Annotated in this window: 52 protein-coding genes and 1 tRNA gene (2 of these 53 cut by a window edge); 32 read left to right on the top strand and 21 right to left on the bottom strand. The window is 68.8% G+C overall.

Annotated elements, in window-relative coordinates; genetic code table 11:
• Positions 1 to 624 carry the 5' portion of a LacI family DNA-binding transcriptional regulator gene (locus tag CK951_RS08910; RefSeq protein WP_096785808.1) on the bottom strand. Its footprint begins 390 nt before the window's first position, so only the first 624 of its 1014 coding nucleotides appear in the window; the start codon lies at positions 622 to 624; the stop codon falls past the left edge of the window.
• Between the two features lie 148 nt (positions 625 to 772).
• Here CK951_RS08910 and CK951_RS08905 point away from each other — a divergent pair, with 148 nt between their 5' ends.
• The 12 genes from CK951_RS08905 (at position 773) to iolB (ending at position 15052) form a co-directional block, all read left to right on the top strand.
• The gene (locus CK951_RS08905) at positions 773 to 1696 is read left to right on the top strand and encodes a TIM barrel protein (RefSeq protein ID WP_096785807.1); all 924 of its coding nucleotides are present in this window, start codon (positions 773 to 775) and stop codon (positions 1694 to 1696) included.
• A gap of 9 nt (positions 1697 to 1705) precedes the next feature.
• On the top strand, positions 1706 to 2869 hold the full coding sequence (locus CK951_RS08900; RefSeq protein WP_096785806.1) for a Gfo/Idh/MocA family protein: 1164 nt from the start codon (positions 1706 to 1708) through the stop codon (positions 2867 to 2869).
• Positions 2870 to 2905: 36 nt separating this feature from the next.
• Positions 2906 to 3850 carry a sugar ABC transporter substrate-binding protein gene (locus tag CK951_RS08895; protein ID WP_096785805.1) on the top strand — a complete coding sequence of 315 codons (945 nt, stop codon included), beginning with the start codon at positions 2906 to 2908 and terminating at the stop codon, positions 3848 to 3850.
• A gap of 132 nt (positions 3851 to 3982) precedes the next feature.
• Entirely contained in the window at positions 3983 to 5521 is a 1539-nt protein-coding gene (locus tag CK951_RS08890; RefSeq protein ID WP_096785804.1) for a sugar ABC transporter ATP-binding protein, read from the top strand.
• 24 nt (positions 5522 to 5545) lie between these two features.
• Positions 5546 to 6565 (top strand): ABC transporter permease, encoded by a 1020-nt coding sequence (locus CK951_RS08885; protein WP_096785803.1) that lies wholly within the window; start codon positions 5546 to 5548, stop codon positions 6563 to 6565.
• Positions 6566 to 6652: 87 nt separating this feature from the next.
• Complete coding sequence (locus tag CK951_RS08880) at positions 6653 to 7555, top strand: sugar phosphate isomerase/epimerase family protein (RefSeq protein ID WP_096785802.1); 903 nt, start codon at positions 6653 to 6655, stop codon at positions 7553 to 7555.
• An 8-nt stretch (positions 7556 to 7563) separates the two neighbouring features.
• Positions 7564 to 8568 (top strand): Gfo/Idh/MocA family protein, encoded by a 1005-nt coding sequence (locus tag CK951_RS08875; protein ID WP_096785801.1) that lies wholly within the window; start codon positions 7564 to 7566, stop codon positions 8566 to 8568.
• Between the two features lie 9 nt (positions 8569 to 8577).
• The gene (locus CK951_RS08870; protein WP_096785800.1) at positions 8578 to 9363 is read left to right on the top strand and encodes a TIM barrel protein; all 786 of its coding nucleotides are present in this window, start codon (positions 8578 to 8580) and stop codon (positions 9361 to 9363) included.
• Positions 9364 to 9454: 91 nt separating this feature from the next.
• The gene (iolC, locus tag CK951_RS08865; protein WP_096785799.1) at positions 9455 to 11365 is read left to right on the top strand and encodes a 5-dehydro-2-deoxygluconokinase; all 1911 of its coding nucleotides are present in this window, start codon (positions 9455 to 9457) and stop codon (positions 11363 to 11365) included.
• Positions 11362 to 13224: a 3D-(3,5/4)-trihydroxycyclohexane-1,2-dione acylhydrolase (decyclizing) gene (gene iolD / locus CK951_RS08860; protein ID WP_096785798.1), complete on the top strand. Its 1863-nt coding sequence runs from the start codon at positions 11362 to 11364 to the stop codon at positions 13222 to 13224. Before iolC ends, iolD begins: the two co-directional genes overlap by 4 nt.
• A 9-nt stretch (positions 13225 to 13233) precedes the next feature.
• Positions 13234 to 14142 (top strand): myo-inosose-2 dehydratase, encoded by a 909-nt coding sequence (gene iolE / locus CK951_RS08855; RefSeq protein ID WP_096785797.1) that lies wholly within the window; start codon positions 13234 to 13236, stop codon positions 14140 to 14142.
• A 106-nt stretch (positions 14143 to 14248) separates the two neighbouring features.
• Positions 14249 to 15052: a 5-deoxy-glucuronate isomerase gene (iolB, locus tag CK951_RS08850; RefSeq protein WP_096785796.1), complete on the top strand. Its 804-nt coding sequence runs from the start codon at positions 14249 to 14251 to the stop codon at positions 15050 to 15052.
• 93 nt (positions 15053 to 15145) lie between these two features.
• Here iolB and CK951_RS08845 read toward each other — a convergent pair whose 3' ends face one another.
• Positions 15146 to 15328 carry a hypothetical protein gene (locus CK951_RS08845; RefSeq protein WP_157764527.1) on the bottom strand — a complete coding sequence of 61 codons (183 nt, stop codon included), beginning with the start codon at positions 15326 to 15328 and terminating at the stop codon, positions 15146 to 15148.
• 522 nt (positions 15329 to 15850) lie between these two features.
• Here CK951_RS08845 and CK951_RS08840 point away from each other — a divergent pair.
• Positions 15851 to 16711, top strand: coding sequence for a glycoside hydrolase family 16 protein (locus tag CK951_RS08840; protein ID WP_096785794.1), 861 nt, complete (start codon positions 15851 to 15853; stop codon positions 16709 to 16711).
• Positions 16712 to 16844: 133 nt separating this feature from the next.
• Here the strand turns inward: CK951_RS08840 and CK951_RS08835 are convergent.
• The 5 genes from CK951_RS08835 to CK951_RS08815 form a co-directional block, all read right to left on the bottom strand.
• Positions 16845 to 16918 (bottom strand) — tRNA-Gly (locus CK951_RS08835).
• Between the two features lie 53 nt (positions 16919 to 16971).
• Positions 16972 to 18993, bottom strand: a complete 2022-nt coding sequence (locus CK951_RS08830) for an ASKHA domain-containing protein (RefSeq protein ID WP_096785793.1) — start codon at positions 18991 to 18993, stop codon at positions 16972 to 16974.
• A gap of 104 nt (positions 18994 to 19097) precedes the next feature.
• Complete coding sequence (locus CK951_RS08825; RefSeq protein WP_096785792.1) at positions 19098 to 20072, bottom strand: methyltetrahydrofolate cobalamin methyltransferase; 975 nt, start codon at positions 20070 to 20072, stop codon at positions 19098 to 19100.
• Positions 20069 to 21001, bottom strand: coding sequence for a 5,10-methylenetetrahydrofolate reductase (locus CK951_RS08820; protein ID WP_096787211.1), 933 nt, complete (start codon positions 20999 to 21001; stop codon positions 20069 to 20071). Before CK951_RS08820 ends, CK951_RS08825 begins: the two co-directional genes overlap by 4 nt.
• A gap of 28 nt (positions 21002 to 21029) precedes the next feature.
• Positions 21030 to 21323 carry a virulence factor gene (locus CK951_RS08815; protein WP_096785791.1) on the bottom strand — a complete coding sequence of 98 codons (294 nt, stop codon included), beginning with the start codon at positions 21321 to 21323 and terminating at the stop codon, positions 21030 to 21032.
• 273 nt (positions 21324 to 21596) lie between these two features.
• On the opposite strand from CK951_RS08815, the gene CK951_RS08810 reads away from it, so the two are divergent.
• Positions 21597 to 22733 carry a Ppx/GppA phosphatase family protein gene (locus CK951_RS08810; RefSeq protein WP_096785790.1) on the top strand — a complete coding sequence of 379 codons (1137 nt, stop codon included), beginning with the start codon at positions 21597 to 21599 and terminating at the stop codon, positions 22731 to 22733.
• Positions 22730 to 23485 carry an RlmE family RNA methyltransferase gene (locus CK951_RS08805; RefSeq protein ID WP_096785789.1) on the top strand — a complete coding sequence of 252 codons (756 nt, stop codon included), beginning with the start codon at positions 22730 to 22732 and terminating at the stop codon, positions 23483 to 23485. The genes CK951_RS08810 and CK951_RS08805 overlap by 4 nt, the downstream gene beginning before the upstream one ends.
• A 129-nt stretch (positions 23486 to 23614) precedes the next feature.
• Here the strand turns inward: CK951_RS08805 and CK951_RS08800 are convergent, their stop codons facing one another.
• The gene (locus CK951_RS08800) at positions 23615 to 24181 is read right to left on the bottom strand and encodes a DUF882 domain-containing protein (protein WP_096785788.1); all 567 of its coding nucleotides are present in this window, start codon (positions 24179 to 24181) and stop codon (positions 23615 to 23617) included.
• Positions 24182 to 24468: 287 nt separating this feature from the next.
• Here CK951_RS08800 and CK951_RS08795 point away from each other — a divergent pair, with 287 nt between their 5' ends.
• The 4 genes from CK951_RS08795 to CK951_RS08780 are packed head-to-tail and all read left to right on the top strand — an operon-like array spanning position 24469 to position 28769.
• Positions 24469 to 26109 (top strand): L,D-transpeptidase family protein, encoded by a 1641-nt coding sequence (locus CK951_RS08795; protein ID WP_198402334.1) that lies wholly within the window; start codon positions 24469 to 24471, stop codon positions 26107 to 26109.
• A 49-nt stretch (positions 26110 to 26158) separates the two neighbouring features.
• On the top strand, positions 26159 to 27250 hold the full coding sequence (gene lpxD, locus CK951_RS08790; RefSeq protein ID WP_096785786.1) for a UDP-3-O-(3-hydroxymyristoyl)glucosamine N-acyltransferase: 1092 nt from the start codon (positions 26159 to 26161) through the stop codon (positions 27248 to 27250).
• A gap of 33 nt (positions 27251 to 27283) precedes the next feature.
• Complete coding sequence (locus tag CK951_RS08785) at positions 27284 to 27550, top strand: acyl carrier protein (protein ID WP_096785785.1); 267 nt, start codon at positions 27284 to 27286, stop codon at positions 27548 to 27550.
• Between the two features lie 10 nt (positions 27551 to 27560).
• Positions 27561 to 28769, top strand: coding sequence for a beta-ketoacyl synthase (locus tag CK951_RS08780; protein ID WP_096785784.1), 1209 nt, complete (start codon positions 27561 to 27563; stop codon positions 28767 to 28769).
• A gap of 117 nt (positions 28770 to 28886) precedes the next feature.
• Here CK951_RS08780 and CK951_RS08775 read toward each other — a convergent pair whose 3' ends face one another.
• The gene (locus CK951_RS08775) at positions 28887 to 29549 is read right to left on the bottom strand and encodes an invasion associated locus B family protein (RefSeq protein ID WP_096785783.1); all 663 of its coding nucleotides are present in this window, start codon (positions 29547 to 29549) and stop codon (positions 28887 to 28889) included.
• A gap of 455 nt (positions 29550 to 30004) precedes the next feature.
• Here CK951_RS08775 and CK951_RS08770 point away from each other — a divergent pair, with 455 nt between their 5' ends.
• Complete coding sequence (locus CK951_RS08770) at positions 30005 to 31525, top strand: helicase HerA-like domain-containing protein (RefSeq protein WP_096785782.1); 1521 nt, start codon at positions 30005 to 30007, stop codon at positions 31523 to 31525.
• A gap of 198 nt (positions 31526 to 31723) precedes the next feature.
• Here the strand turns inward: CK951_RS08770 and CK951_RS08765 are convergent, their stop codons facing one another.
• Positions 31724 to 33190: a catalase gene (locus CK951_RS08765; protein WP_096785781.1), complete on the bottom strand. Its 1467-nt coding sequence runs from the start codon at positions 33188 to 33190 to the stop codon at positions 31724 to 31726.
• A gap of 113 nt (positions 33191 to 33303) precedes the next feature.
• On the opposite strand from CK951_RS08765, the gene CK951_RS08760 reads away from it, so the two are divergent.
• The gene (locus CK951_RS08760; RefSeq protein ID WP_096785780.1) at positions 33304 to 34230 is read left to right on the top strand and encodes a hydrogen peroxide-inducible genes activator; all 927 of its coding nucleotides are present in this window, start codon (positions 33304 to 33306) and stop codon (positions 34228 to 34230) included.
• Here the strand turns inward: CK951_RS08760 and CK951_RS08755 are convergent, their stop codons facing one another.
• Both CK951_RS08755 and CK951_RS08750 read right to left on the bottom strand, forming a co-directional pair.
• Positions 34231 to 34779 (bottom strand): peroxiredoxin, encoded by a 549-nt coding sequence (locus CK951_RS08755; protein WP_096785779.1) that lies wholly within the window; start codon positions 34777 to 34779, stop codon positions 34231 to 34233.
• A gap of 166 nt (positions 34780 to 34945) precedes the next feature.
• Positions 34946 to 35677 (bottom strand): MIP family channel protein, encoded by a 732-nt coding sequence (locus CK951_RS08750; RefSeq protein ID WP_096785778.1) that lies wholly within the window; start codon positions 35675 to 35677, stop codon positions 34946 to 34948.
• Between the two features lie 136 nt (positions 35678 to 35813).
• On the opposite strand from CK951_RS08750, the gene lipA reads away from it, so the two are divergent.
• Complete coding sequence (gene lipA, locus CK951_RS08745; protein ID WP_096785777.1) at positions 35814 to 36776, top strand: lipoyl synthase; 963 nt, start codon at positions 35814 to 35816, stop codon at positions 36774 to 36776.
• 18 nt (positions 36777 to 36794) lie between these two features.
• Here lipA and CK951_RS08740 read toward each other — a convergent pair whose 3' ends face one another.
• The 4 genes from CK951_RS08740 to hpt form a co-directional block, all read right to left on the bottom strand.
• A complete protein-coding gene (locus CK951_RS08740) occupies positions 36795 to 37682 on the bottom strand; it encodes a cytochrome c (RefSeq protein WP_096785776.1) in 888 nt (295 codons plus the stop codon).
• Positions 37683 to 37691: 9 nt separating this feature from the next.
• Positions 37692 to 38153, bottom strand: a complete 462-nt coding sequence (locus tag CK951_RS08735) for a cytochrome c (RefSeq protein WP_096785775.1) — start codon at positions 38151 to 38153, stop codon at positions 37692 to 37694.
• A gap of 117 nt (positions 38154 to 38270) precedes the next feature.
• Positions 38271 to 38450 carry a hypothetical protein gene (locus CK951_RS08730; RefSeq protein ID WP_096785774.1) on the bottom strand — a complete coding sequence of 60 codons (180 nt, stop codon included), beginning with the start codon at positions 38448 to 38450 and terminating at the stop codon, positions 38271 to 38273.
• Positions 38447 to 38992 carry a hypoxanthine phosphoribosyltransferase gene (gene hpt / locus CK951_RS08725; RefSeq protein ID WP_096785773.1) on the bottom strand — a complete coding sequence of 182 codons (546 nt, stop codon included), beginning with the start codon at positions 38990 to 38992 and terminating at the stop codon, positions 38447 to 38449. Before hpt ends, CK951_RS08730 begins: the two co-directional genes overlap by 4 nt.
• 91 nt (positions 38993 to 39083) lie before the next feature.
• Here hpt and CK951_RS08720 point away from each other — a divergent pair, with 91 nt between their 5' ends.
• On the top strand, positions 39084 to 39536 hold the full coding sequence (locus CK951_RS08720) for a type II toxin-antitoxin system RatA family toxin (RefSeq protein WP_096785772.1): 453 nt from the start codon (positions 39084 to 39086) through the stop codon (positions 39534 to 39536).
• On the opposite strand, the gene CK951_RS08715 is transcribed toward CK951_RS08720, so the two are convergent.
• The 3 genes from CK951_RS08715 to CK951_RS08705 are packed head-to-tail and all read right to left on the bottom strand — an operon-like array spanning position 39533 to position 41633.
• Positions 39533 to 40003, bottom strand: a complete 471-nt coding sequence (locus CK951_RS08715) for a CinA family protein (protein WP_198402333.1) — start codon at positions 40001 to 40003, stop codon at positions 39533 to 39535. The genes CK951_RS08720 and CK951_RS08715 overlap by 4 nt on opposite strands.
• Positions 40000 to 40497, bottom strand: coding sequence for a phosphatidylglycerophosphatase A (locus CK951_RS08710; protein ID WP_096785771.1), 498 nt, complete (start codon positions 40495 to 40497; stop codon positions 40000 to 40002). The genes CK951_RS08715 and CK951_RS08710 overlap by 4 nt, the downstream gene beginning before the upstream one ends.
• Positions 40494 to 41633 (bottom strand): bifunctional 2-C-methyl-D-erythritol 4-phosphate cytidylyltransferase/2-C-methyl-D-erythritol 2,4-cyclodiphosphate synthase, encoded by a 1140-nt coding sequence (locus CK951_RS08705; RefSeq protein ID WP_096785770.1) that lies wholly within the window; start codon positions 41631 to 41633, stop codon positions 40494 to 40496. The genes CK951_RS08710 and CK951_RS08705 overlap by 4 nt, the downstream gene beginning before the upstream one ends.
• A gap of 213 nt (positions 41634 to 41846) precedes the next feature.
• Between CK951_RS08705 and dusB the strand changes: the two genes are divergently transcribed.
• The 9 genes from dusB (at position 41847) to hflX (ending at position 53746) form a co-directional block, all read left to right on the top strand.
• Entirely contained in the window at positions 41847 to 42827 is a 981-nt protein-coding gene (gene dusB, locus CK951_RS08700; RefSeq protein WP_096785769.1) for a tRNA dihydrouridine synthase DusB, read from the top strand.
• Entirely contained in the window at positions 42824 to 43930 is a 1107-nt protein-coding gene (locus CK951_RS08695; RefSeq protein WP_096785768.1) for a nitrogen regulation protein NR(II), read from the top strand. Before dusB ends, CK951_RS08695 begins: the two co-directional genes overlap by 4 nt.
• A complete protein-coding gene (locus CK951_RS08690; RefSeq protein ID WP_096785767.1) occupies positions 43930 to 45294 on the top strand; it encodes a sigma-54 dependent transcriptional regulator in 1365 nt (454 codons plus the stop codon). The genes CK951_RS08695 and CK951_RS08690 overlap by 1 nt, the downstream gene beginning before the upstream one ends.
• Positions 45295 to 45397: 103 nt before the next feature.
• The gene (locus CK951_RS08685) at positions 45398 to 47662 is read left to right on the top strand and encodes a PAS domain-containing sensor histidine kinase (protein ID WP_096785766.1); all 2265 of its coding nucleotides are present in this window, start codon (positions 45398 to 45400) and stop codon (positions 47660 to 47662) included.
• Positions 47659 to 49089, top strand: a complete 1431-nt coding sequence (locus tag CK951_RS08680; RefSeq protein WP_096785765.1) for a sigma-54 dependent transcriptional regulator — start codon at positions 47659 to 47661, stop codon at positions 49087 to 49089. The genes CK951_RS08685 and CK951_RS08680 overlap by 4 nt, the downstream gene beginning before the upstream one ends.
• A gap of 54 nt (positions 49090 to 49143) precedes the next feature.
• Positions 49144 to 50520, top strand: a complete 1377-nt coding sequence (trkA, locus tag CK951_RS08675) for a Trk system potassium transporter TrkA (RefSeq protein WP_096785764.1) — start codon at positions 49144 to 49146, stop codon at positions 50518 to 50520.
• Between the two features lies 1 nt (position 50521).
• On the top strand, positions 50522 to 52033 hold the full coding sequence (locus tag CK951_RS08670; RefSeq protein WP_096785763.1) for a TrkH family potassium uptake protein: 1512 nt from the start codon (positions 50522 to 50524) through the stop codon (positions 52031 to 52033).
• Positions 52034 to 52188: 155 nt separating this feature from the next.
• Entirely contained in the window at positions 52189 to 52422 is a 234-nt protein-coding gene (gene hfq, locus CK951_RS08665; RefSeq protein WP_002719962.1) for an RNA chaperone Hfq, read from the top strand.
• 1 nt (position 52423) lies between these two features.
• Positions 52424 to 53746: a GTPase HflX gene (gene hflX, locus CK951_RS08660; protein ID WP_096785762.1), complete on the top strand. Its 1323-nt coding sequence runs from the start codon at positions 52424 to 52426 to the stop codon at positions 53744 to 53746.
• Here the strand turns inward: hflX and CK951_RS08655 are convergent.
• Together CK951_RS08655 and CK951_RS08650 are read right to left on the bottom strand one after the other, a co-directional pair.
• Positions 53731 to 54258 carry a GNAT family N-acetyltransferase gene (locus CK951_RS08655; protein ID WP_096785761.1) on the bottom strand — a complete coding sequence of 176 codons (528 nt, stop codon included), beginning with the start codon at positions 54256 to 54258 and terminating at the stop codon, positions 53731 to 53733. The genes hflX and CK951_RS08655 overlap by 16 nt on opposite strands.
• Positions 54255 to 55712 carry the 3' portion of a penicillin acylase family protein gene (locus CK951_RS08650; protein ID WP_096785760.1) on the bottom strand. 1002 nt of this gene lie beyond the right edge of the window, so the window shows 1458 of its 2460 coding nt (coding positions 1003–2460); its start codon lies off the right edge, out of view; it ends in the stop codon at positions 54255 to 54257. The genes CK951_RS08655 and CK951_RS08650 overlap by 4 nt, the downstream gene beginning before the upstream one ends.

Genomic DNA, 55712 nt, shown 5'->3' with positions numbered 1-55712 from the left:
CTCGCGAAAGCCCGCCTCGCGTGCGCGCTGGCCCGAGAAGTCCATGAGCCCCGCCATCATCATCACGCGTCCGCCCTCGGGTCCCAGAAGCCGCGCCATCAGGTCGCCCGCCACGCGGCCCGCCCGGTGGTCGTCGGGGCCGACATAGGCCGCACGCCCGCTGTCGGCGAGGTCGGTCGCCAGCGTGACCACCGGCACGCGCGCCGCAAGCTCACGGATGGCGGCGCAAAGGCCCGGCTCCTCGGCGCTGGAGATGATGAGCCCGTCGCAGATCCGGTCGAGCGAGCGGATCGCGGCCGCGATTCCGGCCGCGTCGCGCACGACGATGTGGCGGACCTGGAACTGCATGTTCAGGTCGTCGTGCAGGCGTGCCGCCAGATCGATCCCTTCGCGCAGCGCGGCGTGAAACGGGTTCTTCGGATGCTGGATCATCACCGCGATCCGCAGCGTGCGCGCCGGCCGGTGCCGCAGGGCGCGGTCGATGCCCAGACGGCGCGAGGCTGCCAGGATCTGCTCCTCCTTCCCGGGTCTTACCCCGCCGCGGCCATTGAGCACCCGATCGACGGTCGCGACCGAGACGCCTGCCTCGCGGGCCACATCCGTCATGCTCACCTTGCGCGCCATCCGGATCCTCCGCCGCCACCGCCGCACCGTTGATGGATTCCCCTCAAAACGATGCTTTATGGCGAGGCTACCCGGCGGTAATGCTTCAACGCAAGGGAGAGGGCCGCCAAGCCGAAGCGCCGGGCGCCTGCGAGCAAAATGGATCACAATGAGTATAACCATCACCACGGCGCCATGCTGCTGGGGCGTCGATGACGTGCGCAATCCGCACCTGCCGCCATGGCGGCGCGTGCTGGACGAGGCCGCGGCCGCGGGCTATGGCGGGCTGGAACTCGGCCCCTACGGCTATGTGCCGCTTGACGCGGCCACCGTCTCGGAAGCCCTGCACCGGCGCGGGCTGTTCATCGTGGCGGGCACGATCTTCGACGACCTCGTGTCGCTGGACAGGCGTGAAGACCTTCTTCGCCAGACAGACGGGATCTGCGCGCTGCTGACGGCCCTGCCTGCGCCGCCGACCGCCGCGGGCCAGCGCTTCCCGGCGCCTTACCTGACGGTGATGGACTGGGGCCACGACGAACGCGACTACGCCGCCGGCCATCCCGACCGCGCGCCGCGGCTGTCGGACGAGGCGTGGCAGGGCATGGTGGAGAACATCCGCGCCGTCGCCCGCCGCGCCCGGGACGGGTACGGCGTCCGTGCGGTGATCCATCCCCACGCCGGCGGCCATATCGAGTTCGAGGACGAGATCGGGCGCATCCTTGCGGATGTTCCGGCCACCGAGGCGGGACTGTGCCTCGACACCGGCCATGCCTGCTATTCCGGCATGGACCCGATGGAGATGCTGCGGCGTCACGCGGACCGGCTCGACTACATCCACTTCAAGGACATCGACCGCGCGGTCTTCGACCGGGTGATGGGCGAGCGCATCCGCTTCTTCGAGGCCTGCGCGCAGGGCGTCATGTGCCCGATCGGGCGCGGCGTCATCGACTATCCCGCGATCCGCCACCTGCTCTCGGACCTTGGCTACGAGGGCTTCATCACCGTCGAGCAGGAGCGCGACCCGCGGACTGCCTCAAGCAGCCTGAGCGACGTGAAGCAAAGCCGCGACTATCTGGCCAGCGTCGGTTTCTGAGGAAAGACAATGCTCTACGGCGACAGAAAGACGAAGGCGGCCCGGCGGTGGGCAATGGTGGGCGGCGGTCGCGGCAGCCAGATCGGCTATGTCCACCGCTGCGCCGCCCTGCGCGACCGGCACTTCGACCTCGTGGCGGGGGCCTTCGATCTGGACCCGGCGCGCGGCCGGGCATTCGGGGCGGATCTCGGCCTCGATCCGGCGCGGTGCCATGCGGACTGGCGCAGCCTGTTCGCCGATGAGGCCCGGCGCCCGGACGGCATCGACGCCGTCTCGATCGCCACCCCGAACAACACCCACTACGAGATCACCAGGGCGGCGCTGGAGCACGGCCTGCACGTGATCTGCGAGAAGCCGCTGTGCTTCACCGTGGCCGAGGCAGAAGACCTTCAGCGCCTTGCCGAGGAGCAGGGCCGGATCGTCGGCGTGACCTACGGCTATAGCGGCCATCAGGTGCTGGAACATGCCCGAGAGCTGGTGGCGGCGGGCGAGCTGGGCGAGATTCGGCTGGTGAACCTGCAGTTCGCGCATGGCTTCCACAACACCGCGGTCGAGCTGGAGAACCCGGCGGCGCGCTGGCGGGTCGATCCGCGCTTCGCCGGTCCTTCCTACGTGCTGGGCGATCTCGGCACCCATCCGCTCTACATCGCCGGGATGATCGCGCCCCAGCTGAAGATCCGCCGGCTGCTCTGCGCGCGGCAAAGCTTCGTGGCCAGCCGCACGCCGCTGGAGGACAACGCCGTGACGCTGATGGAATACGACAACGGCGCCTTCGGCACCGCCTGGTGCAGCGCGGTCAACGCCGGCGCCATGCACAGCCAGAAGGTTCGCATCGTGGGAGAAAGAGCCAGTCTCGAATGGTGGGACGAACGGCCGAACCAGCTCTCGTGGGAGGTGCAGGGCGAGCCGACCAAAATTCTCGAACGGGGAATGTCCTATCTGCATCCCGCGGCGCTTGCCGACGACCGGATCGGCACGGGCCACCCCGAGGGGCTCTTCGAGGCGTGGGCCAATCTCTACGACCGCTTCGCGCAGGCGATGGAGGCCGCGGACGAGGGCCGGCCCGCACCCGTGCACTATCCGGGCATCGCGGCGGGGGTGGAGGGCGTGCGCTGGGTGGAGGCCTGCGTCCGCTCGGCCGATCAGGGAGGGGTCTGGGTCGACTACCGCTGAATCCGCCGCACAGAGGTTCAACAAGGGAGGAAGACAATGAGGAAAACACTTCTGGGGATGACGCTCGCCGCGTCGCTCATGGGTTCGGTGGCACAGGCCGAGAACATCGGCGTGTCCATGGCGCTTTTCGATGACAACTTCCTGACCGTGCTGCGCAACGGCATGGAGGAATACGCGGCCAGTCTGCCCGACGTGACGCTGCAGATCGAGGACGCGCAGAACGACGTCGGCAAGCAGCTGAACCAGATCGAGAACTTCGTGGCCTCGGGCGTCAGCGCGATCATCGTGAACCCGGTGGATACCGATGCGACCACCGCCATGTCGCAGGCGGCGGCCAATGCGGGGATCCCGCTGGTCTATGTGAACCGCCAGCCGGTGAACCTCGACAGCCTGCCCGACAACCAGGCCTTCGTCGCCTCGGACGAGAAGGAGTCCGGCACTCTCGAGACGCAGGAGGTCTGCCGGCTGCTGAAGGAGCAGGGCAAGACCGAGGCGAAGGCCGTGGTCCTGATGGGCGAACTGTCGAACCAGGCGGCGCGGATGCGCACGCAGGACATCAAGGACGTGATCGCCACGCCCGAATGCAGCTTCATCACCATCGTCGAGGAGCAGACCGCCAACTGGTCCCGCACCCAGGGGGCGGACCTGATGACCAACTGGCTCTCGGCGGGCATCGAGTTCGACGCGGTGATCTCGAACAACGACGAGATGGCGCTGGGGGCGATCCAGGCGCTGAAGACCGCCGGCCGCGCAATGGACGATGTGGTCGTCGCGGGCGTCGATGCCACGCAGGACGCGCTGGCCGCGATGGCGGCGGGCGATCTCGACGTGACCGTGTTCCAGAACGCGGCCGGGCAGGGCAAGGGGGCGGTGGATGCCGCGCTGGCGCTGGCCCGCGGCGAGAAGGTCGAGAAGAGCGTGTTCGTGCCCTTCGAACTCGTCACGCCGGCGAACCTTTCGGAATACCAGGCGAAGAACTGACGATACCGCGGGGGGGGCGCCTGCCGCCCCCGACCGTCGGGCGCCCGTCACAGCCGACCATCGGGCGCGGGCGCCCGTGCCGACCATCGGGCGCGGGCGCCCGCCACCGCCGACCATCAGCGAGGTTCCGTCATGGTGAGACCGGCCACCGCCGCCGCCATCGAGCGCGTGAAGCGGCAGATCGAGGAGGAGGGCGTCCTTGTCATCGAGGGCATCCGCAAGGAGTTCCCCGGGGTCGTGGCGCTGGACGACGTGCGGCTCCGCGTCCGGCCCGGCACGGTCCACGCGCTGATGGGCGAGAACGGCGCGGGCAAGTCCACGCTGATGAAGATCATCGCCGGCGTCTACCAGCCCGACCGCGGCACGATCCGGCTGCGCGGCGAGGAGGTCACGCTGAAGTCGCCGCTCGACGCTCTGAGCCAGGGGATCGCCATGATCCACCAGGAACTCGCGCTGATGAACTGGATGACGGTGGCCGAGAACATCTGGATCGGGCGCGAGCCAAAGGGCCGCTTCGGCCTGATCGACCATGCGAGGATGGCCGAGCAGACCGAGGAGCTTTTCGCCCGGCTGAACATCCGCCTCGACCCGCGGGCGCAGGTCTCGGATCTGACCGTGGCGCAGAAGCAGATGGTCGAGATCGCCAAGGCCGTCAGCTTCGAGAGCGATGTGCTGATCATGGACGAGCCGACCTCGGCCCTGACCGACCGCGAGGTGGAGCATCTCTTCGCCATCATCCGCGACCTGCGCGCCCGCGGCATCGGCATTGTCTACATCACCCACAAGATGAACGAGCTGTTCGAGATCGCCGACGAGTTCACCGTCTTCCGCGACGGGAAATACATCGGCACCCATGCCTCGAAGGACGTCACCCGCGACGACATCATCCGCATGATGGTGGGCCGCGAGATCACCAACATGTTCCCCAAGATCGATTGCCCGATCGGCGAACCGATCCTCGAGGTCGCGAACCTGACGCTGCCGGGCGTCTTCCATGACATCTCGTTCACGCTGCGCAGGGGCGAGATCCTGGGGCTGGCGGGGCTGGTGGGATCGAAACGCTCGAACGTGGCCGAGGCCTTGTTCGGGGTTCATCCGGCGGCCTCCGGCGAGATCCGGATCGACGGCCGCGTGGTCAGGATCGACAGCCCGGCGGCCGCGATGTCGCATGGCATGGCGTTCCTCACCGAGGACCGCAAGGAAAGCGGCTGCTTCCTGATCCTCGACTGTCTGGAGAACATCCAGTCGGCGCTGATCACCCGCAGCCATGTGAAAGCCGGGTTCATCGAGCAGAAGGAGGTGACGCGGCTGGCGGCCGATATGGCGGCGAAGCTGCGCATCAAGACGCCCGACCTGCAGGAGCGGGTGGAAAACCTTTCCGGCGGTAACCAGCAGAAGCTTCTGATCGCGCGCTGGCTGCTGACGAAGCCGCGCATCCTGATCCTCGACGAGCCGACGCGCGGCATCGACGTGGGCGCCAAGGCCGAGATCCACCGCCTGATTACCGGCCTCGCGGCCGAAGGGGTGGCGGTGCTGATGATCTCGTCGGAGCTGCCGGAAGTTCTGGGGATGAGCGACCGGATCATGGTCATGCACGAGGGGCACGTCTCGGGTTTCCTCGACCGCGCCGAGGCCGATCAGGTCAGGATCATGGATCTTGCGGCCCGCTAGCGGCGGCAAAGGGAGGATGGAAGGATGAACGTGACGACGCAAGCCTCGGCCGCCGCTGCACGGCCCCAGCGCCGGCTGCCGCAGGAGTTCAACATCCTGCTGGTGCTGGTGGGTATCTCGCTGGTGTTCGAGATCCTCGGCTGGATGCTGATGGGGCAGAGCTTCCTAGGCAATACCCAGCGGCTCTCGATCATGATCCTGCAGGTCTCGGTGGTGGGGATCATCGCCATCGGGGTGACGCAGGTGATCATCTCGGGGGGCATCGACCTGTCCTCGGGCTCGATCGTTGGCGCCACGGCGATGATCTCGATGAGCCTCGCGCAGGTCGGCACCTACGAGCGTGCCGTCTATCCGATGCTCACCGACCTGCCGGTGATCGTGCCGCTGGCGGTGGGCCTCGGCGTGGGGCTTCTGGCCGGGATCATCAACGGGGCCCTCATCGCCTATACGAAGATCCCGCCCTTCATCGCCACGCTCGGCATGATGGTGGCGGCCCGCGGCTTTGCCAAGTGGTACACCAAGGGCCAGCCGATCAGCTTTCCTACCGACAGTTTCGCCGCCATCGGCGCCGGCATGAACCCGGTCTGGATCTTCCTCGCCGTCGCGGCCGTGGCCCATGTGATGCTGCGCTACACGCGCTACGGCAAGTTCACCTATGCCATCGGTGCCAACCCGCAGGCCGCCCGCGTCTCGGGCATCAATGTCGAGCGGCAGATCGTCAAGATCTACGCAGTGGCGGGCCTGCTGTCGGGGCTGGCGGGCATCGTGGTGGCGGCGCGGGGCCTGACGGCGCAGGCGGGCATGGGCACGATGTATGAGCTTGACGCCATCGCCATGGCGGTGATCGGCGGCGTCTCGCTCGCCGGCGGCCGCGGGTCGGTGATCGGCACGATGATCGGCATGGTGATCTTCGGCGTGATCATCTCGGGCTTCACCTTCCTCCGGCTCGACGCCTACTACCAGGAGATGATCAAGGGCGCGATCATCGTCGCCGCCGTGGTCGCCGACGTCTACCGGCAGAAGAAGCGCGTGAAGAAGGCCTGAGGGCCGCCCGCTTCCCTGTCGGTTCGGCCTCGCCGGGGGCCGCTGCTCCCCGGCGACCGGCGAGGCCCCCTTTCCACAGGAGTTCCCATGCGCATCGCGCTCGACCCCTTCATGCATCGTCACCTGAGCCTCGAGGCGCTTCCCCGGAAGGTCCGCGAACTGGGCTATGACTGGATCGAACTCTCCCCGCGTGCCGATTTCCTCGAATGGTTCAAGGCGCCGCGGGTGTTTCCCGACCGCATCCGCAGCTTCAAGGCGGCGCTGGCGGCCGAGAATGTCGGCATCGCCTCGCTGTTGCCGATGTATCGCTGGGCCTCGAACGACGAGGGTGAGCGGCAGGCGGCGGTCAGGCACTGGAAGCGCGCCATCGAGATCTGCCTGGAACTCGAGGTGGACACGATGAACTCCGAGTTCGGGCGCGGGCCGCACCCGGACCGGGGCTCGTGCTACTGCTGCCACACCGGCAGCATGATCGAGGCCTGCGAGGACGCCTGGTGGCGGTCGATGGAGGAACTGGTTCCGATCCTCGAGCGCGAGGGGATCAACCTGCATGTCGAGCCGCACCCCGAGGACTGGTGCGAGACGCTGCAACCCGCGCTGGACATCATCCGCACGGTGAATTCGCCCCGCGTGAAATTCCTCTACTGCGCGCCGCACACCTTCTATTTCGGCGACGATACGGCCGCGATGCTGCGCGCGGCGGCCGATGTGCTGGCCCATGTCCATGTCGGCGACACGTTCAACCACCGGGCAAGCTCGGGGCTGCGCTACATCCTGAACCCGCCGGGCACGCAGGCGCGCGTCCACCAGCATCTGAACATCGGTCAGGGCGAGGTGCCGTGGGACGAGTTCTTCGGCACGCTGGCCGAGGTGGGCTTCGATGGGATCATGACCGCCTGCGTCTTCGCCTGGGAGGACAAGGCCGATCACTCGGGCAGGTTCATGCGCGCCGAAATGCAGCGCTACATCGACACATTCTGGAAGAAGTGAGCAAAGACATGACCTTGCGACTTGGCGTCATCGGCACCGGGGCCATCGGCACCGACCACGCGCGCCGCATCAACCATGTGCTGACCGGCGGGCAGGTGGTCGCCGTGACCGATGTGAACCGTGAAAGCGCCGAAGCCTGCGTGGCCTCGGTGGCCGAGGGCGCGCAGCTCTGCGACAGCGCCGAGGAGGTGATCGCGGCCTCGGATGCGCTGCTCGTCTGCTCCTGGGGGCAGGCGCACGAGGCGCAGGTTCTGGCGGCCATCGCGGCCGGCAAGCCCGTCTTCTGCGAAAAGCCGCTTGCGACCGAGGCCGAGGGCGCGCGGCGAATCGTCGAGGCCGAGGTGGCCTTCGGCCGCCGCCTCGTGCAAGTGGGCTTCATGCGGCGCTACGACCGCGGCTACGTCGCACTGAAGCGGATGGTGGCCGAGCGTCTGGGCACGCCGCTGATGGTGCATGCCGCGCACCGCAACCCCACGGTGCCGGAGCGTTACGTCACGCCGATGGCGATCCATGACACGCTGATCCACGAGATCGACGTGCTGCGCTGGCTGCTGGATGACGATTATGTCTCGGCGCAGGTGATCTATCCGCGCGCCACCAGCCACACCCACGGCGCCCTGAAGGATCCGCAGATCGTCCTGCTGGAGACCGCGAAGGGCGTCCGCATCGACGTCGAGGTCTTCGTGAACTGCCGCTACGGCTATGACATCCAGTGCGAGGTGGTGGGCGAGGAGGGCGTCGGCCGCCTGCCCGAGCCGATGGCGATCCCGACCCGTCTGAACGCCACGCTCGGCCAGTCGATCCTGATGGACTGGAAGGACCGCTTCATCGACGCCTATGACGTGGAGCTTCAGGATTTCCTGACTGCGGCGGCGCGAGGAACAGCCTCCGGCCCGTCCTCATGGGACGGCTATGTCGCCGCGATCACCTCGGACGTCTGCGTTCGGGCGCAGGAGGCTCCGGGCTCCATCCTGCCGATCAGCCTGCCGGCCCGTCCGGCGCTTTACGACTGAGGTCGCCCCATGCGCTTTGCCCTGAACCATATCGTGGCGCCGAAGGTGCCTTTGCCCGACTTCTTCGCCATGGCCCGCGGGCTGGGGCTGTCCGAGGTCGAGATCCGCAACGACCTGCCCGACGTGGTGGGGACATGGGACCCGGTGGCGGTGAAGGCCGAGGCCGCGAAGGCCGGCGTCACCATCGTCTCGATCAACGCGCTCTATCCGTTCAACGTCTGGTCCGGCGACCTGCCGGACCGGGCGCTCGCGATGGCCGACTATGCCGCGGCCTGCGGGGCAAAGGCGCTGGTCATGTGCCCGCTGAACGACGGCACGCAGGTGGCGCATGCCGATCTGGTGGCGGCGCTGGAACGGATGAGGCCGATCCTGGATGACCGCGGGCTGACCGGCCTCGTCGAGCCGCTGGGCTTTCCGGTCTCGTCGCTCCGGACAAAGCACGAGGCGCTGGAGGCCATCGCGGCGGCGGACGGCGAGGGCTGCTTCCGGCTGCTTCACGACACGTTCCACCATCACCTTTCCGGCGAGACCGAGATCTTCGCCGACCGCACCGCGCTCGTCCACATCTCGGGCGTCACCGATCCGGACGTGGGGGTGGATGCGATGCTCGACCCGCATCGCGTGCTGGTCGATGCCGACGACCGGCTGGGGAACGTGGCGCAGATCCGCGCCCTGCTGGCGGCGGGCTATGACGGGCCGTTCAGCTTCGAGCCCTTCTCGCCGCTGGTTCATGCGCTGGCCGATCCCGAGGCGGCGGTGCGGGCGAGCATGGACCATGTGACCGGTGCAGCCTGAGCCGGGACCGGGGGCTCGCCGCCCCCGGACCCCCGCGTCAGGGGACCTTTCAGGCCCCCTGACAACCCCCGAGACCTTCAAGGGTGATGACATGAAGACGCTCGACGTGATCACGATAGGCCGATCCTCGGTCGACCTTTATGGCGCGCAGGTGGGCGGGCGGCTGGAGGACATGGGGTCGTTCCGCAAGTATATCGGCGGCTCGCCCACAAACATGGCCTGCGGCACCGCGCGGCTGGGGCTGCGCTCTGGCCTGATCACCCGGGTGGGGGACGAGCACATGGGCCGCTTCATCCGCGAGGAACTGGCGCGCGAGGGGGTGGACGTGCGGGGGGTGAAGACCGACCCCACGCGGCTGACGGCGCTGGTGCTCCTCGGCATCCGCGACGAGGACCGGTTCCCGCTGATCTTCTACCGCGAGAACTGCGCCGACATGGGCCTTGCCGAGGAGGACATCGACGAGGGCTTCATCGCCGAGGCCCGCGCCGTGGTGGCGACGGGCACCCATCTCAGCAACCCGCGGACCGAAGCCGCCGTGCTGAGGGCGCTTCATCTGGCGCGCAGGCACGGCGCGAAGACGGCGCTCGACATCGACTACCGGCCGAACCTCTGGGGGCTCGCGGGTCACGACGCGGGCGAGAGCCGCTTCGTCGAGAGCGCCGAGGTGACGGCGAAGCTGCAGTCGACGCTGCCGCTTTTCGACCTGATCGTGGGCACCGAGGAGGAATTCCACATCGCGGGCGGCTCGACCGACACGCTGGCCGCGCTGCGCCGGGTGCGGGAGGTCACTCCGGCCACGCTGGTCTGCAAGCGCGGCGCGGCCGGCGCGGTGGCCTTCGCGGGCGCGATCCCGGACAGCCTGGATGAGGGCGAAACCGGGCCGGGCTTCCCGATCGAGGTGTTCAACGTGCTGGGCGCGGGCGACGGCTTCATGTCCGGCCTGCTGAAGGGCTGGCTCGATGGCGAGGACTGGCCTGTCGCGCTGAAATACGCCAATGCCTGCGGCGCCTTCGCCGTCAGCCGGCACGGCTGCACCCCCGCCTATCCGTCGCTGAAGGAACTGGAGTTCTTCCTTGCCCGCGGCATCCGCGAGCGGGCGCTGCGCCACGACGTGGAGCTGGAACAGGTCCATTGGGCCACCAACCGGCACGGCGACTGGTCCAGCCTGCGCACCTTCGCCTTCGACCACCGGATGCAGCTCGAGGCGATGGAGGGTGCCACGCCGGCGAGGATCGGCGCCTTCAAGGAGTTGTGCCTGAAGGCTGCGCTCGCGGTGCAGGGGGGGCGGCCGGGCTACGGCATCCTCTGCGACGACAGGCTGGGGCGGCGGGCGCTGCATGCCTCGGCCGGAACCGGGCTCTGGGTCGGGCGGCCCGCGGAATGGCCGGGCTCGCGGCCGCTGTCGCTGGAACCCCAGCTTGGTCCCGACTGCGGCGGCCTTGAGGAATGGCCGCTGGGACAGGTGGTGAAGGTGCTGGTCTTCTGCCATCCGAACGACCCGCCCGAGTTCCGCGCCGAGCAGGAGGCGGTGGTCGCGCGCCTTTTCACCGCGGCGCGGCGCAACCGGCTGGAATTCCTGCTGGAGATCATCCCCTCGAAGGTGGGTCCGGTGGACGATCGCACGACGGCGAAGCTGATCCGACGGTTCTACGAGATCGGCATCTTCCCGGACTGGTGGAAGCTCGAGCCGATGGCGACGCAGGCCGGCTGGCGCAATGCCTGCGCCGCCATCGAGGAGAACGACCCCAACGTCCGCGGCGTTGTGGTGCTGGGCCTCGACGCGCCCGAGGCGGAACTGGCCGCGAGCTTCCGGCAGGCGGCACGCGAGCCGATGGTCAAGGGCTTCGCCGTGGGCCGGACGATCTTCGGCGAGGTGGCCGCGGGCTGGCTGGTCGGGCGGGTGACCGACGATGAGGCGGTCGAGGAAATGGCGCGCCGCTATTGGCGGCTTTGCGCGATCTGGGACGAGGCGCGCGCAGGCGCGGAGGAGAGGGTGGCATGACCGGTGTGACGGGTGAGGCGGGGGCGGCGACGCGGACGGTGCGGCTGACGGCGGCGCAGGCGATGGTGCGATGGCTGTCGGTGCAGATGACCGAGGACGGCGAGCGGTTCATCGAGGGCGTATGGGCGATCTTCGGCCATGGCAATGTGGCGGGCATCGGCGAGGCGCTGCACGGGATCGGCGACGAGCTGCCCACATGGCGGGGCCAGAACGAGCAGACCATGGCGCATGCCGCCATTGCCTGGGCCAAGACGAAGCGGCGGCGGCGGGCGCAGGCGGTCACCTCGTCGATCGGGCCGGGGGCCACGAACATGGTCACCGCGGCGGCGCTGGCGCATGTCAACCGGCTGCCGGTGCTGTTCATCCCGGGCGATGTCTTCGCCAACCGCCGCCCCGACCCGGTGCTGCAGCAGATCGAGGACTTCGACGACGGCACGGTTTCGGCCAACGACTGCTTCCGCCCCGTCGTGCGCTACTTCGACCGCATCATGCGGCCCGAGCATCTGTTGACCTGCCTCCCCCGGGCGCTCGCCGTGATGACGGATCCGGCGAACTGCGGCCCCGTCTGCCTTGCCTTCTGCCAGGACGTGCAGGCCGAGGCGTATGATTACCCTGAGAGCTTCTTCGTGCCGAGGGTCTGGCGCATCCGCCGCCCCGAGCCTGATCCCGTGGAACTGGCCGAGGTGGCGGCGTTGCTGAAGGCGGCCGAGCGGCCGGTGATCGTGGCGGGGGGCGGCGTGCTCTATTCCGGGGCCGAGGGGGTCCTCAAGGCCTTCGCCGAACGCCACAACATCCCCCTTGTCGAGACACAGGCCGGCAAGGGCGCGCTCGACTGGCGCGAGCCGCTGAACTTCGGCTCGCCGGGCGTCACGGGCAGCGATTGCGGGAACAAGGCTTGCGCCGAGGCCGACCTGATCCTCGGGATCGGCACGCGCTTCCAGGACTTCACCACTGGCAGTTGGACCGTCTTCGCCAATCCGGCGAGACGGCTCGTGTCGGTCAACCTGCACCCCTACGACGCGCAGAAGCATGGCGCGCTGCCGCTGGTGGCGGATGCGCGCGTGGCGGTCGAGCGGCTGTCCGAGGCGCTGGGCGACCGGCGGTGGAGCGATCCGGACTTTGCCGCCCGCGAGGCGTGGTTCGCGGCCGCGGGCCGGGTCACCGCGCCGCCGCCGCCCGGCAACCGGCTGCCCACCGACGCGCAGGTGATCGGCGCGGTGCAGCGGGTGGCGAGGGAGCGGACGGTGGCGATGTGCGCGGCGGGCACCATGCCGGGGGCGCTGCAGGTGCTCTGGCGCGCGGCTCCCGGCGGCTACCACATGGAATACGGCTATTCCTGCATGGGCTACGAGGTGGCGGGCGCCATGGGCATCGCGCTGGCGGCCCCCGGGAAGGAGGTGATCTGCTTCGTCGGCGACGGCAGCTACATGATGGCGAATTCGGAACTCGCCACGGCCGTGATGCGGCGCGTGCCCTTCACGGTGGTGCTGACCGACAACCGCGGCTACGGATGCATCAACCGGCTGCAGCAGGAATGTGGCGGGGCCGAGTTCAACAACATGTATGCCCATTCGAACGTCGAGGCACAGCCCGGGATCGACTTCGTCGCCCATGCCGCCGCGATGGGCGCCCATGCCGAGAAGGCTTCGGACATCGCGGATCTCGAGGCGAGGATCGTCGCCGCCCGCGGCCGTGACCGTCCCACCGTCATCGTCATCGACACCGACGCCACCCCCGGCACCGGCGCTGGCGGCCACTGGTGGGACGTCGCCGTCCCGCAGGCGGGCGGCCCCGAACGGCTGGAACAGGCCCGCGAGAGATACACCACGAACGCCGCCCGGCAGCGGACCTTCGACTAGGAGACCGACATGATCCTTTACGGAACCAATCCCATCGCCTGGTCGAATGACGACGACCAGAGCATCGGCGCCCATCTCACGCTTGACGACTGCCTGTCGGACTGCCGCAGGATCGGCTTCGACGGCATCGAGAAGGGCCACAAGATGCCGAACGACGGCAGCGCGCTGAAGGCGAGGCTGGGCGAATACGGCCTGCGCTTCGTGTCGGGCTGGCATTCGACCCACCTGCTCGCGCGCGACATCGAGACCGAGAAGGCGGCGATGCAGGGCTTCATCGACATGCTGAAGGCGGCCGGCTCCGACCGCATCATCACCTGCGAATGCTCGAACACCGTGCATGGCAGGGACGGCGTGGCGGTGAACGACCGACCGCGCCTGACCGAGGAGGAGTGGGCCCGCTTCACCGCCGGGATCGATGCGCTGGCCGAGTTCGCGGCAGCGCAGGGCATCACGCTGGTCTATCACCACCACGCCGGCACGATCATCGAATCCGAGGACGAGATCGACCGGCTGATGGCCTCGACCCGGACGATGAACCTGCTGCTTGACACCGGACATTGCACCTTTGGCGGCGGCGATCCGCTGCGCGTGGCCGAGAAGCACATGGGCCGCGTACGGCACATCCATGCCAAGAACCTGCGCCCCGCCATCCTTGCCGAGGTGCGCGGGCAGGGCCTCTCGTTCCTGGAGGGCGTCCGGCGGGGGTTGTTCACCGTCCCCGGCGATCCGGAGGGCTGCGCGGACTTCCTGTCCGTGCTGAAGGTCGCGGCCCGGCACGGCTATGACGGCTGGCTGGTCATCGAGGCCGAGCAGGACCCGCTGGTGCGCGATCCCCTCACCTACCAGAGCATGGGCTTCGAGGCGCTGCGCCGCATGGCACGCGAGGCGGGCCTCGATCGCGGCCGGACGGCTGCCTGAAGGGGAAGCGGGGGCTCGCCGCCCCCGCACCCCCGCGCCAGGGGGCCTCCTGCCCCCTGGCCACCCCCGGCGCGCCCGGAACTTCCGCGCGAGGAAAGGAGAGGCCATGTCACGGCTGCTGTGCCGACCCTTCGGCACCCACGGCAAGGTGCACGAGATCACGCCCGCCGCGGCCGGCTGGCGCTACGTCGGCTTCTCGCTCTGGCGGCTGCGCGCCGGCGAGAGCGCGGCCGAAGCCACGGGCGGCATGGAGGCGATCCTCGTCATGGTCGAGGGCCGCGCCCGCTTCGAGGCCGCGGGCCGCGACTGGGGCGAGATCGGCGACCGGATGGACGTGTTCGAGAAGACGCCGCCGCACTGCCTGTATCTGCCCGCCGGTTCGGACTGGCGGGCGGTGGCCACGACCGATTGCACCATCGGCGTCTGCCTCGCCCCCGGACGGGGCGGCCATGCGGCGCGCCGGATCGGCCCCGGGGGCATCACGCTCACCCCGCGCGGCGAGGGTTCGAACCTGCGCCACATCAACAATATCGCAATGGAGGCGGAGGACGTCGCCGACAGCCTGCTGGTGACCGAGGTCTTCACGCCCGCGGGCAACTGGTCCTCCTATCCCAGTCACCGGCACGACGAGGACGACTTTCCCCGCATTACCTATCTGGAGGAAACCTACTATCACCGCCTGAACCCGGCGCAGGGGTTCGGCATCCAGCGGGTCTATACCGAGGACGGGACGCTGGACGAGACGATGGCGGTGCGCAACCACGATGTCGTGCTGGTGCCGCGGGGACATCATCCCTGCGGCGCGCCGCATGGCTACGAGATGTATTACCTCAACGTGATGGCGGGTCCGCTGCGCAAGTGGCGCTTTGCGCCCGACCCCGCGCACGCATGGCTTCTGCCGAGCCCCTGAGCCGCCGGGGGCTACATGCGCCGGACGCGAGGCGCCGAAGATCGCCGTCGGGGCGACGGCCGACGCCTGCGGACTGCGGTCTCCGGCCCTGTGTCAGAAGGCGCTGAACACCCCCGAGAGCAGGCTTGTGACGACGCCCGCCGCGAGCGAGATCAGCAAGGCATGTGCTCCGATCGCCACCCTTGAGCGGAGGTCGCTGATCGGCTCGAACGGGCCGTGATGGGGGAAGTTCAGTCGGTCCGACCTGTCATTCTGCTCGGGGTCTTGCGAGTCCACGGAGGTCTCTCTGCCGGTTTCACCTGGCGTGATGGTCGCGCGCATCCGCAAAGCCGATCAACGCGGCAGAATGGCCCTGAGCGCCCGGCGTGGCGCGGCATTTGGCCCGCGACCTCCCGGGCCAGCTGAGACCTGCGCCGTCGCGGTCGCCGAGCCCCGGGCCGATGGCCCGGGTGAGGCAACGCGCCCTGCAACGGCCCGCCGAACGCTGGCTTCCCGAAGTGTCAACCCGGGGCTGGCAAGGTCCTCCGGCGCAGGTGCCATGCCACCCCGCAAGATGTTGAAGCGGGAGGGTCGCCTGATCGGAGGGACCTGGAGGGCGGCAGGCATCGACGGGTTCTTGCCTCACCGTGGGACGGCCGACGCCCCGCAGGGTCCGGCCGTCCACGGCTCCGGCGCCGCCTTGGCAAGGGGATGAAGGCATCCCGCCAGCCTGCGTCCGCCGGGTGCTGACATGGCGCCTGCGCGAGCATCCACCACCGCGGCCCGGTCGCCGCGATCCGCGAACCAAAGGAGACGCCCATGGGAATCGATCCCGACATCCAACCGTTCCTTGACGACCTGGCCGCGCGCGTTTCGGCGCTGGAATGTGCGACGCCTGCCAGTCCGGACCTGACCTCGGCGCTGGCCCGCATTGCCGCACTCGAGACGCGCACCGCAGGTGCCGCGTCGGCGCTGGCCGGCGGTCTCGTGCAGCCGGAAGAGCCGGAGATCCCCGCCGTTGTCCTGCCGGAGGGCTACCGGCTCCTCGGCGACTTCCGCCGCGCTCGTGGCGATGCCGCCCAGTGGGGCACCGACGAACTGATCATGACCACATGGCAGGGCGGCGCCGGCACGATGGGCGACCCCTCGCTGATCACCTGGGGCAGCGACGGCACGGCCCTGCTGCAGTTCCGCGACGGCAATCCGCCGCGTGCGGGCGTCATGCAGCTGAACCGCCCGCAGAAGGCCTTGGGGCGCTGGGGCATGATCGCGGGCGACATCAAGCCGGGCGCGGTCGCCGCGTTCTTCACCTATGCCGGCAATGGCCGCGAGTTCGACTTCGAGCTGGGCCAGGTGAGCGGCAAGCCGACCTGGATCATCGGCATCCACCAGCCGAAGCCGGGCGGCGGCACGGTCTCGTCGGCCAAGAAGCACGCGGCCCTGACCGAGGGCGCGCACCGCTACGAGATCGAAGCCACGGCCGACGCAGTGGTGTTCTCGATCGACGGCGCGGAGGTCGCGCGCTTCACGGCCGCCGACGTTCCCGGCGCGACCTGGGACACGACCTCGGCGATGGAGGCCTTCTGCTCGGTCGAGAAGCACGGCAGCTGGGCGGGCTGGGCCGCGGCCGACTATGCGGCCAACACGGCGCAGATGCGGGTGCATGCGCTGATGCTGTGACGACGAAAGCCGGGCCCCGTGCCCGGCTTTTTCCCTCGCATGACAGACGCGGGAACAGGCGCCCGGATCCATGAGGAACACTCACAGCCGTGCAGGTCGGCTCACCCGGCCGAGGGGTCATGTGGGATGGGATTGGAGCGGGTGAAGGGAATCGAACCCTCGTCGTAAGCTTGGGAAGCTTCTGCTCTACCATTGAGCTACACCCGCCACGGGCCTTCACCTATGCCAGCCGCGCCGTTTCGTCAAGCGGCAGCGCACCATCAGCCGCGACGGCGGCGCCGGTCGCTTCCGCCGCCGGTGTTGAACGACACCTCGGGCAGCGAGACGATCCTCGCCAGTTCCGGGAAGGGGTCCACCGCATGGGGGATCGCATTCGCATTCACGAAATGCTCCTGGAAGCGCGGCTCGATCGCGGTCTCGACCTTGTGGATCTGCTGCACCACCTGCTCGATCGTGTCCCGTGCCGCGACCGACGCAAGGGCAATGCGGGCGCCGGTCCCTGCCGCGTTCCCGGCAGAGATCACCTTGCCGAGCGGCACGTCCGGGATCATTCCCAGCACCATGGCATGCTTCGGGCTGATGTGCGCGCCGAAGGCACCGGCCAGCACGACGCGGTCGACCTTGTCCACGCCGATCTCGTCCATCAGGAGCCGTGCGCCTGCGTAGAGCGCCGACTTGGCCAGCTGGATCGCCCGGATGTCAGTCTGGGTCACGAGGATCCGCGGGCCGCCCGTGGCGCTGCCGTCGTGGACAAGGTAGGAATGCGTCCGCCCGTCGGCTTCACAGCGCGCGCTGCCGGTCTGCTCGGACGAGCCGATCAGGCCGCGGGCGTCGAGCAGGCCCGCCATCCGCATCTCGGCCACCGCCTCGATGATGCCCGAGCCGCAGATGCCGGTGACCGTTCCCACGGCCTCGGCGAAGCCCGGCTCGTCCGACCAGAGGTCGCAGCCGATGACGCGGAAGCGCGGCTCCTTCGTGACCGGATCGATGGCAAGCCGCTCGATCGCGCCGGGCGCCGCACGCTGGCCCGAGGAGATCTGCGCGCCCTCGAAGGCGGGGCCGGTGGGCGAGGAGCAGGCCAGCACCCGAGCGGAGTTACCGAGCAGGATCTCGGCATTGGTGCCCACGTCCACGATCAGCACCATGTCGGTGGCCTTGTGCGGCTCTTCCGAGAGCGCGACGGCGGCGCAGTCGGCCCCGACATGGCCCGCGATGCAGGGCAGCACATAGACCCGCGCCGCGCGGTTCACCGACCCCAGATCCAGCTCGCGCGCATCAAGCGACAGGCTGCTGCCGAGCGCCAGCGCGAAGGGCGCCTGGCCCAGTTCCACCGGGTCGATGCCCAGCAGGAGGTGGTGCATCACCGGGTTGCAGACGAAGACGAGTTCATAGATCGAAGCCGGATCCACCTGCGCCTCGGCGGCGATCTCGGTCGCCAGCCGGTCGATGGCCTGGCGCACCGCCTTCGTCATCTCGATGTCGCCGCCCGGGTTCATCATCGCGTAGCTGACGCGGCTCATCAGATCCTCGCCGAAGCGGATCTGCGGGTTCATCACCCCCGCCGAGGCCAGCACCCGGCCATCCCGGAGGTCGCAGAGATGCGCGGCGATGGTGGTTGAGCCGAGGTCAATGGCAAGGCCATGAAGCCCGCCTTCGTAGAACCCGGGCCAGAGGTCGAGGATGCGGGTGCGCGCGTCGTGGTTGCCCTTGTGGAGCGCGACCGTCACCTTCCATTCGCCCTGCCGCAGCGCGCCTTGCAGGCGGCGCAGGAGGGGCAGGTCGGCCTCCACCCCCTGGACACCCCACTGTTCGCGAAGCGCGATCTGCAGACGCTCGAAATCGCCCGAGGGCTCGTCCATGTCGGGCTCGGCCACCTCGACGTAGAGCGTGCGCGTCGCGGGATCCATGGCGATCTCGCGCTCGGTCGCCGACTTGCGGATCACCTGCTTGTGCAGCTGGCTCTCGGGCGGCACGTCGATCACCACGTCGCCCATGATCTTCGCCTGACAGCCGAGACGCCGACCGTCCAGCATGCCCCGCTTGGACTTGTAGCGCTCCTCGACCGCGTTCCACTCCGACAGCGCGTCGGCCGCCACGGTCACGCCATGCTTGGCGAACTCGCCGTAGCCGGGCTGGACCTGACACTTCGAGCAGATGCCGCGCCCGCCGCAGACCGAATCGAGGTCAACCCCCAGTTGCCGCGCGGCGGCCAGGACGGGCGTGCCGACCGGAAAGCGGCCCCGCTTGCCGGAGGGGGTGAAGATGACCAGCGGGTCGGACATGGCGGCTCCTGCGGCTCGAAAGGAAGGGCAAGGGGTCACTGGCAACAGGATGGGAGAAGGGGAGCCGCGGGCATGGCGGCCCCCCTTTCAGGACTTGCGGGGTTTCAGGCGCGGGCGCGACGGCGGCCGCGGCCCCCGGCCGAAGCGGCGGCGGCACAGGCCTCGGGGAAGCTCGCGCCTTCCTTCACCGCGTCGAGGACGCGGGAGAACCTGATCCACTCGCCGCCATTCGGGTCGTGGTTCATCAGCATGTTGGCGGCGCGGATCGCCTCCATCTCGACCGACCGCACCGGGTTCATGATCGCCGAGGTCATGCCGGCGCCGATGGCCATCGGCAGGAAGGCCGCGTTCACGCCATGCCGGTTCGGCAGGCCGAAGGACACATTCGAGGCGCCGCAGGTGGTGTTCACGCCCAGCTCGTCGCGCAGGCGGCGAACGAGGGCGAAGACCTGCTGGCCCGCGCTCGCCATGGCGCCAACCGGCATCACCAGCGGATCGACCACGATGTCATGCGCGGGGATGCCGAAATCGGCCGCGCGCTCGACGATCTTCTTCGCCACCGCGAAGCGCACGTCGGGATCCTGACTGATGCCGGTGTCGTCGTTCGAGATCGCCACCACCGGCACGTTGTACTTCTTCACCAGCGGCAGGACGAGTTCCAGCCGCTCCTCCTCGCCCGTGACCGAGTTCAGCAGGGGGCGGCCCTCGCAGGTCTGCAGGCCCGCCTCCAGCGCGCCCGGAACCGAGCTGTCGATGCAGAGCGGGGTGTCGGTGATCGCCTGGATGCGGGCGATCAGCTCCTTCATCAGCGGCGGCTCGACGAAGTTGTTGTCGGCGTAGCGCGGATCCTCGGCCATCCTGTTGGTGAAGACCGCGCCCGAGTTCACGTCAAGCACCATCGCTCCGCAGGCCACCTGTTCCAGCGCATCCTTCTCGACCGTCGAGAAGTCGCCGGCTTCCAGTTCCGCGGCCAGCTTCTTGCGCCCGGTCGGGTTGATGCGCTCGCCGATCACGCAGAAGGGTTCGTCGAAGCCGATGACGACGGTTTTCGTTTTCGATTCAATGAAGGTACGGGTCATGCTTCAACCTTTTCCTCAAGATTAGCCGGGATGCCGGAGCGGCCGCCGTTCGCGGTCACCCACTCGGCATTGGCCTTGATGCCGCCCAGCGGGAAGAAGTGAACGGATTCAATGCCGAACATGTGGTTCTTCGCCTTGTGTGCGGCAATGCCGTTCACGAAATCGGTGGGCTCATAGGGCAGCAGCAGCTTGGTCACGTCCATCGCCCGCTTCTGCAGCACCCGCATCGAGGGGCCGACGCCGCAGGCGACCGCGAACTTGATCATGGTCTGAAGCTTCGCCGGGCCCGCGATGCCGATATGGATCGGCAGTTTGATGCCCTCGGCGGCCAGCCGCTCGGCCCAGGCGATCACCGGGTCGGGCTCGAAGCAGAACTGCGTCGCGATGGCCATCTTCGCGTCGGTGCGTTCCGAGAAGGCCTGCTTCCAGCGCAGCGCCTCCATCACCATGCGGTCAGAGCCGTCCGGGTCGATGTCCTTCGATCCTTCCGGGTGCCCGGCGACGTGCAGCCTCTCGAATCCGTCGAAGAGCCCGGTTTCCAGAAGTTGCATCGAGGAATGGAAGTCGCCCTGCGGCGCGCGCAGGCCGCCGGCGAGGATCAGACCCTGCCTGACGTTGGCCTCGCCCTGATAGCGGGCGATCCAGTCGGCGAGCGTGGCGCGGTCCTTGATGATCCGCGCCGGGAAGTGCGGCATCACGGGGAAGCCTTCGGCGTTCAGCCGCTTTGCGGTCGCCACCATCTCGTCGATCGGCGTACCGTCGATGTGGGCGATATAGACGCGGGTCCCGCGGGGCAGCAGGTCGCGGAAGTTCGCGACCTTCTCGGCCGTGCGCGGCATCACCTCGATCGAGTAGCCCTTCAGCAGCGCCTCGACCGGGGCCGGGGCAGAGGGGGCGGTCGCCTCGCGGCGGAGTTTGAAAAGCGCCATGGCGGCCTCCTTCAGGCGGCGGGGCAGGTCAGGCCCGGCCATCGTTGTCGATCAGCGCCCGAAGGCGCGCGGCATCGTAAAGGGCATCGAGACGCGCGGCCTCCGATGTCGCCAGCGACTCCGGGTCGCCCTCGACTTCGGTGGTGGCCTTGCGCCATTCGGCAAGATAGGCATCGCTGTCCTTCGCGCCGATCTTCATGGCGCAGCGGTCGATGGCCTGCTCGAAACGCTCGGGCAGCGGGGCCTTTGCGCCCTTGCGGCCGCGTCCCACGATGACCTGGGCCGGTATGTCGCGCCAGTAGACGATCGTCACCTCGGGCATCTCTGATTCCCCTTGCCTTGACCTCCTCATACGTGTCGCAAAGCCGCATCCGGCGTCGGATTTCGACATGGCGCGAGCGCGGAGCGACGCGGGCCCGCCGGACCCCTTCGACCGTTCCTCAATAGCCGCAATCCATGGCCCGGGGGAGGCGGGGGAAGCTGAATTTTCCTCATGCAGATCATGAGCCGGAGGCGCGGCAGACTGCGACGATCCGACCTTGCGGCGGGGGCTTGCCGCGCATACTCTTGTGGCAACCATGAATGGAGGGCGACGATGACGCCCGAGCGTCCCAGGGGTGCGGACGCGATCCCGGTGCGCAACGATGTCGCCATCAGCCCGCCGGTGGAACCATCCGTCACCCCACCAACAGACCGGGGGCAGCTCTATGCAGCGCTGGACCTCGGAACGAACAGTTGCCGCATGCTGATTGCCCAGCCGAGGGGCAGTCAGTTTCAGGTCGTGGATTCGTTTTCCAAGACCGTGCAGCTTGGCGTCGGGCTGGAGGCTTCCGGCCGGCTTTCGCGCACCTCCATGGGGCGCACGATCCAGGCGCTGCGGATCTGCCAGAAGAAGATCGAGAAGCACCAGGTCCGCCGGATGCGGCTGGTGGCGACCGAGGCCTGCCGCCGCGCCCGCAACGCCCGCGACTTCATACGCCAGATCCGGCGCGAGACCGGGCTGTCGCTGGAAATCATCGCGCCCGAGGAGGAGGCCCGGCTGGCCGTGATCTCCTGCGCGCCGCTGGTCTCGCGGCGGACCGAGCAGCTTCTGGTTGTGGACATCGGCGGCGGTTCGACCGAACTGGTGTGGATCGACCTTTCCGCCGTGCCGCAGGACGACCGGCCGAAGGCGATCATGCGCCTTCATTCCGGCTTCACGCCCAAGGGCATCGGGCCGGAGGCGCGGGTGGTGGACTGGATCTCGGTCCCGCTGGGCGTGGCCACGCTCAAGGATCAGTTCGTCGATGTCGATGACGACGCCGCGCGCTTCGCCCTGATGAGCTGGTATTTCGAGGAGAACCTTGCCAGCTTCTCGCCCTACAACGCCGAGAACCCGCGCGAGGGGTTCCAGATCATCGGCACCTCGGGCACGATCACCACGGTCGCGGCCTCCTTCCTCGGCCTGCGCCGCTATGACCGCACCAAGGTCGACGGGCTGCACATGACCTCGGACCAGATCGACACGGTGATCCGGGATTACCTGGCCCTCGGGCCGGAAGGCCGGCGCACCGACCCTCGCATCGGGCGCGAGCGGCACAGCCTGATCATGTCGGGCGCGGCGATCCTGCAGGCCCTGATGCGGATCTGGCCGACCGACCGGCTGTCGGTGGCCGACCGCGGCCTGCGCGAGGGGCTTCTCTATGCACAGATGAGCGCCGATGGCGTTCTCGAGGACGGACCATACAGATGACGACAAAGAACACCTCGGGTCGCGGCCAGCGCGAGCTTCGCGTGCGCGTGAAGACGGCGAAGGGGCGGAAGCTTTCCTCGACGCTCTGGCTCGAGCGGCAGCTGAACGATCCGTACGTGGTCCGCGCGAAGAAGGAGGGCTTCCGGGGCAGGGCGGCCTACAAGATCATCGAGCTTGACGACAAGTTCGGCTTTCTCAAGCCCGGCGCCCGGGTGGTCGACCTTGGCTGCGCGCCCGGCGGCTGGTGTCAGGTCGCGGTCGAGCGGGTGAACGCGCTCGGCCAGAAGAAGAACAAGCCGCAGGGCACCGTTCTGGGCGTTGACCTGCAGGAGGTCGAGCCGATTGCCGGGGCCGAGATCCACCAGCTGGATTTCCTCTCGGACGATGCCGACGCCAAGGTCAAGGGCTGGCTCGGCGGCGGGGCCGACGTGGTGATGAGCGACATGGCCGCGGCGGCCTCGGGCCACAAGGGCACCGACCATCTGCGCATCATCGCGCTCTGCGAGGCGGCGGCGAACTTCGCCTTCGATGTGCTGGCCGAGGGTGGCACCTTCGTGGCGAAGGTGCTGGCCGGCGGGGCGGAGAACGAGCTTCAGGCGCTTCTGAAGCGCAACTTCACCAGGGTGGCCAATGTGAAGCCCCCGGCAAGCCGCGCGGACAGCTCGGAGAAGTTCGTCGTGGCGATGGGCTACCGCGGGGCCCGACACGCGCCCCCGGATGGCCAGCCCGAGGCCGAAGGGCACCCGGACTGAGGGCCGGCGTCAGGGCCGCTGCCTGCAGCGGGACAGGTCGCCGTGCCCGGAAACGGGCCGGGGCATCTGGCGGAAACGAAGAGGGCGCCAAGGGCGCCCGGCTTCCGACGACGTTGCGATCCTGCGGGCTCAGCGGCCCCAGTGCCGCACCGGGCCGCAATCCATGTGGACGAAGTCGGAGCGCGAGTAGCGGCCGACGCCGCCCGAGGCGCAGGCTTCCGCCGCCTTCGCCATCTGGCCCACCGAGCGCGACTTCAGCCGCAGGTCGGCCGCCTGGCCCTTCAGATGCAGCGAGTTGCGCGCGACCCCGCTCGACCGCGAGCGCAGCATGGCGTTCGTCTTCGGGCAGCGGTAGCCGGAGAGCAGCATGTAGGGCTCGCTCACATCCATCAGACGGTGCGCGGCCGCCATGATGTCCACGGTGCGCGCGTCCATGCGGGTGACGTCGTTAGTCCGCCAGTCGCGCATGAAGTGATTGATTTCCTTTAGCGCCTCGGGGATGTATTCCCCTTCGATCCAGTAGATCGTGTCCATCGACTCGCCGGTGCGGCCGGAATACATCCGGATCCTCCGCACATCCCCCGCCCCGCGCAGCAAGCCGAAGGCGTTGGAGTAGGTGGGAGCCGCAATCACGGCGGTTGCAGCAAACGCGCCAAGCAAGCCGCGCCGCGTGATGAGCGTGTTCGTCGTTGTCATGATGAGCGCCTGTCCCGTCGCCGTGTCTTCGACCGCCTGTCTCGGCGGCTTCGTTTGCTACTCGTCCCCAAGTGCTATCTCCTATGCCATAAGGATGTGTGCAACTGAAGTGCCGCTTTGGACGCACCGGCCCAGATAATGCCCCATAGGCAAAAATTTGCTGAACGCGGCCCGGCCGATCGGCGGGGATCGGAAAGTTGGCGGCCGTGACAGAAAAGCGACAATGGGGCGCGGCCGCGCGGCGGGTGAATTTACAGCGGCCCGCAAATGACCGAACTTGGTAGGAAATGCACCGACCGTCCCCCTTCGAGGTGTCCATGTCAGCCCTGTCCTGCCGCAAGACGACGCTTCGGCTCGCTCTCTGCCTGTCGATGTCCGTCCTTGCCGGAACCCTGGCGATTCCTTCTTCGGCCGGGGCGCAGGTGACGGCCTTCACCCGCTCGGTGGCCGAGGCCGCGGGCGGGAACGACATGATCTCCGCCTACTACCGCGAGCGGGGCTACCGGACACTCTGGACCGGGCCCGAGGATGGCGAGCGGCGCGCGGCCCTGTTCTCCGCCATCGACGCCGCCGCGGCGCACGGACTGCCGGTGCAGCGCTACGATGCCGCGGCGCTGATGGCACGCTTCCGGGCGGCCCGGACCGAGTCGGACCGCGGCCGGCTCGAGGTTGCCATGACCCGGGCGCTGATCGCCTGGGCGCATGACCTGCACAGCGGGGCGCTCAAGCCCTCCGCGGTCGATCCCGGCATCAAGCGCGATGTGGCGCTGCTCGATCCGCGCAGCGTCCTGACGGCCTTCGAGGCCGATCCCGTGCGCTTCCTGAACGGCCTTGCGCCGCGCGATCCGGAATATGCCCGGCTGATGCGGGCGAAGCTGATGCTCGAGGCGCAGATCGCCCGGGGCGGTTGGGGTGCGCAGGTGCCTGCTGCGGCGCTGAAGCCCGGTGCCTCGGGGGCTGCGTTCCTTGCGTTGCGCGACCGCCTGGCGGCGATGGGCTACCTCGGCCGCAGCATGACGCCGGTCTATGACGAGACGGTCAAGGCCGCGCTGCGCGCCTTCCAGCTTGACCACGGCCTCGCCCCCGACGGGGTGGCGGGCGAAAGCACCATCGTCGCGCTGAACGTGGAACCCGAGGAGCGGTTGCGCTCGGTCCTCGTCGCGATGGAGCGCGAGCGCTGGCTGAACATCGACCGGGGCGAACGGCACATCTGGGTGAACCTCACCGAATTCACCGCCCGCGTCGTCGAGGCCGGCAAGGTCACGTTCGAGACGCGCTCGGTGATCGGCAAGAACGCCGCCGACCAGCGCAGCCCCGAATTCTCGGACCAGATGGAATACATGGTGATCAACCCGTCGTGGAACGTGCCGCGCTCGATCACCACCAAGGAATACCTGCCGCTTCTGCAGCGCAACCCGAACGCCGCGGGCCATCTGAAGCTGATCGATAGCCGGGGGCGGGTGGTCAACCGCGGCTCGGTCAACTTCAACGCCTACAACGCGCGCAACTTCCCGTTCTCGATGCGCCAGCCGCCCTCGGACGGCAATGCGCTGGGGCTGGTGAAGTTCATGTTCCCGAACCCCTGGAACATCTACCTGCACGACACGCCGTCGAAGTCGCTGTTCGACCGCGAGGTCCGGGCCTTTTCGCACGGCTGCATCCGGCTGGGACAGCCGTTCGATTTCGCGCATGCGCTGCTGGCCAAGCAAAGCGACGACCCCGAAGGGCTGGTCCAGTCGCATCTGAAGACCGGGAAGGAGAGCGTGATCCGGCTGGAAAAACCGGTGCCGGTCCATCTGGTCTATTTCACCGCCTGGGCCGGCCCCACGGGGCGGATGAACTATCGCCCCGACATCTACGGCCGCGATGCCCTGATCTTCGACGCGCTGACCGAGGCCGGGGTGGTGCCGGGCGCCGTTCAGGGCTAGATCTGGAGCGGGCGGCAGGAAGCCGCCGCAGCCTCCGGAGCAGCCACCCATGGGCCATACCATTCGCGACATCGCCTCGGCACTCGGCGCCGAGGCCAGCGGGAACCTTGATCTCGTCGTGACCCATGCCGCCGAGCCTGCGGGGGCTGGGGCGGGCGCGCTGGCCCTTGCGATGGACCCGCGCTATGCCGAGGGCCTGTCGAAGGGCGCGGCGCGGGCGGCGATGCTGTGGCAGGGCGCGGACTGGCAGGCGATGGGGCTGGAGGCCGCGATCTTCGCCCCCCGAGGGCGGCTGGCCATGGCCGGCCTGTCGCGGATCTTCGACCCGGGCCCGCAGATCGTCCCGGGCATCCATCCGATGGCCATCGTGGACCCGACGGCCGAGGTCGGCGAGGACGCGGCCATCGGCCCCTTCGTCACGGTCGGCGCGGGTGTGCGCATCGGCCCGCGGGCGCGGATCGCGAGCCACGTGTCGGTCGCCGAAGGCGCGCGCATCGGCGCCGATGCGCTGATCCTGCAGGGCGCGCGCATCGGGGCGCGGGTGACGATCGGCGACCGCTTCATCTGCCATCCCGGCGCGGTGATCGGGGCGGACGGCTTCTCGTTCGTGACCCCCGAGAAATCGGGCGTCGAGGAGATCCGCGAAACGCTGGGCGAACGCGCCGAGATCCGCCAGCAGTCGTGGGTCCGCATCCACTCGCTGGGCTCAGTGAGCATCGCCGACGATGTCGAGATCGGCGCGAACTCGACCATCGACCGGGGCACGATCCGCGATACGTCGATCGGGGCCGGCACCAAGCTCGACAACCTCGTCCATGTCGGCCACAACGTGCAGGTCGGGCGCGACTGCCTGCTGTGCGGGCAGGTGGGCATCGCGGGCTCGTCCCGGATCGGGGATCGCGTGGTGCTGGGCGGGCAGGTCGGCGTGTCGGACAACATCTTCGTCGGTGACGACGTGGTGGCGGGCGGCGCCACCAAGATCCGCACCAACGCACCGGCGGGCCGCGTCCTGCTGGGCGATCCGGCCGTGAAGATGGAGACCCAGATCGAGATCCAGAAGGCCATGCGCAGATTGCCGCGCCTTGCGGCCACCGTGGCCGCCCTTCAGAAAGCTGTTTCATTGAAGGGGCAGAGTGACTAAATCACCGCCACGAGACGGTGCAAGGGGAAGACCATGGCCGAGAGCGTTCAGGAAAAAGTCATCGCGATCATAGCCGAGCAGGCGGTGCTGGAGCCGTCCGACGTGAAGATGGATGCCACGCTCGAGGATCTCGGCATCGACAGCCTCGGGCTGGTGGAGTCGATCTTCGCCATCGAGGAGGCCTTCGACATCTCGGTCCCGTTCAACGCGAACGATCCGCAGCAGAGCGGCTTCGACATCTCGTCGGTCGCGGCCATCGTGGCGGCGGTCGAGTGTCTGGTCGCCTCGCGGGCCGCCTGAGCAGATCTGCATGAAACGCGTGGTCATCACGGGCGCCGGCACGATCAACGCGCTGGCGCACGACGTTCCCGGCACGCTCGCGGCCTTCCGCGAAGGGCGGTGCGGCATCACCGAACTCGACATCCGCGACAAGGAGCGGCTGTCCATCGGGATCGGCGGGCAGGTGCACAACTGGGACCCCGAGGTCCATTTCAACCGCCAGCAGATCGTCCTTTACGACAAGTTCACCCAGTTCACGCTGCTGGCCGCGCGTCAGGCGGTGGCGCAGTCGGGGCTGACCTTCTCGGGCTCGCTCGGGCTCGAGGCGGGGGTGATCCTCGGCACCGCGGGCGGCGGGGTGAACACCTGGGACGAGAATTACCGCGCCGTCTACGAGGAGGGGAAGAACCGCGTCCATCCCTTCGTGGTGCCCAAGCTGATGAACAACGCGGCCGCCTCGCATGTGTCGATGGAGTTCCAGTTGCGCGGGCCTTCCTTCACCGTCGCGACCGCCTGCGCCAGTTCCAACCACGCGATGGGGCAGGCCTTCCACATGGTGCGGGCCGGCATGACGCGGGCGATGGTGACCGGCGGCTCCGAGGCGATGCTCTGCTTCGGCGGCATCAAGGCATGGGAAGGGCTGCGCGTGATGTCCAAGGACGCCTGCCGGCCCTTCTCGCTCAACCGCAACGGCATGGTTCAGGGCGAGGGGGCGGCGATCTTCGTCTTCGAGGAATACGAGCATGCCCGTGCCCGCGGCGCCGAGATCCTTGCCGAGGTGATCGGCTTCGCCATGACCTCGGACGCCTCGGACATCGTCATGCCGTCGAAGCACGGCGCGGCGCGCGCCATTGCCGGGGCGCTGCAGGATGCGAAGGTGAACCCCGAGGAAGTGGGCTACATCAACGCCCATGGCACCGGAACGGCGGCGAACGACAAGACCGAATGCGCCGCCGTGGCGGATGTGTTCGGCCATCATGCCGACCGGCTGATGATCTCCTCGACCAAGTCGATGCACGGCCATCTGATCGGCGGCACGGGTGCGGTGGAACTGCTCGCCTGCATCATGGCGCTGCGCGAGGGCGTGATCGCGCCGACCATCGGCTATGAGGAGCCCGATCCGGAATGCGCGCTCGACGTGGTGCCGAACGTGGCGCGGCAGGCGCGGGTGGATGTCGTGCTGTCGAACGCCTTCGCCTTCGGCGGCCTGAACGCGGTGCTTGCGCTGCGCCGGATCTGACATCAAGGCACTAGGTCGGCATGGGATCAGGGCTGTGGCCGATCGCGGCCTTGCGTTGCACCTGACATGAAGACGCCGCCCCGTCTCGGGGCGGCGTGACCGGCGCTGTGCAGGTGATCAGTTCCCGGCGGGAGCTTCGTTCTTCGCATTCGCGGCCTTCACGGCCTCGTATCCGGCGGTGAAGCCCTTGAGCGACACGTTCAGCTCCACCTTCTGGTCGGGCGCGACGGCCGGAACGATGGTCACCACCGCCTTGTTGCCCTTCTTGAAGGCATCGATCTCGGCCTGGGTGAAGCCGACGCGGGCGAAGCAGCCGGCGCGGTTGCACCAGGTGAACGGGTAGACCTTCGGCTTGGCCGAATCCACGCCCAGCGCCAGATTGGCGGTCAGCAGCGTCTCGAGCGGGGCAACCACCGTCGCGCCGGCCGCGGCCTTCTGGCCTTCGGGCAGGGCGAACATGCTGATTTCCGCGACCGAATTGCCTTCGCCGTCCTTCAGCAGCTGGTAGAGCTGGCAGGGGTCCGAGCCGTCCTCGGTGCGGACGCAGCGCTGCTGCCAGTCGCCATAGGTTGCGGCAACATAGGGCGTGCCGGGCCCGTCGGCGGGGGCCGCTTCCTTGCCCATCGCGAGGCCGTCCGGGGCCGCGGCGCCTTCGGCGGGCGCCTGCGCGGCGGGGGTCTCGGCTGCAGGGGCCGCGGGCGTCTCCTGCGCCCAGGCGGCCGAGCCGAGCCCGAGCCCGAGGGCCATGGCGCAGAGGGTGTTCAGATGAATGCTCGACATGCGCGATCCTGTCCTCACATGATGTCGGCCGGGCTGTAGCATGCCCACCCGGCGGTGTCAGGTGCCAAATGCGCGAACGGCCGGACACGGCGGAGGTCTGCACGGCCCCAAGCGACCGGGGCACCACAGGTCATCGGATCCGGCCCGGCTGCCCCGAATGCGAAAAGGGCCGGCGATCCGGCCCTTCCCTGCGTCTGTTTTGCTCCCTGTCGGACTGGCCGACTTCATCTGAAGGGGACGCTAAGGGCTAAATCGGAATGCGTCAACTGCGAATCGGACCGCCGGACCCTGCCGAAAAGGCAAGAAAAACCGCGCCTTCGAGAAGGCGCGGCCAGTCCAGTTCAGGGAGGAAGGTACGCAGGGCGTGGGATTGTCGCCCCGGTAACAAGCAGACTCGCAGCAATAGTTTAAGGATGTATTGTCTCGGCGAACGAAACTTTCGCAGGGCGCGGGACATGACCGAGGACATCTTTGTGGGCGGCGGCGGCGAGGGCCATCTGGCGCCGCAAAGGCTGCTTCTGCGCTATGCCAACCGCCACGGCCTTGTGGCCGGCGCGACCGGCACCGGCAAGACCGTCACCCTGCAGGTCCTGGCCGAGGGGCTGTCCTCGGCGGGCGTCCCGGTGTTCCTTACCGATGTGAAGGGCGATCTGGCGGGCCTTGCCTTGCCGGGGTCCGAAGCGGCCGGCCCGCACCGCGCCTTTGTCGAGCGTGCGGCGAAGATCGGGATGGATCTGGTCTACCGGGGGTTTCCGGTCACCTTCTGGGACATCTACGGCCAGGCCGGCCATCCGGTGCGCACCACGGTGGCCGAGATGGGGCCGCTGCTCCTGTCGCGGCTCCTCGACCTCTCGGAGGCGCAGGAGGGCGTGCTGACCGTGGCCTTCCGCCTTGCCGACGAGGAGGGCCTGCCGCTCGTCGATCTCAGGGACCTGCAGGCGATGCTGGCCTTCGTGGCCGGGAATGCGTCAACGGTCTCGGCGCGCTACGGCCTTGTCACGCCGGCTTCGGTCGGCGCGATCCAGCGCCGCCTGCTGGTGCTCGAATCCGAGGGCGGCGCGCTACTCTTCGGAGAGCCGGCACTCGAGCTTGCCGACCTCATGCAGGTGGCGCCGGACGGGATGGGACGGATCGGCATCCTAGCCGCCGACCGGCTGATGCAGTCGCCGCGGCTTTACGCGACCTTCCTGCTCTGGCTGATGTCGGAGCTGTTCGAGGAACTGCCCGAAGTGGGCGACGCCGAGAAGCCGAAGCTCGTGCTGTTCTTCGACGAGGCGCATCTGCTGTTCGACGACGCGCCCAAGGCGCTGCTGGACAAGATCGAGCAGGTCGCACGGCTGATCCGTTCCAAGGGCGTGGGGATCTTCTTCATCACCCAGCGCCCCGGCGACGTGCCCGGCGACATCCTTGCCCAGCTGGGCAATCGCGTGCAGCATGCGCTGCGCGCCTTCACCGCGAAGGACCAGAAGGACCTGCGGCAGGCGGCCGAGACCTACCGGCCGAACCCGCGCTTCGCGACCGACGAGGCGATCCGCGACGTGGGCACCGGCGAGGCGGTGACCTCGTTCCTCGAACCGAAGGGCGTGCCCGGCATGGTCGAGCGCACGCTGATCCGCCCGCCCGCGTCGCAGCTTGGCCCGATCTCTCCCGAGGAACGTGCAGAGGTGATGCGCGGCTCGCCGGTCGCCGGCAAGTATGACCGGCTGCTCGACCGCGACACGGCCTTCGAGCGGCTGGCCGCACGGACGGCGGCGGCCACAGGCGCCACCGAGGCCGCCCCAGCGCCCGACGACGAGCGGGAATTCTCGCGCGGCCAGCGCTACGGCGGGCCGTCCTCGCGCCAGACGGGATCGTCGGGGCGGCGCAGCGACAGCGTGGCCGAAGCCTTCGCCAAGAGCTTCGCGCGCCAGATCGGAAGCCGCGCCGGGCGGGAGATCGTCCGCGGCGTGCTGGGCACGCTGTTCCGCCGCCGCTGATGCGGAAGTCCGCGAAGGCGGGGCCGGTCCCCCACTCGGGAGCGGGCGACTGCCGCCGCCTCGCTGGCCGGATGAGGGGGACAGGCAGCGCCGAGCCGCCTCTCCGGGCGAGAGCCCCTTCCTACGCGGTCGGGGCGGGATCGAAGACCCGGCGGTCGTGAGGCAGGGCGCGCCCAGCCGGACGCGCGCCCCTTTCGGTCACTCGGCGGCCTGTTTCGCCCCGAGAAGTGCCGCGCGGGCGGCGCGGATGCCATCGCCATAGGCCGGGCTGACAAGATCGAACTGGCCGATGGCGCGGGCCACGACGTCCTCGGGCACGCCCGCCATCGCCTCGGCGATGTTCATGTAGAGCCGGGCGCGCTGCTCGTCGTTCATCACCCGGTCATGCAGGGCGCGCGGCTGGCTGTAGTCGTCGTTGCCCTCGCGGTGGTTCCACCGCGCCGCATCGCCCGAGATCCGCAGCGGCGGCTCGGCCACCGTCGGGTCCTCGACAGCCGCGCCCGGAACGGAGTTCGGCTCGTAATAGGCATCGACCGCCCCGGTGCGGTGGCCGAAGAAGTTCATCTGGCCGTCCTTGTGGTAGTGGTGCACCGGGCAGCGCGCCGCGTTCACGGGAAGCGCCTCGTAATGCGTGCCCAGCCGGTAGCGGTGCGCGTCGGCATAGGAGAAGACGCGGGCCTGCAGCATCTTGTCGGGGCTGTAGCCGATGCCGGGCACCTTGTTCGAAGGCGAGAAGGCCAGCTGCTCGATCTGGGCGAAGTAGTTGTCCGCGTTCAGGTTCAGCTCCATCACGCCGACCTCGATCAGCGGATAGTCGCCATGCGGCCAGACCTTCGTCAGGTCGAAGGGGTTGTAGGGCGTGGTCTCGGCCTCGGCCTCGGGCATGATCTGCACCATGAGGCGCCAGCGCGGGAAGCGGCCTTCCTCGATGGCGCCGAACAGCGCCTCCTGATAGCCCTCGCGGGTGCGGCCCACGATCTGCGCGGCTTCGGCATTGGTGTAATGCGCGTGGCCCTGCAGGGTCTTCCAGTGGAACTTGACCCAGAACCGCTCGCCGTCCCGGTTCCAGAAGGAATAGGTGTGCGAGCCGTAGCCGTTCATGTGCATCGGATCCACTGGCAGGCCGCGGTCCGACATCAGGATGGTGACCTGATGCAGCGATTCCGGGCTGAGCGACCAGAAGTCCCACATCGCCGTGGCCGAGCGCAGGTTGGTGCGCGGGTGGCGCTTCTGCGTGTGGATGAAGTCGGGGAACTTCATCGGGTCGCGGACGAAGAAGACCGGCGTGTTGTTCCCGGCGAGGTCCCAGTTGCCCTCCTCGGTGTACATCTTGACCGAGAAGCCGCGCACGTCGCGCTCGTGGTCGGCGGCGCCCAGCTCGCCCGCCACGGTCGAGAACCGCACGGCGAGGTCGGTCTGCTTGCCCACTTCCGAAAAGACCTTGGCGCAGGTGTAGCGCGTGATGTCGTTCGTCACGGTGAAGGTGCCGAAGGCTCCCCAGCCCTTGGCGTGGACCACGCGCTCGGGTATGCGCTCGCGGTTCTGGTGCGCGAGCTTTTCAAGCAGCTGGTAATCCTCCAGCAGCACCGGGCCGCGCGGGCCGGCGGTCAGCGAATTCTGGTTGTCGGCGATCGGGGCGCCGGCCGTGGTGGTCAGGCGGGTCATGATGGTCGCTCCCTCTGGGGCCCGTTCCGGGCGTTGTTGATGAAGAAGAGTCATGACAGAGGCTTGGAATAATTATAAATGAGATCTTCTATGTAATGCGATAAGGAAACCTGATGAGGCTCACGCTCCGGCAGCTGTCCTATTTCCTTGCCCTTGCGGAGGAACGACATTTCGGCCGCGCGGCCGAGCGCGTGCATGTCACGCAGCCGGCGCTGTCGATGCAGATCCGCGAGATGGAGGAGACGCTGGACGCGGCCCTGTTCGAGCGGCACCCGCGCGAGATCCGCCTGACCGCCGAGGGGCGCGAGGTCGAGCTGCGCGCCCGCCGCATCCTCGCCGAGGTGACCGAGCTGGAGGCGACCGCCCGTCAGCGCGGTCTTGCGCGGCGGGTGAACCTCGGGGTCATCCCGACGGTCGCGCCCTATCTTCTGCCCGAGGTGCTGCCGATGCTGCGCGCGCGCGACATCACCCGCGACCTGCGCGTGCGCGAGGCGACGACCGACATCCTGCTGGCGGCGCTCGACCGCGGGCAGATCGATGCCGCGGTGATCGCGGCGCCGCAGGGGGTGGCGGGGCTGAAGCTGGTGCCGCTGTTCTCCGACCGCTTCCTGCTGGCGGGGCGGGCCTCGGTGCTGGCGGGAGTGGGAACCGAGGCGCTGCGCCCCGTGAGCCTTGACCCCGACAGGCTGCTCCTGCTGGACGAGGGGCACTGCCTTGCCGATCAGGCGCTCGAGGTCTGCGGAATGGACCGCCGGCAGGCGCGGCTGGATCTGGGGGCCTCGTCGCTCACCACGCTCTGCGGGCTGGCCGGGCAGGGGCTGGGGATGACCTTCCTGCCCGAGATCGCCTGGGCCAAGGAACAGGCCGCGGTGCCGGGCCTTGCGGTGCGGCGCTTCGCGGCGCCCGAGCCCGCGCGCCAGATCGTGCTGGCGCGGCGGGCGACAAGTTCGGCCTCGGACTGGCTCGACGATCTCGCCGGGACGCTGGCGCATGCCGGCGAGACACTGACCGGGCAGGCCCGGTCGGCCGTTCCGGCCTGATCAGGCGGCGGCGCCCTGCGCGTCCGCCACCAGCCAGTTCAGCACGGTCTCGGGCGAGGAGACGCCATAGGGATCCTCCTCGTGGTTGTCGCAGAGGCCGGGCTCCTCGAACCAAGCCTCGACCACGCCGTTGTTGACCACGGCGGCATAGCGCCACGAGCGCAGCCCGAAGCCGAGGTTGTCCTTGCGCACCAGCATCCCCACACGGCGGGTGAACTCGCCCGAGCCGTCCGGGATCACCTGCACGTTCTCGAGGCCCTGGGCCTTCGCCCACTGGTTCATCACGAAGCTGTCGTTGACCGAGAGGCAGTAGATCGTGTCGATGCCCAAGGCCTGGAAGTCGGCAAAGCCCTTCTCGAAGCCCGGCAGCTGGTAGGTCGAGCAGGTCGGCGTGAAGGCGCCCGGCAGCGCGAACAGCACGACGCGCTTGCCGCCGAAGTAGTCCTCGGTCGTCATGTCCTGCCAGCGGAAGGGGTTCGGCCCGCCCAGACTCTCGTCGCGAACTCGGGTGCGGAAGGTGACGGACGGAAGCTTGGAACCGGGCAACATTGGAATGATCCTCGTTTTGCGACTGCAGGTTGCGTGGTGTTCGGGAACCGGCTAACCGCTGCGCGCGCGAGGGTCAAGCTATCCGGAAGCGGCGGGACGCTCTCCCGCCGCCGGTTGCCCATTCGCTGGGCGGTGCTGCCGCCGTCTGCGGGAGGCTGCGGCGATCTCAGACCGCCGAGGCGCGTCCCTTGGCCTCGGCCTGCACGCCCGCGGGACGGAAGAACCCCGAGGCATGGGCAAGGCCGGCCGCGGCGCCGCCGGCAAGCGGGGCCACGATGAACACCCAGAGATCCGCGATGGCCTTGCCGCCGACGAAGATCGCCGGGCCGATGGAGCGCGCCGGGTTGACCGAAACGCCGGTCACGTTGATGCCCACCAGATGGATCGCCGCCAGCGTCAGGCCGATGGCGAGCCCCGCGAGCGCGGTCGAGGCCGCCGAGACATGCGAGGCCGTGGCGGCAAGGATCACGCAGACGAAGACGAAGGTCGCGACGAGCTCGAAGATCAGCGCGGCGCCCATCGTGTATTCACCCAAATAACCCGGCCCGAAGCCGTTCTGGCCCAGCCCGTTCACCGCCAGCGAGTAGCCGGTCTTGCCGGAGGCGATCAGGAACACGACCAGCGCGCCCAGGATGGCGCCGGCGATCTGGGCCAGCACATAGCCTGCGAACTCGCCCGCCGACATCCGCCCCGACATCAGGAATCCCAGCGAGACGGCCGGGTTGAGGTGGGCGCCCGAGATGGCGCCGATCGAATAGGCGGCCGCCACGATGGCAAGGCCGAAGGCGATGGAGATCCCGAGCATTCCGATCTGCTCGCCCATCAGCACGGCCGACCCGCAGCCGAAGAAGACGAGAATGAAGGTGCCGAACACTTCGGCCATCAGCTTCTTGGTCATAACGATGTCCTCGATCCCACGGAAAAGAACTTGGTATCAGGTCTGTGATTCAAGAATGCGCCTTGCCCGGCCGATACGAAGAGCAGGCTGGCTTCGCCGGGCCCGGCGGCCTATATGAGCACGGAATGTCGCTTTCATGATCGGAAAACTTGTGCGCGACCTGAAGATTCCCGACCAGCGCCACCCCGAAAAGGCGCACCGCCCGGACAACGCCCAGCCGAAGAAGCCGTCGTGGATCCGCGTGAAGGCCCCGACCTCCGAGGGCTACAAGGAGACGCGCGACATCATCCGTGGCCAGAAGCTGGCCACCGTCTGCGAGGAGGCAGGCTGCCCCAACGTCGGCGAATGCTGGAGCGCGGGCCACGCCACCATGATGATCATGGGCGAGATCTGCACGCGGGGCTGTTCGTTCTGCAACGTGGCGACCGGGAAGCCGCAGGCGCTGGACGCGTTCGAGCCGGGGCGGGTGGCCCATGCCGTCGCGGAACTGGGTCTGCGCCATGTCGTCGTGACCAGCGTGGACCGCGACGACCTCGAGGATGGCGGGGCGGAGCATTTCGCGCAGACGATCCGCGCGATCCGCCACCGCGCCCCCGGCACGACCATCGAGGTTCTGGTGCCGGACTTCCTGAAATGCGCCCCCGCCGCACTCGAGACCGTTGTGGCGGCGAGACCGGATGTCTTCAACCACAACCTCGAGACCGTTCCGGGACTTTATCCCGAGGTGCGGCCCGGCGCGCGCTACTTCCACTCGCTCCGGCTGCTGCAGCGGGCCAAGGAACTGGACCCGACCATCTTCACCAAGTCCGGCATCATGGTCGGACTGGGCGAGGACCGGCAGGGCGTTCTGCAGGTGATGGACGACATGCGCGCGGCCGAGGTCGATTTCCTGACCATCGGCCAGTATCTCCAGCCGACGCCGAAGCACCACAAGGTCGACCGCTTCGTGACGCCCGACGAATTCGCGGGCTACGAGAAGGCCGCCTATGGCAAGGGCTTCCTGATGGTCTCGGCCACGCCGCTCACCCGGTCCTCCTATCACGCGGGCGAGGATTTCGCCCGGCTGCGCGCCGCCCGGCTGGCGAAACTCGGCGCGTGAGGCTGCTTCTGCCGCCCGTCACTCCTCGGGCGGCACGCGCTTGAGATAGGCGGCGATTGCGCGACGGTCCTCGTCCGGCAGCTGGCTCGTGTTGCGGATCACGTCCGCCATCTGCCCGCCTGCCGAGTCGTAGTCGGGAGTGAAGCCGGAACTCAGGTATTCCGCGATATCGGCTGCCGACCAGTCGAGCTTCGCCGGGGTGATGTTCGGGATCGTGCCGCGGCCCTCAGGGTTCGGGCCGCCGGCCAGCCAGCGCGCCGTCTCGCGCCGCCCGATGCCGTCGCGCGGCGTGTGGCATTCGCCGCAATGGCCCAGCCCCTCGACGAGGTAGCGGCCACGCTCCTCCTCGGGGGTCAGTTCGCCCTCGACCAGCCAGCGGGTTTCGCCGGCCAGGAGCTTCCAGCCGCCCAGAAGCAGCCGCTGGTCGAAGGGAAAGGACAGCTCGTGCGGCTCGTTCGGCCGGTCCGAGGGCGGCAGCGTGTCGAGGAACGCCTTGAGGTCCGCCACGTCCTGCGGCGTGGCGTGGGCGTATGAGGTCCAGGGAAACGAGGGGTAGTAATGCCGGCCCTCCGGCGAGGTGCCGTGCCTGAGGGCCGAATCGAGATCGGCGAGGCTCCAGCCGCCGATCCCCTGCGTGGGGTGGGGCGAGATGTTGGGAGCGACGAAGGTGCCGAAGGCTGTGCTGAGCCGTACACCCCCGGCCAGCACCAGCCGCGCCTCGTCCCGGCTTCCCGGCGCAGCGTGGCAGGAGGCGCAGCCCCCCGCCCAGAACACCCGCTCGCCGCGCGTCGCATCCCCTGCAAGGTCCGCAAGCGCCGCCGCATCGCTCCGCTCCGGCCGGGTGATCCACAGCCCTGCCGCGGCCATGGCCGCGACGGCAAGACCAAGCGCCAGCATCCGCCGCATCGCCCGGCCTCAGTCCTTCTCGCGGAAGGTCTCGTGGCAACTGCCGCAGGCGCCGCCGATGTCCTTCATCGCCCCCTGCAGCGAGGCGAGATCGGTCCCGGCGGACGCCTGCATCTTGGCCGCGGCCTCGTTCAACTGCGTGATGCGCGCCTGGAAGTCGTTCGGCTTCTCCCAGATCGCGGGCAGCGCCTCGCTGTCCTCGGCCTCGCCCAAGGCCGAGCCCTTCGGGAAGAGTTCGGGCGACACGACCGACGACAGCGCCGCGAGGTTCGCGGCGGCCTTGCCCGCCACGGCCGCGTCATAGGGCGTCTCTTCCTTGGCCATGCCGCCCAGCTTGCCCAGTTCATGGGCCATCAGCGTCATGACGCCCTCGCGCGCCTCCATCATGCGCTCGATCTGGCGGGCATCCTGGGCAAGGGCGGGAAGGGCTGCGAGGGAGAAGGTCAGGGCGAGGGCAGGCATGTGTCGCATCGCAACGGTCTCCTTGGCTGATTGCACAAGAAGGCTAGCGTGGCTGCGACCGCAAACCTACGGACCAAAGTCCACATTTCCGTGATCCCCCGGCGGGACCGGCGGAATCCGCCGATCTCAGGGCCGGCCCGCGCGACCGAACCCGTCCACCGTCAGCGCCTCGGGCCAGCCCGCCAGCCGTTCCACCGCGACCAGCGCGAGGCAGGCCGCCAGCACGGCCAGCACCAGCTTCACGCGGCCCGCCGAGGGCGGATTGCGCGCCCAGCGCATCATGCGCAGGAACCAGATCGGGTTCATGCCGATTCCAGGAACCTGACCTTGCCGATGAAGGGCAGGTTGCGGTTCCTTTGCGCGAAGTCGATGCCGTAGCCCACCACGAACTCGTCGGGGATCTCGAATCCGGTCCAGGTGGCGCGGATGTCCACCTCGCGGCGCGAGGGCTTGTCGAGCAGCGCGCAGACCTCCAGCCGCTTCGGCTCGCGCGAGCGCAGGAGGCGCACGACGTGGGACAGCGTGAAGCCGGTATCCACGATATCCTCAACCACCAGCACGTCGCGCCCCGCGATCTCGCCGCGCAGGTCCTTCAGGATGCGCACCTCGCGGCTCGATGTCATGGCATCGCCGTAGGACGAGGCTTCGAGGAAGTCGACTTCGACCGGCAGGTGGATCTCGCGCACCAGATCGGCGATGAAGACGAAGGACCCGCGCAGCAGGCCCACCACCACCAGCTTGTCGGTATCCGAGAAATGCTCGGTGATCTCGCGCGCCAGAACCTCGACTCTCGCCGCGATCTGTTTGGGCGAGATCAACTGGTCTATGACATAAGGTCTCGTCGGCATGGCGCCCCCTTGCATCCTGCCGCCCCTTTATCCAGAAACGACGCCCAAGTCACGCCCGACCGGGGCGGTTGCCCAAGGACCGAACGCCGCGATGCCGACCCACTCCGAGAGCCGCCCGCTTCCCTGGACCGCCAGGGAAATGTATGACCTCGTCGCGGACGTGGAGCGCTATCCGCAGTTCCTGCCGTGGAATTCCGCCGCCCGCATCCGCTCGAGGAAGCCCATCCAGGGGGGCGAGCTGATGGAGGCGGATCTGGTGATCTCGTTCAAGGTGTTCCGCGAACGCTTTGGCAGCCGGGTGAAGCTGTTCCCCGAGGCAAAGCGGATCGAGACCGAATATCTCGACGGCCCGTTCAAATACATGCGCTCGTCCTGGGGCTTCCGCGATCGGCCGGAGGGCGGGTGCGAGGTCGATTTCTTTGTCGATTTCGAATTCCGCAACGCAATCCTGCAGGGGATCATCGGCGTGGTGTTCAACGAGGCGATGCACCGCATCGTGAAGGCCTTCGAGAAGCGCGCGCTCGCGCTCTACGGCCCGCGCTAGGCGAGCGCCTCGGCCAGCAGCGAGAGCGCATGGGCCACGGTGGCACGCCGCACCTCGGCCCGGCCCAGCGCGCCGAACTCCACCGTCTCGGTGAAGGTCGGCAGGTCCCGCTCCGCCAGCGCGAAGCAGACCCGGCCCTCGGGCTTGGTCTCCGACCCGCCCGGCCCGGCGATGCCCGTGACCGCGATCGCAAGCTCGGCCTCCGACCGCTCCAGCGCGCCCTCGGCCATCTCGCGCGCCACCTCTTCGGACACGGCGCCGTAGTGGCCGAGCGTGGCTTCCGACACCCCCAGAAGGGCGAACTTCGCCGCGTTGGAATAGGTGACGAAGCCGCGGTCGAACACGTCCGACGAGCCCGCCACATCGGTCAGCGCGGCCGAGATCATGCCCCCGGTGCAGCTTTCCGCCGTCGCGATGCGCGCACCGGCCCGGCGCGCGCGGTCAAGGATCTCGGCCACCTCGGTCACATCAGCACCCCATGCGCAATGCCGGCGGCGACCATGGTGGCCACCCCGGCGAACAGCCCGGCGATCAGGTCGTCGGCCATCAGTCCGATCCAGTCCTCGCGCCGGTCGGCCCGGCCGATGATCCCCGGTTTCCAGATGTCGAACAAGCGGAAGAACAGGAAGGCTGCGACCCAGCCAGGGTAGGGGAAGTGCCAGCTGTCCAGCCCCATCAGCCAGAAGCCGCAGGACGGGAAGGAGAGCGCGATCCACTGGCCCGCCACCTCGTCGATGACGAATTCCGGCGGGTCGGCATGCGGGCGAAGCTTCAGCTCCTCGCGCACCGCCCAGAGGCCCAGCCCACAGGCGAGAAGCGTCGCGACCAGCAGAAGCGGGAAGTGCCCGATTCCGTGCAGCACGAGGCCTGCCGCCACCGCGGCGGCCGAGGCCCAGGTGCCCGGCGCCGGGCGCAGGAGCCCGATGCCGCCGCCCGTGCAGATCGCGCGCGAAGGCCTCATGCCTGAAGCAGGGTCGCGGTGGCGATGCAGGCGATGCCTTCCTCGCGACCGGTGAAGCCCAGCTTCTCCGACGTCGTGGCCTTGACCGAGATGCGGCCCATGTCGATGCCCATGATCGCGGCCAGCGCCTCGCGCATCGCGGGCGCCATCGGGCCGATCTTCGGCCGCTCGCAGATCAGCGTCACGTCGCAGTTGGTCAGCGTGAAGCCGCGCGTCGCGATCCGGCCCATCGCATGTTCCAGGAAGATCCGCGAGGCGGCACCCTTCCACTGCGGGTCCGACGGCGGGAAGTGCACGCCGATGTCGCCCTCGCCCAGCGCGCCATAGATCGCATCGGTCAGCGCGTGCATGCCGACATCCGCATCCGAATGCCCGATGAGGCCGCGATGATGCGGCACGCGGACGCCGCAGAGCCACACGTGATCGCCGGGGCCGAACGCATGCACGTCAAATCCATTGCCGGTGCGAATATCCATTCCAGTCTCCTTGCCCATCAACAGTCGTTCCGCCCGGGCGAAATCTCCCGGGTAGGTCACCTTCAGATTGTCCTCGTCGCCTTCGACGATCATCACCTCGATGCCGGCCGCGCGGGCGACCTCGACATCATCGGCCGCCCCGCCGGGATGCGCGCGATGCGCGGCGAGGATCGTTTCGAACCGGAAGGCCTGCGGCGTCTGCGCGCGGAAGAGGCCCGTGCGGTCCTGCGTGCCCGCCACGCGGCCGCCCTCGCCGCGCCAGAGCGCGTCCGAGACCGGAACCGCCGGCGCCGCACCCTCGTGGCTGTCGAGCGCTCCGATCAGCCGCGCGATCAGCGCCTGCGAAACGAGGGGCCGCGCCCCGTCGTGGATCAGCACCCGCGTCACGTCCGTCCCGGCCAGCGCCTCGAGCGCATTGCGGACCGAGGCGTCGCGCGTGGCACCGCCCTCGACCAGTTCCACCCCGCCCAGAGCGAGCGCGCGGTCCCGGTCGTCCGGATGGATCACCAGCACCACGCGCGAGACGCCGGGCGCCGCGCGGAACCGGTCGAGCGAATGTGCAAGCACGGGCCGCCCCGCAAGCGCCTGCCATTGCTTGGGCAGGCTGCCACCGGCACGGGTGCCGCGTCCCGCGGCGACGATGATTGCGGCTGTGGTCATGGCTCGGTCATCCTTTTGCCGGAACCTCTAGGCGATGCGGGGGATGGTGACAATCGACCCTCCTGTCGCGGGGCAGCATCGGACCGGCAGCACTTTGAGCAGAGGTGGTTAAAATTTGTGCAAAGCACGATTTTCCGGCAGCGAGGATGCGCGCCGAATTGTCTTCCGTTCAGGCTGGCCTTAGGTGAGGGCTGACGCACAAGGAATAGGCACTTGTCCTTTCGTATCGCTCAGCTTCCGGTTGACCCGCCGGTGCTTCTCGCGCCGATGGCCGGCATCACCGACCTGCCGTTCCGCCGGCTGGTGGCCCGGTTCGGGGCGGGGCTTGTCGTGTCCGAGATGGTGGCCAGCCGCGAGGTGGTCTGTGCGGCGCCCGAGGCCCGCGCCCGGGCGGAGCTGGGCTTCACGGAAGCCGCCACCGCCGTGCAGCTGGCGGGCTGCGATCCGCACTGGATGGCCGAGGCCGCCCGCCTCGTCGAGGCGCAGGGCGCGCGGGTGATCGACATCAACATGGGGTGCCCGGCGAAGCGGGTGACGAACGGCTGGTCCGGCTCGGCGCTGATGCGCGAGCCCGATCGGGCGCTGCGCCTCGTCGAGGCCGTGGTGGCCGCGGTGCAGGTGCCGGTCACGCTGAAGATGCGGCTGGGCTGGGACGAGCGCAGCATGAACGCGCCCGGCATCGCCCGACGGGCCGAGGCGGCCGGCGTCTCGCTCATCACGGTGCACGGCCGCACCCGCTGCCAGTTCTACACCGGCACGGCCGACTGGGCCGCCATCCGGGCGGTGACCGAGGCCGTCAGCATCCCCGTGGTGGCGAACGGCGACATCGTCTCGCCTGCCGCGGCCCGTGCGGCGCTGGATGCCTCGGGCGCGGCGGGCGTGATGGTGGGGCGGGGCGCGCAGGGGCGTCCGTGGCTTCTGGCGCAGATCGCCGCGGATCTGGCCGGCGCGCCGCCGCCCGTGGTGCCCGCGGGCGAGGCGCTCGCCGATCTGGTCGTCGCGCATTACGAGGAGATGCTGGCCTTCTACGGCATCGCGCTGGGCCTGCGCGTCGCGCGCAAGCACCTCAACTGGTATCTGGAAGCCGCCGGCCTTGCCGCGCATCGGGGCCCCGTCGTGACGGGGACCGACCCCGCGCAGGTCGTGCGCGCCCTGCGCTGCGCCTTTGCCGAGCAAGAAAGGGTCGCCGCATGACGTTTCGTTCGCCCTATCCCGTTCCGGGCGTGATCTGGGCCAGCCTGCCGATCCCGGCCGTGCTGATCGACCCCGAGGGGCTGATCGCCGAATCGAACCCGGCGGCGGAACTCTTCTTCAATGCCTCGTCGCGCAGCCTGAAGAACCAGCCCGCCTTCGACCGGCTGCACATCGACGCGCCGGTGGACGAGGCGATGGCGCGGGCGCGCACGAACCAGTCGCCGATCTTCATCAACGACGTGGACGTGACCTCGGGAGAGCGCCCGCCGGTGCAGTGCAACATCCAGATCGCGCCGCTGCACGACAATCCGCAGATCGTCATGCTGCTGATCTCGCCGCGCGAGATCGCCGACCGGCTGGGCCGCGCCTCGGCCGCGAAATCGGCGGCGAAATCGGCGATCGGAATGGCCGAGATGCTGGCGCACGAGATCAAGAACCCGCTCGCCGGCATCTCCGGTGCGGCGCAGCTTCTGGCGATGAACCTGTCTCCCGAGGACCGCGAACTCGCCGACCTGATCGTCGAGGAGACGCGGCGCATCGTGAAGCTGCTCGAGCAGGTGGAGCAGTTCGGCAACCTCCGCCCGCCCGAGCGGCGGCCGGTGAACATCCACGACGCGCTGGACCGGGCGCGGAAATCGGCCGCGGTGGGCTTTGCCGCGAAGATGAGAATCACCGAGGAATACGATCCCTCGCTTCCCGCCACCTACGCCGATCCTGACCAGCTGATGCAGGTCTTCCTGAACCTGATCAAGAACGCCTCCGAGGCGGCGGGTCCGAAGGGCGGGCACATCCGCCTGCGCACCTTCTACGACATCTCGCTCAGGCTGCGCCGCGCGGACGGCACCGGCGGCGCGCTGCCCCTGCAGGTCGAGATCATCGATGACGGCCCCGGGATCGATCCCGAGATCGCCAAGGAGATCTTCGAGCCCTTCGTCTCGGGGCGCGAGAACGGCACGGGCCTCGGCCTCGCGCTGGTGAACAAGATCATCTCGGATCACGATGGATGGATCTCTGTCGATTCCGTGCCCGGACGGACGGTGTTCCGGGTCTCGCTGCCGGTGGCGCCCCGGGAAGCGGCGCTCAATGACATGGAGGTGAAGTGATGGACGGCACTGTTCTGGTTGCGGATGACGATCGCACGATCCGCACGGTGCTGACGCAGGCCCTGACGCGGGCCGGGTGCAAGGTGCACGCGACCTCCAGCCTGATGACGCTGATGCGCTGGGTCGAGGAGGGCAAGGGCGATCTGGTGATCTCGGACGTGGTCATGCCCGACGGCAACGGGCTCGAGGCGCTGCCGCGGATCTCGAAGCTGCGACCCGGCCTTCCGGTGATCGTGATCTCGGCGCAAAACACCATCATGACGGCCATCCAGGCGGCCGAGGCCGAGGCCTACGACTACCTGCCCAAGCCCTTCGACCTGCCGGACCTGATGAAGCGGTCGGCCCGCGCGCTCGACATGAAGCGGCGGGCGCCGGTCAAGGCCGCGGCCCCGCGCGAGGCGGGCGACGACCTGCCGCTGGTGGGGCGCACGCAGGCGATGCAGGCGCTGTATCGTCTGGTGGCGCGGGTGATGAACACGGATCTTCCGGTGCTGGTCTCCGGCGAGTCGGGAACCGGCAAGTCGCTGATCGCCCGCGCGATCCACGATTTCTCGGACCGCCGCACGCTGCCTTTCGTCGTGGCACAGGCCGCCGACCTGCAGGGGGTCGAGGGTCCGGCGCAGCTTCTGGCCCGCGCCAAGGGCGGCAGTCTCGTCTTCGACGAGGTGGCGGACTACGACGAGGAGACCCAGGCCCGGATCGTGCGGATGCTGGACATGATGGGCGACAACGCGCCCCGGGTCATGTCCACCAGCCAGGTCGATCTGGCCTCGCGGCTGGACTCGGGCGCCTTCCGGCAGGATCTCTACTATCGCCTCGGCGGGGTGACGCTGCACGTGCCCTCGCTGCGCGAGCGGGTGGACGACATCCCGCTTCTGGCCGATCACTTCCTTGCCCGCGGCGAGCGCGACTTCGGCACGACGCGCCGCCTGTCCAACGACGCGCGCGAACTGGTGCGTGCCTACAGCTGGCCCGGCAACGTCCGCCAGCTGGAGAACACCCTGCGCCGGCTGATGGTCACCTCGGCCGAGGCCGAGATCACGCGGGGCGAGGTCGAGGCGGTGCTGGGCAACCAGCCGGCGATGGAGCCGCTGAAGGGCGGCGGCGAGGGCGAGAAGCTCTCGTCCTCGGTGGCCCGCCACCTTCGGCGCTACTTCGACCTGCACGGCGGGGCGCTGCCGCCGCCCGGCGTCTACCAGCGCATCCTGCGCGAGGTCGAGGCGCCCCTGATCGAGATCGCTCTGGATGCCACCGCCGGCAATCAGGCCAAATGTGCCGATCTTCTCGGGATCAACCGCAATACCTTGCGCAAGAAGATCACCGATCTCGATATTCGCGTGACACGCCGCCGCAAGCTGATGTAAAACGGCAACAGGCGGCGTTGCGCGCGGGCACTGGCCCGACGGAACGCCTTGAAGCAGGGAAGGGCGGCCGAACCGCCCCCCGAAGAGGCGGGATGGTTCATCCGTGCGGACTGCGTCGCGCAGTAACACCTGGATAAGGCTGGCGCGTCTGCGCCGCCAGCGCCGTGTGCAGACGGCGATGACCTTCGGCCTTGTGATGCTGGGGCCGCTGCTGGCCGCGGCGACGTTCCTTGCCCTCGGGCCGATGAACCAGGGTGCCACGTCGCCCGCGCTGCGTCTCGTGCTGCTGGCGGACCTCGTCTATGTGCTGGTGGTCGCGGCGATGGTGCTGGCGCGCATCGGCCGCATGATCTCGGACCGGCGGAGCCAGTCGGCGGGATCGCGCCTGCACCTGAGGCTGGTCGGCACCTTCGCGGGGCTGGCACTGGTGCCCACGGTCCTCGTCGCCGTCTTCGCCACCCTGACGGTGAACGTGGGCCTCGAGGGCTGGTTCTCGGAGCGGGTGCGGCAGGTGGTGGGCGCTTCGCTCGACGCGGCCGAAGCTTATCAGGAGGAACACCGCCGCGACCTGATCGAGGATGCCGAGGCGCTGGCGGCCTATCTGAACGTCGCCAAGCAGTCGACCTTCTTCCTGCGCGACGACCAGTTGCGCCCGCTGCTGACGCAGGGCCAGGACCGGATCCAGCGCGGCCTGCGCGAGGCCTACCTGATCGACGGCGGCGGCGAGTTGCGCACCCGGGGCGAACGCAGCTATCTCTTCGACTTCGAGAAGCCCTCGGCCGCGGACATGGAGCGCGCACGGACGGGCGAGACGGTGGTCATCCCGGACTGGTCCAACAACGAGTTCCGCGCGCTGGTGCATCTCGACGCCTACGCCGACCGGTTCCTCTATGTCTCGCGCACGGTGGACGGCTCGATCCTGAGCCTGCTCGACGACACCCGCCAGACCGTCGCGCTCTATCACCAGCTGGAGGCCGAACGCGGGCGGATGCTGTTCGAGTTCGGGCTGCTCTACCTCGGCTTCGCGCTGATCCTGATCCTTGCGGCGGTCTGGCTGGGCCTGTGGTTCGCCGAGCGGCTCTCGCGGCCCGTGGGGCGGCTGGCGGGCGCCGCGCAGCGGGTGGGGGCAGGGGACCTCGACGTGCAGGTGCCAGAGGAGGAGGGCGACGACGAGATCGCCATGCTGGGGCGGCTGTTCAACCAGATGACCCGGCAGCTCAAGGGCCAGCGCGACGCGCTCATGGACAACAACCGCCAGACCGAGCGTCGGCGGCGGCTGTTCGACTCGGTGCTGTCGTCGGTCACGGCCGGGGTGATCGGCCTCGATGCGGTGGGGCAGGTGGATTTCGTGAACCGCGCCGCGGAGCGGCTGCTGGAGCTGCCCGAAAGCGGGAACCTGCCGCTGTCGGCCGCCGTGCCCGAGTTCGCCGCCCTGTTCGACCGTCTGCGCGAGACCGCCGCCCCCGCGGTGCAGGAGGAGATCCGCCTGATCCGCAAGGGCCGGATGGAGAGCCTGCTGGTCCGCATGAGCCCGCGGCGAACCGACAGCGGCCGGCTCGAGGGCTATGTGGTGGCCTTCGACGACGTGACCGACCTGGTCTCGGCGCAGCGCATGGCCGCCTGGGGCGACGTGGCGCGGCGCATCGCACACGAGATCAAGAACCCGCTGACGCCGATCCAGCTTTCGGCCGAGCGCATCAAGCGCAAGTTCCGCCCCCTTGTCGGCGAACAGGCGGGGGATCTCGACCAGTATGCCGATGTCATCATCCGCCAGACCAACGACCTGCGCCGCATCGTGGACGAGTTCTCGAAATTCGCCCGCATGCCCGAGCCCGACCGGCGCGAGACCGACCTGATCAAGATCCTGCGCGACGCGGTGGTGCTGCAGGAGGCCGGACAGCCCGGCGTGAAGCTCAGGGCGCGGCTGCCCGAGGGGCCGTGGCTGATCGATATCGACGCCACGATGATCGGGCAGGCGCTGACCAACCTGATCAAGAACGCGGGCGAGGCCATCGAGGCGCGCGCCGACACGGCACCCGAGGGCTGGCAGCCCGAGATCCGCATCCACTGTGACGTGGACGAGGAACAGGCGGTGATCCGCATCGCCGACAACGGCACCGGCCTGCCGCTTGACCGGGCCCGGCTGTTCGAGCCTTACGTCACGACGCGCGAGAAGGGCACGGGCCTCGGCCTGCCCATCGTGAAGAAGATCATCGAGGAACACGGCGGCACGCTGACGCTCGGCGATGCCGACCCAATCGCAGACGACGGCCACCGCGGGGCCATGGCCGAGATCCGGCTGCCCCGCATCCTGCGCAGCCGGGCGCGGGCCGCAAAGACCGGCGAGGTGAGACAGGGGGCAACATGAGCAGCATTCTGATCGTCGACGACGAGCGCGACATCCGCGAGCTGATCGGGGACATCCTGCGCGACGAGGGGTTCCAGGTCCGGCTGGCCGCCAATTCCGACGAATGCATGGCGGCGGTGAACGCCGAGCCGCCGGCGCTGATGATCCTCGACATCTGGCTGAAGGACAGCCGGATGGACGGGATCGACATCCTGAAGCGCACGAAGCGCGACAACCCGGACGTGCCGGTGGTCATCATCTCGGGCCATGGCAACATCGAGATCGCGGTCGCCGCGATCAAGCAGGGCGCCTATGACTTCATCGAGAAGCCGTTCAACATCGACCAGCTGATGGTGGTGGTGAGCCGCGCGATGGAGACCTCTCGCCTGCGCCGCGAGAACAGCGACCTGCGCCGCCGCGACGTGGCGGCGGCCGAGATGCTGGGCACCTCGACCGCGTTCCGGCTCTTGAAGACGCAGCTCGAGAAGGTCACCAAGTCGAACGGCCGGGTGATGCTCTCCGGTCCCGCGGGCGCCGGCAAGGAGATGGCGGCGCGCTTCATCCATGCCAACTCGAACCGCGCGGGTGCGCCCTTCGTCTCGGTTTCCTCGGCGACCGTGGAGCCGGACCGGATGGAGGAGGTGCTGTTCGGCCGCGAGACGCCCGAGCGCGGGGTGGAGCAGGGGCTCCTGGAACAGGCGCATGGCGGGATCGTCTATTTCGACGAGGTGGCCGACATGCCGCTCGGCACGCAGTCCAAGATCCTGCGCGTGCTGGTCGAGCAGCAGTTCACCCGGCAGGGCGGCACCGACAAGGTGCGGGTGGACCTGCGGGTGATCTCGTCGACCACCCGCGACCTGCGTTCCGAGATCGCGGCGGGCCGCTTCCGGCAGGAGCTTTACGACCGGCTGAACGTGGTGCCGATCGAGGTGCCCTCGCTCGCCGACCGGCGCGAGGACATCCCGATGCTCGCCGATCATTTCATCGGCATGTTCCACCGCACGCAAGGGTTGCCGCTGCGCAGCCTGACGCCGGATGCCGAGGCGATGCTGCAGACCATGCCGTGGCCCGGCAACGTCCGCCAGCTGAGGAACGTGATCGAGCGGGTGCTGATCCTCGGCGATGGCGCCGGCGCGATCGAGGCGCGCGAACTGCCGGGCAACGAGCCCGCCGGCGAGGAGGGGCGTCTGGTCCTTGGCGGTGCGCTGGCGACCTTGCCGCTGCGCGAGGCGCGCGAGCTGTTCGAACGGGAATACCTGCTGACGCAGATCAACCGCTTCGGCGGCAACATCAGCCGGACGGCCGCCTTCGTCGGGATGGAACGCTCGGCGCTCCACCGCAAGTTGAAGTCGCTCGGCGTGGTGACGACGGTCAGGAGCGGGAGCCGGCTCGCCCGCGTGGAAGACGACTTCGAGGACGAGGACGAGGCCGTCGGGGCGCCCGATTGACCGCCGCGGGCGCTTCTGCCAAGCAGGGCGGGCTGAACGTGCGGAGTCCGTGACATGAAGGTGATCATCTGCGGTGCGGGCCAGGTCGGCTGGCAGATCGCGCGTCACCTGTCCGGCGAACGCAACGACGTCACCGTGGTCGATTCGAACGCGGATCTCGTGCGGCGGGCGACCGATACGCTGGACGTGCAGGGCGTCGTGGGCTTCGCCTCCTATCCCGACGTGCTGGAAAAGGCGGGCGCGCGCGATGCCGACATGATCATCGCGGCGACGCACTCGGACGAGGTGAACATGGTCACCTGTCAGGTGGCCCATGCGATCTTCGGCATCACCCGCAAGATCGCCCGCCTGCGGGCGCAAAGCTATCTGGATGCGATCTATTCCGACCTCTACCGGCGCGACCACCTGCCGATCGACGTGGTGATCTCGCCCGAGAAGGAGGTGGCCGAGGCCGCGATGCAGCGCCTCGCCGCGCCCTCGACCTTCGACACCGAAAGCTTCATGGGCGGCAAGGCCCAGCTGCTGGGCATCGCGCTGGACGAGGACTGCCCGGTGCTGAACACGCCGCTCCGGCAGCTGAACGAGCTGTTCTCGGGGCTGCGCGCCATCGTGGTGGGCGTGCGCCGCGTCGGCCGGCTGTTCGTGCCCGAGCCGGGCGACCAGCTCTTTGCCGCCGACGAGGTCTATGTCTTCGCCCATTCGCAGGACGTGGCCCGCACGCTCGACATCTTCGGCAAGGCCGCGCTGAAGCAGGAGCGGATCATCGTGATCGGCGGCGGCAACGTGGGCCTCGCGGTGGCCAAGGCGCTCGAGGCGCGCGCCGACCGGGTGCGGGTCAAGGTCATCGAGCGCAACCGCGCCAAGGCCGAGGCCGCGGCCGACGGGCTGGAGCGCACCATCGTGCTGAACGGCGACGGCCTCGACATGGACCTGCTGATGGAGGCCAACATCGACCGCGCCGACGCGGTGCTGGCGGTGACGGACGACGACAAGACGAACATCCTTGCCGCGGTGCGCGCCAAGCAGGCCGGCTGCCCCATGGCCATCGTGCTGGTCAACGACCCGACGCTGCTGCCGATCATGCAGTCGCTCGACATCGATGCCTACATCAACCCGCGCGCCACCACCGTCTCGTCGATCCTGCGGCACGTCCGCCACGGCCGGGTGCGGGCGATCTATTCCATCGGCGACGCCGAGGCCGAGGTGATCGAGGCGCAGGTGCTCTCGACCTCGCCGCTGGCCGGGCGGCACATCCGCGACATCGAATTCCCCGAGGGCGTGCTGGTGGGCGCGCTGATGAAGGGCGACAAGGTGCTGAAGCCCACCGGGGATCTCCGGGTGGACGATGGCGACGTGATCGCGCTGTTCTGCATGACGGCCGACGTGCCGGAGGTCGAGCGCCTCCTGCAGGTCTCGATCGACTTCTTCTGACATGATGGGGCTGCGGTCCATCCCGCTCATCGTCGTGCTGATGGCCGGCGGTGCGCTGGCCATGTATCTGCCCGCCGCCCATGCGCTGGTGCTTCGGCAGCACGAGGTCGCGCGCGCTTTCTTCTACTCTGGCAGCTTCCTGCTGATCCTGATCGCCATGGTCGGCATCGCGACGCTGAACCGCCCGCCGCCGCGCGCGGCCCGCGCGCATCTGGGCACGCTCGCCGGGGCCTACCTGATCCTGCCGCCGATGCTGGCGGTGCCGTTCACCCTGGCGGTGCCGGACACGAGCTTCGCGAACGCCTGGTTCGAGATGCTGTCCTCGTTCACCACCACGGGCGCCACGCTCTACGACACGCCGGGACGCCTGCCCCCCAGCGTGCATCTCTGGCGCGCCCTCGTGGGCTGGCTCGGCGGCTTCTTCGTGCTGACCGCCGCCATGGCGGTGTTGGCGCCGCTCAGCCTCGGCGGGATGGAGGTGATCTCGGGCCGCGTCCCGGGCCGCGAGCAGGCGAACCAGATCACCCGCGTGGCCGACCCGACCGAGCGCCTGCTGCGCCAGTCCCTTGCGCTCCTTCCCGCCTATGCCGGGCTGACGCTCGCGCTCTGGGGCCTCCTGGTACTGGCGGGCGAGAGCGGGCTGGTGGGCCTTTGTCATGCGATGGGGACCCTGTCCACCAGCGGGATCTCGCCCGTCGAGGGCATGACCTCGAGCAGCGCGGGGCTTGCCGGAGAGGTGCTGATCTTCGTCTTCCTGTTCTTCGCCATCTCGCGCCGCCTGCTTCCGGGCACGGCGATGGTGGACCGGGACACGCCGATCCGCCGCGACCCCGAGGTGATGATGGCATTCTTCTTCCTGCTCGGGGTTCCGGTCGTGCTGTTCCTGCGGCACTGGATCGGCGCCATCGAGACCGAGGACAGCCGCAACATCGCGGCCGCCGCCCGTGCGATGTGGGGCGGCCTGTTCACCACCATGTCCTTCCTGACCACCACGGGCTACGAATCCACCGCCTGGGTGGCCTCGAGGTCATGGTCGGGTCTGGGCACGCCGGGGCTGATCCTGCTGGGCCTCGCCATCGTGGGCGGCGGCGTGGCCACGACCGCCGGCGGCGTGAAGCTGCTGCGCGTCTACGCGCTCTACCGTCACGCCGAGCGCGAGCTGGAGCGGATCGTCCACCCCAGCTCGATCGGCGGGCAGGGCGTCGTCGCCCGGCGCCTGCGCCGCGAGGGTGCCTATGTGGCGTGGATCTTCTTCATGCTCTTCGCCTTCTCCATCGCCTTCGTCACGGCCGCCATGAGCCTGACGGGGCTGGAATTCGAGCCGTCGATGGTGCTGGGCATCGCGGCGCTGACCACGACGGGACCCCTGGCGGATCTGGCGGTCGAGACGCCGATCCGATGGTCGGGCCTTGGCGGCGCGGCCAAGATGATCGCGGGCGCCGCGATGGTCGTGGGGCGGCTGGAGACCCTTGCCATCCTTGCGCTGCTCGCCCCCGCCACCTGGCGGCGTTGAGCGGAAAAGCCGCAAGAGACCGCCGGATTCCTAACGATCTGTTATTGGGTCTGGAATCTCGGGCGAGACCTGCCCATACTCGATTCCGACCGTCGGATTGGTGCCGGGGGGAACGAGGACAGACGGAAGCGTCTCAACTATAAAGGCAAGAATGGATGGCTGCCGATAAACAGAACTTGCAGGACGCCTTTCTGAACCACGTCAGGAAGGCAAAGGTTCCGGTTACGATTTTTCTGATCAATGGTGTGAAACTGCAGGGTGTGATCACCTGGTTCGACAATTTCTGCGTTCTTCTGCGTCGCGATGGCCAGTCGCAGCTTGTCTACAAGCACGCGATCTCGACCATCATGCCGGGGCAACCGATCAATCTCTACGAGGGCGACGACTGATTTGACCGATCCCGAGGAAGGGGAGGAGGAGCCCCGTCACGAGGGTCACGACGGCTCGACCCGGTCGCAGCCGATGCGTGCATTCGTCCTTCACCCCGACATCCGCACCGACCGCTCGCGGCGGCTGCCCGAGCATCGGCTGGCCGAGGCGGTGGCGCTTGCCGCCGCCCTGCCCGAGATGGAGATCCTCGGCTCGGAAGTGGTGCGGCTGCCCCGGGCGCAGCCGGGCCTTTTGTTCGGCTCTGGCAAGGTCGAGGAGCTGAAGCAGAAATTTGCCGCGCTGGACGTGGGCCTCGTGCTGGTGGATGGGCCGGTTTCGCCGGTGCAGCAGCGCAACCTCGAGAAGGAATGGGGCGTCAAGCTGCTGGACCGGACCGGGCTGATCCTCGAGATCTTCGCCGACCGGGCGCGGACGCGCGAGGGCGTTCTTCAGGTGGAACTGGCGGCGCTTTCCTATCAGCGCACGCGGCTGGTGCGGGCCTGGACCCACCTCGAACGTCAGCGCGGCGGATTCGGCTTCGTCGGCGGCCCGGGCGAGACCCAGATCGAGGCTGACCGCCGCGCCATTGACGAGCAGGTCATCCGCATCAAGCGCCAGTTGGAAAAGGTGGTGAAGACGCGCGAGCTACACCGCGCCTCGCGCCGCAAGGTGCCGTTCCCGATCGTGGCGCTGGTGGGCTACACCAACGCCGGCAAGTCCACGCTCTTCAACCGCGCGACTGGGGCGGATGTGCTGGCCAAGGACATGCTGTTTGCCACGCTCGATCCGACGATGCGCGGGGTGACGCTGCCCTCGGGGCGGAAGATCATCCTGTCGGACACGGTGGGCTTCATCTCGGACCTGCCGACGCAGCTGGTCGCGGCCTTCCGCGCGACGCTCGAGGAGGTGCTGGAGGCCGACCTGATCCTGCATGTCCGCGACATCTCGCACCCCGAGACGGCCGAGCAGGCGGCCGACGTCGCGGACATCCTGCAAAGTCTGGGCGTGAAGGGGGCGGTGCCGCAGTTCGAGGTCTGGAACAAGCTCGACCTCGTCGAGGCTTCGGCGCGCGAGGCGCTGGTGGCGCAGGCCGCACGTTCGGACACGATCTTCGCCCTGTCGGCGCTGACCGGCGAGGGCCTGCCGCAGCTTCTCGACGCCGTCTCGGCCACCTTTGACGAGGAACGGACCGAGCGGGTCCTGACGCTCGGCTTCGCGGAGGGCCGCCGCCGGGCATGGCTTCACGATAACGGCGTGGTGACCGCCGAGGAGCAGACCGAGGACGGCTATCGCATCTCGGTCCGCTGGACCGCCCGGCAGGAAAAGCGCTACCGCGACCTCTGATCGGTGGCGTCGGCGCCGCCGGTCGGTCTTGGCAGGGCGAGGTAGATGGAATGGCACCATTCCTCGGCCCAGCGGAGGGTGTTTTGCGCGCGTCCGGTTTCCTCGAAGCCCAGCCGGGCCAGCAGCCGCAGGCAGCGCGCGTTGCGCGGATCGACCTCGGCGGTCAGCGCGTCCATGCCATGCGCCGCGAACAGGTGCCGGACGAGCGCGGACAGCGCCTCGTGTCCGATCCCCTGTCCCCATTGGTCGGGATGCAGGATGAAGCCGATCTCGTGCCGGCGCCACATGCCGGCCTTGCCGATCACCCGGCCCTCGCGCTCGACCACGAACTCGTCCGCCTCGGGAGGGCCGGCGGCGATCATGCCCTCGAGGAAGGCGCGGGTATCCTCGAGCGTCTCGTAGGGCGGGCGCGACCAGTAGCGCATCGCCTGCGGCTGGGCAAAGACCGCGTGCAGGTCGTGCAGGTCGAAGCGACGGGCGCGCCGCATGAGCAGGCGCTGCGTGCGGATCATCGCGGCTCCAGCCGGGTGATCCCCACCGCCGCCGCCCGTGCAAGGTCCGGATCCAGCGACATCGGGATGTATTCGCCGCGCCGCCACAACTCGCCCAGGTTGTCGTAGAACCGCGAGAGCGGGTGGCCGGACTGGCCGGTCGAGGTGATGAAGACCGACGAATCCGGGTCGGCGAAGTCATAGACTCCGCGGTAGCCGGCGCCGGCCACGTTCTCGTAGGGGTTGCGGCCCGAGCCGCGCGTCATGCCCCGCATCAGCGTCTGGTCCCCGCCCGAGGTCGACTGGCGGATGTTCACCAGATGGCGCAGCACCGGCACCTGTCCCAGCGTCGGATGGTCGTGCGTCGCCTGGTGGGCATCGCCCCAGCGCCAGCTTTCGATGTTCGGGCCGTAGGTCTCGGTCAGCCGGATCAGCGCATCGTCCAGCGCCATCCGCGCGATGTCCGTGCAGCTTTCGGTCGCCGCCGACTGGATGATGTCGCACCAGGCCGAGGCGCCGTTCGTGTCGCGATAGACCGCCTCGATGAAATCCGGCTGGGTATGGGCGAATTCGTCGGCAAGCGGACCCAGCTCGTCGCGGATCAGCCGGTCCTGCAGCGCGCGCACCCAGGCCATGTAGATCAGCGGCTCGGGCAGGTGCTCGTTCATCTCGCCGTTCCACTGCGCAAGGATGGTCAGCGCGCGCTGGCGCAGCCGCTCGGGCGTGCCGTCCGGAGCGGCCTCGCCGGTGAACCACAGGTCGGCGGCGAAGAGCGGCAGCAGCCCGCGCGCCGTGGGGCTGACGGTGTCCAGCTGCGCCTCGATGAAGCTTTCGCGGGTATGGACCTCGCGCGTCTTCATCAGCGTCAGCCAGCGCTGGATGCGCTGCGTGTCGCCCCAGTCGAACGAGACGTGCAGCGGGAAGGGCCGGTTCACCGTCTTGTTGTTGGTATTGCCGAGGATGCCGGTCTCGGGGTTCGCCACGATCGGATTGTCCTCGTAGGGGAAGGTGCCCTGCCAGCGGTTCTCTGCCAGCCAGCCCGGAGACGGCATCCGCCCCTGCGACTGGTGGTTCGGGTCCCGCTTCGGCATGGCGCCGACGGTCTGTAATGCGATCCCGTTCACATCCGCCAGCATCAGGTTCTGCGCCGGCGCCACGAAGAGGCGCCCGGCCGCGATCGCATCATCGACATTCTGCGCCTTCATCAGCCGCAGCGCGGCGCTCATCGACGTGTCCTGCGCCGAAAGCGCCGTCCAGGACAGCGAGGCGACATGCCCCGGCGGAGTGATCGCGGCCAGATCGTAGTGCGTGCCCGGCAGGACGGGCCCGTTGTCCGTCCAGCGCAGCGTGACGGTCAGGGGCGTGCCGTCCTTCACCTTGATGATCGAGCGCCGGGTCTCGAACGCCTTCCAGCCGTCCGGCGTGCGGTATTCCTCGTGGTTGTCCGGGTTCACTTCCTCGATGTGGACGTCCTG

It is taken from the genome of Rhodobacter sp. CZR27 (assembly GCF_002407205.1).
In the GTDB taxonomy this organism is placed as follows: domain Bacteria; phylum Pseudomonadota; class Alphaproteobacteria; order Rhodobacterales; family Rhodobacteraceae; genus Cereibacter_A.
Note: the sequence above shows the minus strand (reverse complement) of the source record. Positions and strands in the feature narration are given on the sequence as shown.

What these genes read in the sequence shown, in the direction of transcription:
- CK951_RS08905 (WP_096785807.1), top strand. Translation starts at nt 773, where the DNA reads ATGAGTATAACCATCACCACGGCGCCATGCTGCTGGGGCGTCGATGAC.
- CK951_RS08900 (WP_096785806.1), top strand. Translation starts at nt 1,706, where the DNA reads ATGCTCTACGGCGACAGAAAGACGAAGGCGGCCCGGCGGTGGGCAATG.
- CK951_RS08895 (WP_096785805.1), top strand. Translation starts at nt 2,906, where the DNA reads ATGAGGAAAACACTTCTGGGGATGACGCTCGCCGCGTCGCTCATGGGT.
- CK951_RS08890 (WP_096785804.1), top strand. Translation starts at nt 3,983, where the DNA reads ATGGTGAGACCGGCCACCGCCGCCGCCATCGAGCGCGTGAAGCGGCAG.
- CK951_RS08885 (WP_096785803.1), top strand. Translation starts at nt 5,546, where the DNA reads ATGAACGTGACGACGCAAGCCTCGGCCGCCGCTGCACGGCCCCAGCGC.
- CK951_RS08880 (WP_096785802.1), top strand. Translation starts at nt 6,653, where the DNA reads ATGCGCATCGCGCTCGACCCCTTCATGCATCGTCACCTGAGCCTCGAG.
- CK951_RS08875 (WP_096785801.1), top strand. Translation starts at nt 7,564, where the DNA reads ATGACCTTGCGACTTGGCGTCATCGGCACCGGGGCCATCGGCACCGAC.
- CK951_RS08870 (WP_096785800.1), top strand. Translation starts at nt 8,578, where the DNA reads ATGCGCTTTGCCCTGAACCATATCGTGGCGCCGAAGGTGCCTTTGCCC.
- iolC (WP_096785799.1), top strand. Translation starts at nt 9,455, where the DNA reads ATGAAGACGCTCGACGTGATCACGATAGGCCGATCCTCGGTCGACCTT.
- iolD (WP_096785798.1), top strand. Translation starts at nt 11,362, where the DNA reads ATGACCGGTGTGACGGGTGAGGCGGGGGCGGCGACGCGGACGGTGCGG.
- iolE (WP_096785797.1), top strand. Translation starts at nt 13,234, where the DNA reads ATGATCCTTTACGGAACCAATCCCATCGCCTGGTCGAATGACGACGAC.
- iolB (WP_096785796.1), top strand. Translation starts at nt 14,249, where the DNA reads ATGTCACGGCTGCTGTGCCGACCCTTCGGCACCCACGGCAAGGTGCAC.
- CK951_RS08840 (WP_096785794.1), top strand. Translation starts at nt 15,851, where the DNA reads ATGGGAATCGATCCCGACATCCAACCGTTCCTTGACGACCTGGCCGCG.
- CK951_RS08830 (WP_096785793.1), bottom strand. Translation starts at nt 18,993, where the DNA reads ATGTCCGACCCGCTGGTCATCTTCACCCCCTCCGGCAAGCGGGGCCGC.
- CK951_RS08825 (WP_096785792.1), bottom strand. Translation starts at nt 20,072, where the DNA reads ATGACCCGTACCTTCATTGAATCGAAAACGAAAACCGTCGTCATCGGC.
- CK951_RS08820 (WP_096787211.1), bottom strand. Translation starts at nt 21,001, where the DNA reads ATGGCGCTTTTCAAACTCCGCCGCGAGGCGACCGCCCCCTCTGCCCCG.
- CK951_RS08815 (WP_096785791.1), bottom strand. Translation starts at nt 21,323, where the DNA reads ATGCCCGAGGTGACGATCGTCTACTGGCGCGACATACCGGCCCAGGTC.
- CK951_RS08810 (WP_096785790.1), top strand. Translation starts at nt 21,597, where the DNA reads ATGACGCCCGAGCGTCCCAGGGGTGCGGACGCGATCCCGGTGCGCAAC.
- CK951_RS08805 (WP_096785789.1), top strand. Translation starts at nt 22,730, where the DNA reads ATGACGACAAAGAACACCTCGGGTCGCGGCCAGCGCGAGCTTCGCGTG.
- CK951_RS08800 (WP_096785788.1), bottom strand. Translation starts at nt 24,181, where the DNA reads ATGACAACGACGAACACGCTCATCACGCGGCGCGGCTTGCTTGGCGCG.
- CK951_RS08795 (WP_198402334.1), top strand. Translation starts at nt 24,469, where the DNA reads ATGCACCGACCGTCCCCCTTCGAGGTGTCCATGTCAGCCCTGTCCTGC.
- lpxD (WP_096785786.1), top strand. Translation starts at nt 26,159, where the DNA reads ATGGGCCATACCATTCGCGACATCGCCTCGGCACTCGGCGCCGAGGCC.
- CK951_RS08785 (WP_096785785.1), top strand. Translation starts at nt 27,284, where the DNA reads ATGGCCGAGAGCGTTCAGGAAAAAGTCATCGCGATCATAGCCGAGCAG.
- CK951_RS08780 (WP_096785784.1), top strand. Translation starts at nt 27,561, where the DNA reads ATGAAACGCGTGGTCATCACGGGCGCCGGCACGATCAACGCGCTGGCG.
- CK951_RS08775 (WP_096785783.1), bottom strand. Translation starts at nt 29,549, where the DNA reads ATGTCGAGCATTCATCTGAACACCCTCTGCGCCATGGCCCTCGGGCTC.
- CK951_RS08770 (WP_096785782.1), top strand. Translation starts at nt 30,005, where the DNA reads ATGACCGAGGACATCTTTGTGGGCGGCGGCGGCGAGGGCCATCTGGCG.
- CK951_RS08765 (WP_096785781.1), bottom strand. Translation starts at nt 33,190, where the DNA reads ATGACCCGCCTGACCACCACGGCCGGCGCCCCGATCGCCGACAACCAG.
- CK951_RS08760 (WP_096785780.1), top strand. Translation starts at nt 33,304, where the DNA reads ATGAGGCTCACGCTCCGGCAGCTGTCCTATTTCCTTGCCCTTGCGGAG.
- CK951_RS08755 (WP_096785779.1), bottom strand. Translation starts at nt 34,779, where the DNA reads ATGTTGCCCGGTTCCAAGCTTCCGTCCGTCACCTTCCGCACCCGAGTT.
- CK951_RS08750 (WP_096785778.1), bottom strand. Translation starts at nt 35,677, where the DNA reads ATGACCAAGAAGCTGATGGCCGAAGTGTTCGGCACCTTCATTCTCGTC.
- lipA (WP_096785777.1), top strand. Translation starts at nt 35,814, where the DNA reads ATGATCGGAAAACTTGTGCGCGACCTGAAGATTCCCGACCAGCGCCAC.
- CK951_RS08740 (WP_096785776.1), bottom strand. Translation starts at nt 37,682, where the DNA reads ATGCGGCGGATGCTGGCGCTTGGTCTTGCCGTCGCGGCCATGGCCGCG.
- CK951_RS08735 (WP_096785775.1), bottom strand. Translation starts at nt 38,153, where the DNA reads ATGCGACACATGCCTGCCCTCGCCCTGACCTTCTCCCTCGCAGCCCTT.
- CK951_RS08730 (WP_096785774.1), bottom strand. Translation starts at nt 38,450, where the DNA reads ATGAACCCGATCTGGTTCCTGCGCATGATGCGCTGGGCGCGCAATCCG.
- hpt (WP_096785773.1), bottom strand. Translation starts at nt 38,992, where the DNA reads ATGCCGACGAGACCTTATGTCATAGACCAGTTGATCTCGCCCAAACAG.
- CK951_RS08720 (WP_096785772.1), top strand. Translation starts at nt 39,084, where the DNA reads ATGCCGACCCACTCCGAGAGCCGCCCGCTTCCCTGGACCGCCAGGGAA.
- CK951_RS08710 (WP_096785771.1), bottom strand. Translation starts at nt 40,497, where the DNA reads ATGAGGCCTTCGCGCGCGATCTGCACGGGCGGCGGCATCGGGCTCCTG.
- CK951_RS08705 (WP_096785770.1), bottom strand. Translation starts at nt 41,633, where the DNA reads ATGACCACAGCCGCAATCATCGTCGCCGCGGGACGCGGCACCCGTGCC.
- CK951_RS08695 (WP_096785768.1), top strand. Translation starts at nt 42,824, where the DNA reads ATGACGTTTCGTTCGCCCTATCCCGTTCCGGGCGTGATCTGGGCCAGC.
- CK951_RS08690 (WP_096785767.1), top strand. Translation starts at nt 43,930, where the DNA reads ATGGACGGCACTGTTCTGGTTGCGGATGACGATCGCACGATCCGCACG.
- CK951_RS08680 (WP_096785765.1), top strand. Translation starts at nt 47,659, where the DNA reads ATGAGCAGCATTCTGATCGTCGACGACGAGCGCGACATCCGCGAGCTG.
- trkA (WP_096785764.1), top strand. Translation starts at nt 49,144, where the DNA reads ATGAAGGTGATCATCTGCGGTGCGGGCCAGGTCGGCTGGCAGATCGCG.
- CK951_RS08670 (WP_096785763.1), top strand. Translation starts at nt 50,522, where the DNA reads ATGATGGGGCTGCGGTCCATCCCGCTCATCGTCGTGCTGATGGCCGGC.
- hfq (WP_002719962.1), top strand. Translation starts at nt 52,189, where the DNA reads ATGGCTGCCGATAAACAGAACTTGCAGGACGCCTTTCTGAACCACGTC.
- CK951_RS08655 (WP_096785761.1), bottom strand. Translation starts at nt 54,258, where the DNA reads ATGATCCGCACGCAGCGCCTGCTCATGCGGCGCGCCCGTCGCTTCGAC.